Origin of the sequence: Marinobacter shunpengi (assembly GCF_045449715.1) — a bacterium.
Taxonomy (GTDB): domain Bacteria; phylum Pseudomonadota; class Gammaproteobacteria; order Pseudomonadales; family Oleiphilaceae; genus Marinobacter.
On record NZ_JBJJLA010000004.1, the window covers coordinates 52,726 to 96,793 of the forward strand.

A 44,068-nucleotide genomic window follows, 5' to 3' on the forward strand; every position below is an offset into this window, starting at 1 on the left:
AATTGTTGATTACCATTAGGAGGTAACTCATGCGCAACATTGAAGCTGTAACGCCAGGCGAGTTACTGAAGGAAGAGTTCCTTGAGCCGATGGGTATTTCTCAATACCGCTTGGCCAAAGAGATTGGGGTGCCTGCCCAGAGAATCGGCCAGATTATTGCTGGAAAGCGTTCGATAACCGCAGACACGGACCTGCGACTTTGCCGCTTCTTTGGTTTGTCCAATGGCTACTGGCTGCGTGCCCAGGCAGCCTACGACACTGAGATTGCGGAAGATGCCCTTCATGATCAGTTGAAGAATATTCGTCCGTGGAGTGCTGTACCCGAAATCGGGCACAGGGCATAACCAACGGCTGCACAGCGACCGATTTTCCGCCGCTTCGCGGCTCCAAACCGGCGCGTGAGCCGGGCGTTAAGCCGAGGGGGCATCATGAGTTTCGTCGAAATATTAGCTCTATTTTCAGCTATGGCAGCTTTAGCTCTAGTTCCCAGTACTAGCGTCGCTTTGGTCGTTGCTCGCTCAGCCTCTGCTGGGTTCTCGAATGGGAGCGCTGTGGCGGCGGGAATTGTAGTCGGTGATCTTGTCTTTGTTTTCCTAGCTGTTTTAGGAATGGCTGCACTGGCAGAAGTTGTCGGCAGCTTCTTCTTAATCCTGAGATATTTGGCAGGTGGGTATCTTATCTGGTTCGGTATAAGCCTCATGAGATCGAAAGCTTCATTGCAGTTGGATGATTCAGGTCGGTCCGCATCGAAATTATCAGCAAGCTTTTTCTCTGGCCTGCTCCTTACCCTGAGTGATGTAAAGGCTATATTTTTTTACGCGAGCTTATTTCCCGTTTTTGTTGATTTGGCCTCTATCGGGACATTGGATATAGCAATAATTGCGGTGATAACGGTAGTCGCGGTCGGAGGTGTCAAATTGGGCTATGCCTATTTCGCAGAGCGCGTTGCGTCATTCGCTACTAAGCACAGAGCAGAACGAGCAGTTAAAGTTACGACTGGTGGTTTAATGGTTGGAGCAGGATCGTATCTGTTAATAAAGGCTTAACAAGTGACTGTGGCGTCAAAATCATTAATCAGGCCCTTTTTTCACGCCATGGCTCACCGGTTTTTGTGTGACGAGGGCTGAGGCTAAACTCTGTCGGGAGCGAAGCCTCAGTCCGTGCCAGGTTAGTTTAAATAGTACTGCTGATGATCTGTGTCTTCCACCTGGCTTTGGTGGATACGAGACAACCATAACCCCGGAGTTCCGTGGCGGAAACCCTCTTTTTCGTCGCCTTGATCACCTTTTTAAGCCAACCTTGGGCCAAGCGGCCACCTGCTCCAATCAGATCTTTGGCAAGCTCTCGCATGTTTTCGTTACAAGTCGTGTTTGCCTCAATCATTTGCTCAACGACGTCGACCGTAGTGTCGTTAAAGCCGCTTTTGTAATTTCGAATGGCCTGATCTTCGCCAATCGTGGCAAAGATAATTTCCAGGAGATAGTCCTTCTCGTCAGCGGTCAGCATGTAATCCTCCTTTGATCAGTGATGTGAACTCTTCCTTTGAGATGCCGGTTCCGTGCACCGTAAGAATATGGTCTTCGAAGTCTGCTTTGGTGACGAAGGACAGACAGCCGACATCGCCACACACACCGTAAATAGTGAAGGCTCCCACCGTTTCCTGGAATACCCCGCCATCGCCGTAGGTGTGCTGAATTTCTTTCGTGGAGTTTTCGAACAGGCGGGCGATTTCCTCATCAAACGCCTGTGGTGAATCCAACCCCAGAATCAGCTTCGGATAGTCCCGGATAGTGAAATCATCGGGTAGCCCCTCCGATGCATTCGAGATGACCCTGCCGGAAAGTAACTGTCCTTCAGCCGTTTTCAGGGCAGGCCCATCCGCTGAGAAAACAGTTGCACCAGAGATCTGAGATACCGGCACGGTGAGGGCGAACTCGCTGCTGTAGGAGAACTTTACCGGTTCCGTAGAAGCGCAGCCCTGTAGGGCGAAGGCGAGTGCAATAGGGGCAATTGGTTTCAGAAGACCCAGTTGTTTCGACACGTCATGTTCCTTGTCATCAGTTCGTCAGCTAGCCATTCGAGGCTAAGCAGTCAGCCTACGTCCGGTAGGCGCTGGCCACGAAAGCGTGAGATCGGGCTCCGTGGCGCCAGGATTTTCTCAAGGGGAGGGCTGTCACTCGCAGGCGGCTCCTTGCCTGAGTTGCATCCGTGAGTCGTGAAAACTATCAGCTTCGAAGCAATGCTACAACGGGCGAGCATGCGCTGTGTGACCAAGTCGTTGCGCGAGTGGTTTCGGGAAACGGGGATAGATCTATTTTTCGGTTGAGCACTATGCGGTCAATGGGTTCAGAGACATTGATCCGCAGGGTTATCTTTTATTCAGGCGCTGGAGTCAATCCGACTCCAGCGCCCCAGGATGGCCTTGCGGCCAGACGCTAAACGTTAGCTCTGTGGTTTGATCAGGTACTTCTCTCCGGTCGCCATTTTGCCGTAGGCCGACATGGCATCCAGTTGTAACGCACCGGCCAGGGAAACTTCATGGGTGTAGTGACTGGCGAAGGTGGTTTTGATCTCGGCGGCTACGCGTTTGCGCATGGCGATGTTGGTTTCCGTGCCCAGTTTGCCTAACGCATTGAACAATAGAAAGCCGTTCACACCCCAGGCAAAACCAAAGTTGCGGTTCAGTGTGATGGGGCCGCGATCAAGGCCGCCATAGATATACACCTGTTTGTAGACGTCAGAGCCATACACGCTGTATTCCGTGATGTCGCGAGAGACGGCGGCTTCCATGCAGGTGAGAATATCACTGGCCAGGCGACCGCCACCGATAGGGTCGAAAGCGATGGTCGCGCCGGTGTCGATCAGTGCCTGGGTCAGGTCTGCCATGAAACTGTCTTTACTGGAGTTGACCACGTATTTGGCACCCTGGTCCCGCAGCAGGTCTTCCTGTTCCTGCTTGCGGACGATATTGACCAGGTCGATGCCGTCGGCGATGCAGATGCGGTTGAGCATTTGCCCGAGGTTAGAGGCGGCAGCAGCGTGAACGATCGCCTTGTGGCCCTCAGCGCGCATGGTTTCCACCATGGCCAATGACGTCAGCGGATTCACAAAGCTTGAAGCGGCTTCGTCTGCCGTCGTACCGGGTGCCATTTCCAGACAGCTTTGCACATTGGCACAGAGGTATTTGCGGTAGCTACCGCCGCCAATGAACGCCACGGTCTTGCCCATCAGGCTTTGCGCTGCGTCGGATGAGCCTGCTGCGACCACGGTACCCGCGCCTTCATTGCCCACGGGTATCGCCTTGCCAACACGCTTTTTAACGGCGCCCATGAACTTGGCCGGGACATCGGCGTTAATGATCGGGCGATCGGCACTGCCGGATTGGCTGGCCGTCGTCATATCAGCCGCGCTGAACATCACTCCCAGGTCAGACGGGTTGATAGGGGCGGCTTCGACGCGGATGACCACCTGGTTTTCGCCCGGCTGCGGGATCTCGATCTCCCGCAGGGCAATTTCCAGTTTGTTGTCGTCGCTAATGGTGGACGTCAGTTCGATGTTGTTATCTGACACTTTTTTCTCCTCAAAGGATAGGGGGTCTCGTACTTCGCCAACCGATGTTATCAGATAGAATGAGGGGCAGGGTCAGAATGTCCCGACGTCGCCCACCATCGGAGAAGCGCTCTATGACCACAGCCACCCCCTATCCCATCGGCACCCCCGGCGTTCCCTGGGGCGACGAAGAACGGGCCGAGTGGTTGTCCCAGCAAGTCCGTCAGCGCAGCTACCAGGATGATGTGTTGAGCGTGGTGGAGGGCCTGAGTTCACGATTTGATGTCGAGGTCTATGGCCATCTGGACTACGGCGCCGACCAGTACCCCCTGATGGCGATCCGCAGCCGCAACTGGCGCGACGAACTTCCGGTGGTGCTGATCACCGGCGGGGTGCACGGCTATGAAACCAGCGGTGTCCACGGCGCGCTGCGGTTTGTGGAGCAGCATGGGGTAGAGTACGCCGACCGGGTCAACTGGCTGGTCGCGCCCTGTGTCAGCCCCTGGGCCTACGAGCGTATCCATCGCTGGAACCCGGACGCGGTGGACCCGAATCGCTCGTTCCGGGCGGACAGTCCAGCCGGGGAGTCGGCGGCGCTCATGGCACTGGTGGCCCCCATCCGCGATCGGGTGCTGATGCACATTGACCTGCACGAGACCACCGACACCGACGAATCCGAATTCCAGCCTGCGCTGGCGGCCCGTGATGGCAAGCTGTACGAGCCGGGCAGCATTCCCGATGGTTTCTATCTGGTGGATGATACCGAGCACCCGAACCCGGACTTCCAGCAGACGGTGCTGGCGGCCGTGGAGCCGATCACCCATATCGCGCCGGCCGATGAGCGTGGTGAGATCCTCGGGTCACCCGCAGCCGCCCGGGGCGTTATCCGGTACCCGCTCGCGCAACTGGGCCTGTGCGCCGGTATGACCAGCGCTCCCTGCCGGACCACCACCGAGGTTTACCCCGACAGCCCCCGTGCAACCCCGGAACAATGCAATGCCGTGCAGGTTGCGGCGGTGTGTGCGGCGATCGACTACGCGTTGGGGCATCGGTAGAGTCTCTTTTTTGGGTAAGCGGGGGAAAGCCGACGCTTGCCCTGTAACCCGTTGATCGGGTCTATTCCGGCCCTCCTGGGCCTCAACTACAATAAAACAGAAGAAGTAGCGTCTTATGAAAAAATGGATTGTTTCCGTCATCGTTCTGATCGCGCTGGCGTGCGGTACGTTCTGGGCAATGGCGGACAAGGACATGCGCCGGCTGGTGCTGAATATGCCGACTGATACCAATGTGCTTTTCTGGGAAACCCCGCAACGGGATGCCGTGTTCCGCGCCATGGACCGGGTGCCCCTGTTGTCAAAATCCCGGGCTATTGAGGCGGGCGATAGTCCCTATCCGTTACCCGAAGGCAAGCCGATCGAACTGGATGCGGACGTTGATGCCTTTATGGCATCCCAACGCTCCGCCGCGCTGCTGATCGTGCAGGACGGTAAGGTACGGTTTGAGCGCTATGGCCTGGACTTCGGCCCGGAGGGGCGCTGGACCAGTTTCTCGGTGGCCAAGTCCTTTACCTCCACCCTGGTCGGTGCCGCCCTGAAGGACGGGTATATCGACAGTATCGAAGACAAGGTATCGGCGTATATTCCGGACCTCCAGGGCTCGGCCTATGACAATGTCACCATCCGGCAGTTGCTGACCATGACGTCGGGTGTGGAATGGAATGAAGACTACGCGGACCCGCAATCCGATGTGGCGCAGTTTAATACGCACGAAGCGGAGCCGGGCGTGGATGTCACCGTGAGTTATATGCGCCAGTTGGAAGCGGAAGCGCAGCCAGGCACGAAATGGGTCTACAAGACCGGCGAAACCAACCTGATTGGTGTGTTGGTCAGTTCAGCCACTGGCAAGACGCTGTCGGACTATCTGTCGGAGAAGGTCTGGAAGCCCTTTGGCATGGAACAGGATGCCAGCTGGCTGCTGGGATCCACGGGGCACGAGATCAGTGGTTGTTGCATACAGGCCTCCACCCGCGACTTCGCCCGTTTTGGCCTGTTCATCCTGGGCGGCGGCCTGGTTGATGGCGAGCCGGTATTGCCCGACGGCTGGCTGGCCCAGGCCACCAGCACGCAGGCGGAGACCGATCAGCCGGATTACGGTTACGGCTACCAGTGGTGGACGCTGGAGGACGGTGCGTTTATGGCGCGGGGCATCTTTGGCCAGAGCATTTTTATCGACCCGCAACGGCAGCTCGTCATTGCCTCCAATAGCAACTGGCCGCAGGCCTCCGATCGCCAGGGCGGCACCCACGGGCAAGAACGTCTGGCCTTTTTCCGGCAGGTTCAGCAGGCGATTGATCGGGAGTCTGCGGAGTAGATCGTGGTGCAGCCATTGGCGCGGGATTCGAATCATGAAACGTAGGGAAACCCTGGTCGGTCGTATACTGTTGCTCGTCATTTCGATGGCTTTCGTGTCAGCTTGTCAGGCGTCTGGTCCGAAGCAGGCAGGTTCCGGCGGCCAGTCTGATTTCATTAGTGAAGCCCTGGTTGATGCTGTGGAACAAACCCATTTTTCTGCAGTGGTTCGTCATGTGAGTGCCGAGCGCAGGGCCCCCGGGGCAAGCGACAGTGGACCGGTCTTTCTCCACCGTGTTGAAGTTCGTGAAGTTTTCCGGGGGCCGGAAGTCGAGAGCCTGACCTATGCGCTGTATGCGGAGCCAGGGGAGTCCAGTGCTTCGTCATCAGGGTGGGTGATTATTACCCTATGTCGGGGGAGCGATGAAGGGTACGAGTGGCCCGGGACGGGGGCCATTTTCCCTGCAACGGAAGAACTGGTGGAGATAGCCCGTAAAGCGGCGCGGAATGCCGGTCCGGATCAACAGGCGTTTAACCAGTGTGATTGGTGACGGGAGCCGGCAGGCCCCCGTCTTTCATCGTCATCAGGGAAGCAGCACCGTTGACCCGGTGGTCTGCCCACTCGCCAGGGCCTCATGGGCCTTGGCCGCTTCCGCCAGTGGGAAGCGCTGGTTGATGTCCGCCTTGATGGCGCCGCTGGCCAGCATCTCGAACAGTTCGCCGCACATGGCCTCGAAGCGGGGGCGGGTGTCGGCGTAGCCGGCGAGGCTGGGACGGGTGACGAACAGCGATCCCTTCTGGTTGAGGATGCCGATGTTGACGCCGCTCACCGGGCCGGTGGTGTTACCGAAGCTGACCATCAGGCCGCGCTTTTGCAGGCAGTCCAGGGAGGTTTCCCAGGTGTCCTTGCCCACGGAGTCATAGACCACTGGAACCATGTCACCGTCGGTGAGCTCACGGACCCGTTCGACGATGTTCTCTTCCTTGTAGTTGATGGTGGCCCAGGCGCCGTGGTCCATGGCCAGTTTTGCCTTCTCCGGTCCGCTCACGGTTCCGATCAGTTTTACCCCCAGGGCTTTCGCCCACTGGCAGGCAATCAGGCCGACTCCGCCTGCGGCGGCATGGAACAGGATGGTTTCGCCGGATTTCACCGGGTAGGTCTGGCGCAGCAGATACTGGACCGTCAGGCCCTTGAGCATGGTGGCCGCCGCGGTTTCGAAATCGACGTTGTCGGGAATCCGGATGGCCTTTCCCGCTGGCAGCACATGCTGCTCGCTGTAGGAGCCCAGTGGTGCCTGAGCGTAGGCCACCCGGTCGCCCACCTGGAAGTCCGCTACGTCCGCGCCGATGGCGTCCACCACGCCGGCGCCTTCCGTGCCCAGGCCGGAGGGTAGGGAGGGGACCGGGTAGACGCCGGAACGGAAGTAGATCTCGATGTAGTTGAGGCCAATGGCCCGGTTGCTCACGCGGATTTCACCGGGGCCCGGTTCCGGTTGCGGGGTGTCCTCCAGTGTCAGGACCTCCGGACCGCCGGTCTGGGAAAATCGGATAGCTTTGGTCATTGCCTGGTACCTTTTTTATTGAGGGGGTGAGTGGCGCCATGCCGTTGCGGCATCCGGCGTTCCATCATACTCACCCCGGTCCGTTTTTGCCCGTCGCCAAAGGTATCAGTGGGAATGCCCGTGGCTCAGGCGGGCATCGCTGATATCGCTACGGGCATGGCGCATCACGCTGATGCCCGAAGTGACCGCCAGGCTACCGATAACCGCCGCTACCGCCAGGTCGGGCCAGGCCGTACCGGTGCCGAAGACACCCAGGGCAGCCACCATGACGGCGACGTTGCCGATGGCGTCGTTGCGACTGCACAGCCAGACTGAGCGCATGTCGGAATCACCACTGCGGTAGCGGAACAGGATCCAGGCCACGGAAACGTTGGCGGCAAGGGCCAGGAACCCGACCGCGCCCATGGTGACGGCCTCCGGGGTAATGCCGCTCTGGGCCACCCAGATCGCCCGGGCCAGCACCGCGAGCCCGAACACGGTCATGGTGACGCCCTTGACCATGGCCGCCCGGCCACGCCAGAGCATACCCATGGACAGCACCGACAGTGACAGCAGGTAGTTGGCGCTGTCGCCGAAGAAGTCGATGGCATCCGCCATCAGGGAGACGGAGCCCGACTGGAAACTGGCGATGCCTTCCACCACGAACATGGTCAGGTTCACCCAAAGGGCAAACCACAGGGCGCGGCGGAATCCCGGCGAGGGTGTTTTCGGTTCCGGGGCGGAACAGCAACTGCTCATAATGACCTCCTATTCGTTGATTATGGTCATTACAAGGCCTGTAGTAGCTACAGGGTCAAGAAATCAAACCGGGTTTTTTAACGGGTGCCATGGCTGCCCGGAATATGGTTGTGGCTGTCCTGTGGAAGATCGGTGTCCAGGGCATCGGAAAGCCCGCCCAGGATGCCGCATTCGGCCACGGTGCGACCCTCGGAACAGGCCTGCTGGAGCTGCGCCAGGGTGTCCTCCAACTGGTGCAGTTCCGTCAGCCGCTGGCGTACGTGCTCCAGGTGGCGGGCCAGCAGGGCGTCCACCTGGCTGCAATCCGCGTCCGGCTGGTCCGCCAGGCGCACCAGCTCGCGGATTTCATCCTGGGCCATGTCCAGGTTGCGGCAGCGGCGGATAAACAGCAGCCGGTCCAGGTGGGCCTGTCGGTAGCGCCGGTAACCATTGGCTTGCCGTTCCGGTTGTGGGAGCAGGCCGATCTTTTCGTAGTAGCGTACGGTTTCCACCGGAATGCCGGCTTGCTCCGCGACTTCACCAATCCTCACGTCCTGTCCTCCCAGTGGATGTCCGGTCCGATCCTGGATACGTCCGCCAGCCCTGACGTGGCAGACAGGTATCCAGGATCATGGCGGTAGACTCTTAACCATTCACCAGGAAGTGTACCCAGATACTGGCGGCATAGCCCAGGGCAATGGCCGGTGTCCACTTCAGGTGGCTGAAGAAAGTGTACTGGCCCCGGGCCTGTCCCATCAGGGCGACACCCGCGGCTGAGCCGATGGACAGCAGGCTGCCGCCCACGCCGGCGGTCAGGGTGACCAGTAGCCACTGCAGGTCGGGCATGTCCGGGTTCATGGTGAGTACCGCGAACATCACCGGAATGTTGTCCACCAGCGCCGAGATCACGCCGATCATGACATTGGCCGCGGTCGGCCCCAGGTCGACATAGAGGGTGTTGGACATCAGCCCCAGGTAGCCAATAAAGCCCAGGCCACCCACGGCGAGGATTACGCCGTAGAAGAAGAACAGGGTATCCCACTCGGAACGGGCGATGTGGGCGAACACATCGAAACCGTGTTCGCCGGAGCTGTCGCCGGGTGGGGTTTCCGAGGATTCCTGCCACTGGTATTCCTCGTGGCGTTTGAGGAAGTAACCAAAGATCTTCAGATAGGCCAGGCCGGTCATCATGCCGAACACCGGGGGAATATGCAGGAACTGGTGAAAACTGATGGCGGTGGCGATAGTGGCCAGGAACAGGCCACAGATGATCAGACCCCCGGGGCGCATGACCCGGTCGTGGCTCTCTGGTGCCATGGGCTGTCCCTTGGGCAGGGCAAGGTGCATGAGGGCGGCGGGCACCAGGAAGTTCACGGCACTGGGCAGGAACAGCTGGAAGAAGTCCTGGAACGGCAGGATACCTTTCTGCCAGACCATCAGCGTGGTGATATCACCAAACGGGCTGAAGGCGCCCCCGGCGTTGGCCCCCACTACGATGTTGATGCAGGACAGGGAGACAAACGAGGGGCTGTCACGGCCCACCGCCATGACCACGGCGCACATGATCAGGGCGGTGGTGAGGTTATCCGCCACCGGTGAGATAAAGAACGCCAGGGTGCCGGTAATCCAGAACAGCTTGCGGTAACCATAGCCGCGGCCCAGCAGCCAGATCCGCAGCTGGTCGAACACGCCCCGCTCCAGCATGGCGTTGATGTAGGTCATTGCTACCAGCAGGAAGAAGAACAGCTCGGCGTATTCCAGGAAGTTGTGGCGGATAGCTTCCTCGACGTCGCTGTCCAGTCCGTTCATGCGGTAGACAATGGCCAGCAGCACCCAGATCAGGCCGGCGGCCAGCAGCATGGGTTTGGACTTGGCCAGGTGGATCTTCTCTTCCAGCATCACCAGCGCATAGGCCAGCAAGAAGATGGCAATGGCCAGGTAACCGACGGGATGGTGGATCAGGGACAGTGCCTCGGAGGCGGGAGCGGCCCATACCTGGCCGGATGCCGACAGCAGTCCGGCTGTCGGCAACAACAGGTGTTTCTTCATTCGGTTTCTCCGGAAAGAGCCCCGGCCGTAGCCGGGGCGGGAGGGGGTTATTCGATCTCGATCAGGGTTTCGCCGGGGGCCACCCGGTCGCCTTTCTTGATATGGACGGCCTGGACGGTACCGCCGACGGTGGCCTTGACTTCGGTTTCCATCTTCATGGCCTCGATCACCAGTACCGGATCGCCGGCGGATACGCTGTCGCCTTCCTTGACCAGAACATCCACGATATTGCCCGGCATGCTGGTGGTGACATGGCCCTGGCTGGTGGCCTTGCTGCGACCGCTGGCGGTGGAGCCGCCTTCCTGGCCGGTGGACTCCAGCTCGATCTCCTCCGGCACGCCGTCCACGGTCATGTAGAAGCGGCGGCGGGATTCTTCGACCGGATTGGCACCAGTGACGTGAATGTCATAGCTTTCGCCATGCACGGTGATCTGGAACTGGGTGGAGATGGGGCCTCCGCCGCCCTTGCCGGGGACCGGCTCCAGGGCTTCCGGCTGCAAGGTGCCGTCGCGGCGCTGCTCCAGGAAGCTGCGGGCCTGGTCCGGGAACATGGCGTAGGTAAGCACGTCTTCCTCGGTTTCTGCCAGGTCACCCACCTGCTTACCCAGGTCCTTGAATTCCTTCGGGATCAGGTTGGCGGGGCGTTCGGTAATCAGCTCCTCGGAGCCGACCGCGCGGCGTTGCAGTTCCTGGTCCACATCCGCCGGTGCCTTGCCGTACCAGCCCTGCAGGTACTTCTTCACCTCGTTGGTGATGGTGTCGTAGCGCTTACCGGAGAGCACGTTGATCACCGCCTGGGTGCCCACAATCTGTGAGGTGGGGGTCACCAGTGGCGGATAGCCAAGATCCTTGCGTACCCGGGGGATTTCCTCGAATACATCCTGGATGCGGTCCAGGGCGCCCTGCTCCTTGAGCTGGTTGGCCAGGTTGGACATCATGCCGCCGGGCACCTGGGACAGGAGCACCCCGGTATCCACACCGTTGTAGTCGCTCTCGAACTGGTGGTACTTCCTGCGCACCTCGCGGAAGTGGCGGGTGGCCTTGTCCAGCAGTTCCAGGTTGAGCCCGGTTTCGTAACCGGCATCGTGCAGGGCCGCCACCAGGGATTCCGTGGGCGGGTGGCTGGTGCCGCCGGCAAAGGCGGACAGGGCGGTATCGATATGATCCACGCCGGCTTCCATCGCGGCCCACTGGCACATGGGGGCCATGCCGGAGGTGGCGTGGGAGTGCAGGAACACCGGCAGGGTCAGTTCCTTCTTCAGGCGGCCCACCAGCTCGGCAGTGACCTCCGGCGCCAGCAGGCCGGCCATGTCCTTGATGGCAATGCTGTCGGCGCCCATGTCGGCCATGGCCCTGGCCTGTTCCAGGTAGGCGTCCACGGTATGCACCGGGCTGACCGTGTAGCACAGGGTGCCCTGGGCGTGCTTGCCGGCCTTCTTGACGGCGCGGATACTGGTTTCCAGGTTGCGCACGTCGTTGAGGGCATCAAAGATTCGGAATACGTCCATGCCATTCTCGGCGGCCTTGGCCACGAAGGCTTCCACCACGTCGTCGCCATAGTGGCGGTAGCCCAGCAGGTTCTGGCCCCGCAGCAGCATCTGCAGGCGGGTGTTGGGCAGGGCCTTGCGCAGGGTGCGCAGGCGTTCCCAGGGGTCTTCCTTGAGAAAGCGCACGCAGGCGTCAAAGGTGGCGCCGCCCCAGCATTCCAGTGACCAGTAACCGGCCTGGTCGAGCCATTCGCAGGCCGGCAGCATGTCTTCGGTACGCAGGCGGGTGGCGATCAGTGACTGGTGCGCGTCCCGCAGGATAACGTCGGTGATGTGGATCTTGCGTTTACTCATGATCTCTCTCCGGAATTCGGTTACAGGCCCGCCTGGGCGGCGATGGCGGCGGCAATGGCCGTGGCGATGGACTCAGGGCGGGCTTTGGTGCTGTATTCCAGCAGTTGCGGGTTGTTCTCCACGAAGCCGGTATTGAAGTTCGCTCCCTGGAAATCAGGGTGACCAAGGATCTGCTGGTAATAGGGGATGGTGGTCTGCACCCCATAGATGCCCATGTCGTTGAGGGCGCGACGGGAGCGATCGATCAGCTCCGGCCAGTCCATGGCCCAGACGATCAGCTTGGCGCACATGGAGTCGTAATAGGGCGGGATCTCATAGCCGGTGTACATGTTGGCATCGGTGCGCACCCCCGGGCCGCCGGCGGAGTAGTAGCGGCTGATACGGCCGAAGCTGGGCAGGAAGCCGTTCTTCGGGTCCTCGGCGTTGATCCGGAACTGGGCGGCAAAGCCACGGTAGGAAACATCCTCCTGCTTCATCCACAGCGGTTCGCCCTGGGCAATCCGGATCTGGGCCTTGATGATGTCGATGCCGGTGATTTCCTCGGAGATGGTGTGCTCCACCTGGACCCGGGTGTTCATCTCCATGAAGTAGAAACTGCCGTCGTGGTCCAGCAGGAACTCCACGGTACCGGCGTTGGTGTAGCCGCACTGGCTGGCCACTTTGCGGGCCAGCTCGCCGATGTATTCCCGCTGGCTGTCCTCCAGTTGCGGGGACGGTGCCAGTTCGATCAGCTTCTGGTTGCGGCGCTGGATGGAGCAGTCCCGCTCGTACAGGTGCACCACGTTGCCGTGGTGGTCCGCCAGGATCTGCACCTCGATATGGCGGGGTTCGATGATGCACTTTTCCAGGAACACCTCGGCACTACCGAAGGCTTTGGTCGCTTCCGAGATGACCCGCTCGTAGTTCTGCCGCAGTTCCTTCTCGTTGTCGCAGCGGCGGATGCCCCGACCGCCACCGCCGGAGGTGGCCTTGAGCATGACCGGGTAGCCAATATCCTCAGCCTGGCGGACGGCGTCCTCCACATCGGCCAGGTTGTCCTCCGAGCCGGGGGTAACCGGCACGCCGGCGGCAATGGCGGTCTGCCGGGCCCGGGTCTTGTCACCCATGGCTCCGATGGCGTCGGCAGAAGGCCCTACAAAGGTAATGCCCCGCTGTTCACAGATGGCCGCCAGTTCGGCGTTCTCGGAGAGAAAACCATAGCCGGGATGCAGGGCGTCACAGCCGGTTTCCACCGCCATATTCACGATATGGTGCGGGTTGAGGTAGCCGGACAGCGGGTCCTGGCTGATCCGGTAGGCCTCATCGGCCTTTTTCACGTGGAGCGAATACTTGTCCGCTTCCGAGTAGATGGCAACGGATCGCACGCCCAGCTCGTGGCAGGCACGGGCAATCCGCACCGCAATCTCGCCGCGGTTGGCGATCAGCAGTTTGCGAAAGGCCATGGTATGACCTCCTTCTATTAAGGCTTTTGGAGTCGCTTCTGAATCGGCCGGACAGCACGCGGGTGAGACCGGCCAATGGGCCGCTCCCCAACTATCAGCATAGTCCGGTGGTGGAATGGTGTCAGGCGGGTGGGGCCCGGGGTAATCCGGGACCGCTGAGGAGCCGCGCCCCGGGAATATTGCACTCGACGCAGGCGATATGCTGTCCGGTCGGTAATAGTGACCATGGCCACTTGGCGGGAGCAGCGTCCGGGGGCGGATCGGACGTGCTGTCATCGCCGTGGGCAACATAGGACAGGCTCTCTTCCATGCCCGCGGCCTGGAAGTGCTGATCACTGCCCTGGGACAGTCGATCCGCAGCTCCCCACACAATAAGCCCCGACAGCAACGCCAGCAGGGCGAGCAGTCGGCAGGGCGATTGGGAGAGGTGGCTGGAGGACACGGATCGATGACCTTGCGTCGTGATTAAAAGGGTTTGGAACCGAAACGGTTGGACGCTATATGTACCACACAGCCGTGGTCAGGCAAAGGACCGATTGTCGGAGTCGTGTTGTTTTTCAGGCACTATTCACAGTGGTCAGTGGTACAACCCTTTCGAACTGACGTGCCGGGGCAATGGCGCCCCGGGAATGGCTACGATGGCTTCCAGGCCGCCCAGGCGGCTACGGTCAAAGGCCAGGGAGCCGCCGTGTGCGTCCAGTGTCCGGCGCACGGTCACCAGACCATCGCCGGCGGATTGATCAGCGCTGCGCTGGAATTCTGCCTCGCCCAGATGAGGCATTAGCGTCGGGTCGACGCCGGGGCCGTCGTCCGCCACACCAAACACCAGCATGTTGCCCTTGATGGCCAGGAAGATATTGACCTGGGATTTTGCCCACTTGCCGGCGTTGTCCAGCAACTGGCCGAAGACTTCGGTGAGTTCCGCTTCCCGTATGGTCCAGGAATCGCTTTCCGCCACGTCGGTAATCAGCTCGAAATTCACGTCCGGGTAGCGATGTCCCAGCATGGCGATCAGCTTGCGGCATTTCCGGGTCGGGAAGGCCAGATTTTTCTTGCCGGCGGAGGGTGGGGCCCCGGTCTCTGTCGATGCCGGTGGCTTCGCCCGTTGTGGTTCGGGCTCCCGTTCCGGTTCCGGCCCGGGGGACTCATTCAGGGCTTTCTCGATATCGGCATCCAGCTCTTCCAGGGACACCTCCAGGTCCTCTGCATCCTTGGGGGCGGGGTGCGGGGGCGGCTCTGGCTGCTTCCGGGGTTGAGGCTTATCCTTCAGCGTATTCGACCCTCGCATGGGCCTGCCATCGTCCGTCTGATGGTCGGCGCCGGACTGCAGGATCCGGTCCAGCAACTGGATCAGCGAGGCCATTTCCCAGGGGGCATCGGACGAGAGCCCGCCACGATGGCCCTTCTGGAACTCCAGCACGTCCTGTTGCAGTTCCCGCAGGTGGGCCCGGAACAGTCCCAGGGAGAGGATGGCGGTAATGGACAGCAGGATCAGAATGCCGGCCCCTAGGAGCAGCCATGGCATCAGGCCGGCCTGCAGGCTGCAGACCCACTCGGCATAGCCCTTGTCGCCGCAATTGGCGATCAGTGGTTGCGCCAGCCATGGTCCGATCTTGCTGCTTACCACCCAGGCGACCAGGGTAAAGGTCAAGGCAAAGGGGGCAACCAGCAGGAACAGGCTGGAGCGGATGGAACGGCGCATAGCGGGCACATCTCCCTAACACTTCGGACTTCCCTGACCCTCAATGAAACAAGGGTAATCGAACGGGTTACCGTCGGTCAGTTCAGTTCGTGGGCCCGGTAACTCCGGTTGGATATTGTGAACCACCGGAGACCGATGTGACATTACGTGTGTGACAGGGTCATGTCGTAGCGGTTCACTATCCATGCCCGTATCTTCAGGAACGCTGGTCCCGGGCCAGTTGAGTCAGGTCCCGGGTGATCTGCTCGGCCGATAGGTCCGGGCGCAGCAACAGGCGGGCCTCGCCCTGGCCGTCGAATACATAGACCGCTGAACTGTGGGAGACATTATAGTTGCCCCGGTCGTCCGGTTTGTCATAACCGAAGGTGGTGCGGTAACGCTTGGCAAGGTCCCTGAGGGCGGCCTCGTCGCCGGTCATGCCCACGGCGCGGTCACTGAAGAAGCTGACATAGTTGCCCAGTTTCTCCGGCGTATCCCGCCGGGGGTCGACACTGACGAACAGTGGGGTGACCTGGTCCTGCAGCTCCTCGGGCATGGCCCTGATGGCCTGGCTCAGTCGGGCCATGGTGGTGGGGCAGACATCGGGGCAGTTGGTGAAACCAAAGAACAGCAGGCGCACCTGGCCCTGGTAGTCCTGCGCGGTCACTGTCTCGCCGTCGCTACGGGTCAGGGTAAAGGCCAACTCAGGCATCAGGCCGTCGATCTCCTTGGCGTTCCAGTCCTGTTCGGAGCCGAAACAACCTGCCAGCAGCAGGGCAAGGCAGGCGGTCAGTGTGATCTTGAAACCGTTCATTGGGTTGCTCCTTCCAGGGATTCAGGGCGTGGCCTCGGCCGGTCATCCTTCATCGCCCGGGACAGTATGATCAGGATGCCGATGATGCTCATCATCGCCGGTGGTATCCAGGTGAGGATGCCGCCGATGAGCTGGTCGTCTTCCGGCGACATGGGCCAGGCGCGACCACAGACCTCGTAGACGTCGTAGACCATGCCCCGGTTGAACACGATCCAGGCCCCCAGCACCATCTGTGGCACACCCACCAGCACCAGCAGCAGGATGCGCCTGCCGTAGCCCAGGGAGGGGGTGTCGTGGGGGGACCGGGGGTCGAAGATCAGCCACCAGAACAGCAGGCCGTCCAGCAGCATGCTCCAGTTCATCACCCAGTAGAGGTTGCGGCTGAGCATGGCGTCGAAATGGATGGCGGGCCAGAGCCAGAAATATACCAGCCCGGCGAACAGGAACGCGGCGATCAGGGGCTGCTGCAGCGTGTTGTAGGCCACGCGGACCGGCAGGGCCCAGGCGCCGAGGTAAGGTGCCAGCCGCTGGTGCCAGAAGCGCAGGATGGGCAGCGGGTTGGACAGGGCGATCAGCACCGGCCCCAGGTGATGGAGCACCAGATGCTGGCCCCGGTGGATAAAGAACATGTATTGGGCGTAGTAGTCGAACCGGGTCTGCATCACCGCGTAGCACAGCAACAGGCCGAGGAAGAACACAGCCACCCGGAACGGACCGGGGCGTTCACTCCCAGGCAGAGCCCGCCAGGCCCATAGGTAGCCGCCGGCAACCAGCAGGTAGGCCAGTATCGTCAGTGGTGAGACATCGTAGGGAAGCAGCATGGACCAGTTCATGGCATCACGCCCGGGGGCAAATCCTGTGTCGGTGTTGTTGTTGGAATCCGGTAATGGACGGCTCACCGTCCGGCGCACCCGCGAGAGTAGCAAGATCGTGGGGGAACCGGAAGTAGGCTTCAGCCGGCCATGCCGAAACCGGGCTGATACTGGCGGCCTGTTTTGTGCAACCGGTCGTATTGGGTTTTACTTAGGGACAACAGACCTTTACGTCCTTCAGCCCAGGAGGCTCACTGATGGCCCGATTCAGCGATTGCCTGCCACCCCCGTCGGTACTGATTTTCGACTGGCATGGCACCCTGGTGGACACCCACGACGCCATGTTCAGCGCCATGGAGGAGATGCTGCCCCAACTGGAAGACCTGGGGCTGGTGGAGCGGCTGTTGCCCGAGGACCGGTGTCGCACCCAGGATGATGCCCGCCTGGTGCGCTATATCCGCATCTTCCGGCGTCTGCACCCGCGCATCCTGGCGGAGCGTCGTGTCAGCCGCACCGATATCTTCAACGCCATCTTCGGCGATGATCGGGACGCCAAGCTCATCGCTCACAAGGCCTACAACGAGTGCTACCGGAAATACTTCGGCCAGGTCAAACCCTTCCAGCCGGGGGCCTATGAGTACCTCACTGCCATGAAGCGCATGGGTATCAAGCTGGCGGTGTCCACCAACCGCAACCGGGAGTTCCTCGACAAGGAACTGCTGACTGTGGACGAGGGTCGCTGGGCCAACCTGTTCGATGCCACCGTGTGCGCGGATGATGTCACCGAGTACAAACCGGACCCGCAGGTGATCCTCAAGACGGTGGAAAAGCTGGACCTGCCCCTGGACGACCGGGCCTGGTACGTGGGCGACAGTTACGTGGACATGCTCACCGCCAACAAGGCGGGGGTGTCCGGGGTGTTCTACAACGGCGCCTGCTGGGAGCCGGGGCGTATCGACAGCTGGTTCAGCCACCGGGATGCCCCGGCGGCCATCCTGGACAGCTTTGAGGACCTGATGGACCTGCTGGCGTTGCTTGAGCGAAGCCGACCGGAGTGTTTCGACATGACTCCGGCGGAAGCCCGGCCGCGCCCCTTCCCGCCGCCGGAGCGGCCGGAACCCCGCATCGAGGCGGACTGGCACCCCGCGGTGGTGAGGCTGATCCGACCGGCGGTGGTGCTGTTCGACTGGCACGCCACCCTGGTGGATACGCTGGATGCCATGTACCACGCCGTGGATGACATGCTGCCGGAATTCTCCGAGCTGGGGCTCACCGAGCGCATGCTGGCACCGGAGGACAGCAAGACCCCGGAGGATGCCCGCCTGGTGGCCTATGTCCGGGAATTTGCCCGCCTGCACCCGAAGGTCCGTGCTGACCGCAAGATTTCCCGCACCGATATCTTCGAGGTGCTGTTCGGGGACGATCAGGAGGCCAAGCAGGTTGCCCACAAGGTGTTCAACCGGCACTACCGGGAACATTACGGAACGGTAAAGGCCTTCGAGCCCCGGGTGAGAAATGTGCTGGAGGGGCTTCGCGGGCTGGATATCCAGGTGGGCGTAATCACCAACCGTGACCGGGAGTTTTTCGAGAACGAGCTGGCAGCAGTGGAGGATACCGGCTGGACGGAGCTGTTCGACGTGGATGTGTGTGGCGACGACACCCCCCTGCGCAAGCCCCACCCGGACCAGTTGCTGCTGGCGATCCAGAAGCTGGACTATCCGCCGGACCCGAGCGTGTGGTACGTGGGCGACAGCACCACCGACGTGATCTCCGCCAAGCGGGCGGGCCTGACCTCGGTGTTCTTCAACGGCGCCCAGTGGGATCTGCCCTGGCTGAACAAGATCTTTCCGGGGACCCACAAGCACCCCCATAAGCCGGATGTGGTGGTGAACGACTTCTCGGAGTTCTGGGCGCTGGTGCTGGCCTGTGAGGAGGGGCCGCCGTAAGGGCAGGTGGCTTTTACCTGACTTTCATATCCCGGAAACGATCAGGGCAGTTGCGTTATGGTTCCGGTGAGAACGGCCGGGTGGTGCGCCTGGAGGAGGCGGATAAGCCCCGGTAGTGGCTACTCCCCGGGAGAGCCGTTGGTGCTTCCCGGTCGCAGGTACGGACTCCGCAGGGCCTTCTCAATATTCAGGCCGATGGCCACGCCACCCACGAAGCGGTCGGTTGCCGGGTCCACCACGGGCATTGAAGCGAATACCTGGAACTCCTGGGCGGATGGATCAAAGCGAACCGGCCCCAGGTACAGGGTGTCACTGGTCTTGCCGGCAATAGTCTCGAACTTGCGCTCATCCCCCTGCCAGTAGTCGGATGTCAGGACACTGATGGCAGCCGCGGCGCCGATGGTGTCCATCACGATGGTTTCCGTCACCATACCGTCCTGCTCGTATTGCCACTGGGCCAGTTTGCCGGACAGTTTTAAAGAGAGTATCTCGGCGGCTTTGTCTGATGCCCGGGAAGGCGACAGTTCCCGCCATTGTTTGTCCAGTGCCAGTACCTCACCCAGTTCCGCCGGCGGTCCGAGACTGCCGAGCCAGTCCTCAAGATGATAGGTGTTGACCAACTCATCGATCAGGCTCCTTGCCCGGTTGCTTATCTGGCTCATTTCCTGCTGGCTGAGGTCGAATCCGCCGGTCATGCAACCTGCGATATGCCGGTTGAATTTGTTCAGGAACTCGGGGTGCTCCATGGCAAAGGGCACGGTGACGTAGAGGCTCAATGGTGCGAACCGCACGAACTGTTTATTCAGATCATCCGGGTCCTGTCCGCTCAGGCGCTGGAGTGCCATGACCCTTTCATCCATCAGCACCGCATCGACGCGATCCCGGTGTAGCAGGGCCAGCAACTGGTCCGGGTGGGATACGGTCATGGCGGTGGCGTAGCGGCTCTGCTCCAGCCAGATGGCTTCGTTACTGCCGGCAATGGCGGCGATCCGGCTGTCCCTGAAGTTGTCGATGGGCTCCAGGGAATAGAAGTACCATTTTTCCAGTGCTACCGGCGCTGTGGGCAGGGCAAAGCGGTTCAGCAGATCCGACTCGTCCACCGCGAAGTAGCCATCAATTACATGGTTCCGAAGCCCATGGATGGCACGGTTCTGGGGAACGGTACGGATCTGTGTCTCCCAGTCCATGCGTCCGGCCACGCAGCGGACGGTTTCCACGGTTGTGCCAAAGGGCCCTGTATGGTCCTGCACGGAGGCAGGATTTACCTGGTAGGGTGGCGAGTGAAAGGTATACAGGTTCAGGGTCCGGGCGTGGGTCATGGGGCTGGACAACAGCACGGAAAGGTACAGAACCAGAAAACACCAGAGCCTTTTTTCCATGTGGTGTGGCATCTCAGTCAGTCAATCGATTTCAGGCGGGCCTTTCCCGCTGGTTTCATAATCGTTATAGACCAGCCGGACCGTGGGGTTCATCATCCAGTCACGACTGAGTCAATGCTCCTGTAGCATAGTCCAAACTATGTCGGTTTGGTGTACGCTACAGTTTGTCCAGGTTCTCCAGGAGCCATTCCGCCCTTTCCAGGATCTCCTGTCGCCGCTGCCCGTCCTGTCGGTGCCAGTTCCTGAACATCATCTTCATTCGCGGATTCTGACGAAACTGCTCCTGGTGCCGGTCGATAAAGTGCCAGTACAGGGCATTGAAGGGGCATGCGTCGTCACCGGTAGCCAGGTCCACCCGGTAGTGGCACTGGCGGCAGTAGTCCGACATCCGGTGGATGTACTTGCCGCTGGCGGCATAGGGTTTCGAGCCCAGGTAACCGCCGTCCGCGTGCATCACCATGCCCAGGGTGTTGGGAAGTTCCACCCAGTCATAGGCGTCCACGTACACCGCCAGATACCAGTCGCAGATCTCCTCCGGACGTACACCGGCCAGCAGTGCGAAATTACCGGTGACCATCAGCCGCTGGATGTGGTGGGCGTAACCGTTGCGGAGGGTGCTGTCGATCGCCCGGTGCATACAGTGCATATGGGTCTCGCCGGTCCAGTAGAACCAGGGCAGGGGCCGGTTGTTGCCCAGCCGGTTTTCCCGGGCGTAGTCCGGCATGGTCAACCAATAGATGCCGCGCACGAATTCCCGCCAGCCAAGTATCTGCCGGATAAAACCCTCCACCGCGTTGATGGGGGCCTGGCCTGCGTACCAGGCCCGTTCGGCGGCTTCGCAGACTTCCATCGGGTTCAGCAGGCCACAATTGAGGTAGGGCGACAGGATGGCGTGGAACAGCCAGTCTTCGTGGTCCGACATGGCGTCCTGAAAGTCCCCGAAGCAGGGCAGGGCGAAATCGATGAAATGCGCCAGGGCGGCCCGGGCATCCCCGGCGGTCACGGCGAAGTGGAAATCGTCGGTGGTGCCGAAGTGATCCGCGAAGTGGGTTTCCACCAGGTCGATTACCTCCCGGGTGATGTCGTCGGGTTCAGCCCGGAAGGTCGCCGGGGCTGGGGGGGTGCCGGTCCACTTGCGGCGGTTGTCGGCGTCGTAGTTCCAGCGGCCGCCCTCCGGTTCACCTTCCGCCGTCATCAGCAGGCCGGTCTTGCGGCGCATCTCCCGGTAGAAGAATTCCATGCGTAGTTGTTTGCACCCTTCGGCCCAGCGGGCAAACTCGTCCTTGCTGGCCAGAAATCGGGAGTCCGGACGGATTTCCACCGGTAAGCCCAGCCGCTCACGCCATTGCCGGATCTGCTGATCCAGACGGTATTCGCCACACTCGGTGGTGATCAGCCGAGCCGGCCGATGGTGTTGGCACTGATCCCGGACGACATCTTCCAGATTATGGTGGGGGGTGTCGGGGGCATAGCGATGATAGTGAACATTGAATCCCCGTTGCTCCAGTTCCCCGGCGAAATGCCGCATGGCACTGAAGATCAGTACCAGTTTTTTCCTGTGATGGTTGGTGTAGCTTGCTTCCTCGTGAACTTCCGCCATCACGATCTGATCTGTGCCGGGGATGGCTCCTTCCAGCGCGCTGAGGTGATGGCTGAGCTGGTCGCCGAGGACCAGTATCAGGTTGGCCATGATCCGGTGTCGCCTATTACCAGGGAGGTAGTGGGTCATACGCCAGGGGCACAAGGGTGGTTCAGGGGCGCGGGCAATACAATGTAACTGACGTCGATCAAGAACCGGCGGAGGCAAACTGCCTAGAATGGCGATGCCATTCCTGCTTATCCCGACATTGAGTACCTGGTCATGCCTGCTTCCTTCACTACAGCACAGTCCACCTTGCCGTCGTTCATCTGGGACGAGGCGTTGATCCGTCGCTACGACCTGAGCGGCCCACGGTATACGTCTTACCCGACGGCGGTGGAGTTTACGCCGGACATCGGCCCGGCGGCGATGGCCAGGGCTGCGGAACACAGTCGTGCCAGTGGCGGTGCCATCTCCCTGTATACCCACCTGCCGTTCTGTGCGCACCTTTGCTACTACTGCGCCTGCAATAAGGTGATCACCAGGCAGCGTGACAGGGCCATGCCCTATGTGGAGCGTCTGTTTAAGGAGGCTGCCCTACAGTCAGGGCTGTTCGGAGCCGATCGACCGGTGCAGCAGTTGCACTGGGGTGGTGGCACGCCAACCTTCCTGCCAAAGGATGCGATGGAACACCTGATGGCGGGCTACGGCGAACTGTTCAACCTGCAGTCCGGCGAGCAGCGGGATTACAGCGTGGAGATTGATCCCCGGGAAGTGGACGAGGACACCCTGCCAACCCTGTGGAAGCTGGGCTTCAATCGCATCAGTCTGGGGGTGCAGGACGTGAACCCGCAGGTTCAGAAAGCGGTCAACCGCATCCAGCCCCGGGAGATGACCGAGGCGGTGCTGGATGAGGCCCGCCGCATAGGCTTCCGCTCCATCAACCTGGACCTGATCTACGGCCTGCCTTACCAGACCCCGGAGAGTTTTGCGGAGACCCTGGAAGCGGTCATCGACATGTCGCCGGATAGGCTGTCGGTGTTCAGCTATGCCCACCTGCCAGACCGGTTCTATCCGCAGACGCGTATCCAGGCGGAGACGCTGCCAACGCCCCAGCAGAAGCTGACCATCCTTCATAACACCATCAACCGTCTGCTGGAGGCCGGTTACGAGTACATCGGTATGGATCATTTCGCCAGGCCGGAGGATTCCCTGGCGGTGGCCCAGCGGGAAGGTCGGCTGCACCGGAACTTTCAGGGTTACACCACCCACGCGGACTGTGACCTGGTCTCCCTGGGGGTCTCCGCCATTGGCCAGACCCGGGATGCCTACTTCCAGAATAATCATGACCTGCCGGCCTGGGAGGCGGCGATCGATGCAGGCGAGCTGGCCACCGTCCGTGGTGTGGCGCTGACCCGGGATGACCAGATCCGACGCTGGGTGATCGGTCAGTTGATCTGCCAGTTCCGGCTGGAGCGGCAGCAGTTTGCCAGTGAATGGGGCGAGGCGTTTGACCGCTACTTTGCCGACGAACTCAAACGCCTGAGGCCGATGATTCAGGACGAACTGATCGCCGATGACGGGCGGGTGCTGCAGGTGCAGCCAGCGGGCAGGCTGCTGATCCGGGCGATCTGCCAGATTTTCGATCTGTATCGCAAGGACGGGGCTTCGCAGCGGTTTTCCCGGATTATCTGATGATTCCAGCCTGCTGACAACGATCAAGGCATCGGAAGCGTACAGCCGGTAGGGTATTCCCTGAATTGCTGGAGGACGGGAATGGAACTGGTATGCCCCGCCGGCAGCCTGCCGGCCCTTAGGAAAGCCGTGGACAACGGAGCGGATGCGGTTTATATCGGATTCCGCGACAGCACCAACGCCCGTCAGTTCGCGGGACTGAATTTCGATGACCGTAAGGCGGCGGACGGTATTGCCTACGCCCACGACCATGGTCGGCGCGTATTCTGCGCCATAAATACTTATCCCCAGCCCTCGGGTTGGAGGCAGTGGACGGCGGCGGTGGACCGGGCAGCGAGCCTGGGGGTGGATGCGGTCATTCTGGCGGACATGGGGTTGCTGGACTATGCCGCCAACCGGTACCCGGATCTGCCACGGCACCTGTCTGTGCAGGGCTCGGCCACCAGCTACGAGGCCTTGCGGTTCTACAGGGACAACTTCGGTATACGCCGTGCCGTGCTGCCGCGAGTCCTGTCCCTGGATCAGGTGAAGGGCGTGGCCAAACACAGCCCGGTGGAGCTGGAGGTCTTTGCCTTCGGCAGCCTGTGCATCATGGCGGAGGGGCGCTGCTACCTGTCGTCCTATCTCACCGATGAATCTCCCAACAGCAAGGGTGCCTGCTCCCCGGCGAAGGCCGTGCGTTGGGAGGAAACCGCCGATGGCGGGCTGGAATCCCGCCTGAACGACGTGCTGATTGACCGTTACGCCCGGGGCGAGCCCGCCGGTTATCCAACCCTGTGCAAGGGGCGGTTCGATGTGGGAGGTGATGTCTACCACGCCATCGAAGAACCCGTCAGCCTCAATACGCTTGACCTGTTGCCGGAACTGAAGGCCCTGGGCATCAGCGCTGTGAAGATTGAAGGCCGCCAGCGCAGCCCGGCCTATATAGCCGACGTGGCCCGCACCTGGCGCCAGGCGCTGGACCGGCTGGACAGTGGCACCGGGTTTGCCGTGGAGCCGGCCTGGCAGTCAACGCTGGCGGGGCTGTCCGAAGGAGGGCTGACCACCCTGGGCGCCTACCATCGCAAGTGGAAATAAAGGGTATGGCTGTATGATGAAACTGTCCCTGGGGCCCATCCTGTGGTTCTGGTCCAAACAGTCTGTGTTCGATTTTTACGCCAGGGCCGTCGAATGGCCGGTGGATACCATCTATCTGGGGGAAGTGGTCTGCTCCCGCCGTCGGGAAATGAAACCCGACGACTGGCTGGATCTGGCCCGGGATCTGAAAGCCTGTGGCAAGACCGTGGTGCTGTCTACTCTCACGCTGGTCGAGTCCGAGGCGGATCTGCGGCGTTTGCGCCGGTTTTGCGAACAGGACGACTTCCTGGTGGAAGCCAATGACCAGAGTGCACTGCAGGTGGCGATCCGGAACAACATTCCGTTCATCACCGGGCCGTCCATGAATATCTACAACACCGCCCCCCTCAGAATCCTGGCCAGGCAGGGGCTGAAGGGCTGGAATCTGCCGGTGGAGCTGGGCAAGGACACCCTGGAACAGCTCATCAGGGAATTAAAGGCCGAAGGGCTGGACCTGCCCGTCGAGGTTTTCTCCTGGGGCTTCCTGCCCCTGGCCTGGTCGTCCCGCTGCTTCACCGCCCGTCATTACAACCTGCCCAAGGACAACTGCGAGTTCCGTTGCCTGGAGCACCCGGATGGCATGGAGTTGCGCTCCCGGGAAAGCCAGGGGCTGTTCCGCATTAACGGCATTTCCACCCTGTCTGGTTCCCGCTATGACCTGATGCGGGAGTTGCCGGAAATGGAGCGGATGGGGGTGAATACGGTGCGCCTGAGTCCGGAGCATCAGGGCATGGAAGAGGTGGTTCACCGCTTCGATCAGGTGCGTCGGGGGGAAGTGCCGGATACCGACCCGTTGCAGCTGGTGGAGGCGCCTCCCTGCAATGGTTACTGGTACGGCAAACCCGGGATGGACAGGCTGATCTGATGGGGCAGGGCAGCCCGGTTTACCGGGGAGTGCGGCCTCTCCCGATACGGCCCGGCAGTAGCGTCCACTCCAGACTGTCTAGCAGATTCTTGATGCCAAGGCCCAGCTCGGTATCTCCCTCAATCACAAGTTTCCGCTGGAAGAAAAGCTGATCCGGGTCCTGCCTGCGGTTGGCCAATTGGTAGAACGCGGAACAGCTACCACGGATGGTGGCTTCCCCTGGCCCCTCCACCACTCTCAGCCGGCCCTGCCAGAACCCCAGGGTGATGCCGGGTTGTCCGCCCTCGATTTCCAGCCGCAAGGTGCGGCCTTCAAAGTCATCGAAGTTGCCATCGGCGATGGCGCTGGCGAACATCCGGTTCAGTGCCGTTTCGGTGGTCAGCTGTTTGAGCACCAGGGGAACGCGTTGGTCGATGGCTGCAAGGAGTGGCGCCGGGGACGGCGTGAACCCGGCGATGACCTGGCGGCACTGGCTTAGCAGGGGCGGGGTGGTTGTCATGGTGGTCTCCGTGGGTTTTATGGTTACCACGGTACTGTATCGGAGAGGGTTTTTGATTGATTTAAGCCAATCGGAACCAAACCCTCAGGCTTTATGCAAACCTTCCTCAACGGCCCAAACTGCCACCTCAACCCGGGACCTCAGGTTCAGTTTCTTGAGCAGATGCTTCACATGAACCTTCACGGTGCCATCGCTGATATCCAGCTTGCGGCCAATCATCTTGTTGGACAGGCCCTCGGCGATCAGGCGCAGGATGTCTTTCTCGCGGGGGGTCAGACTGTCGAAGTTGGGGCCTTCCGACGGCTGGGGTTTCTGGGATCGCAACGCCTGGGCCAGCAGGGTGGTCAGGCGGTCGCTGATCACCATCCTGCCCACCGCCGCCTGCTTGAGCTCGCCGATCATGTCCTCCGGCTCCATGTCCTTGAGCAGGTAGCCATCGGCACCAGCGCGTAGTGCGGCCACCACATCGTCCTCATGGTCCGAGACGGTGAAAATCACGATGCGGGACGCCACGCCCTGGTCCCGCAGTGTCCGCAGCACCTCGATACCGTTCATCTCCGGCATGTTCAGGTCCAGCAGGATCAGGTCCGGCTCCAGTTCCGTGGCTTTTTTGATCCCGTCGGTCCCGTTGGAGGCTTCTCCCGTCACCTGCACGTCACTTTCCATTTCGATCAGCTGCTTGATGCCCTGGCGGAGCAGCGGGTGGTCGTCGATCAGCAGAATACTCGCCGGTGTATCAGACATGTTCCCTCTCAGAAATCGCTTGTTGGTTCGCTTGTGTGCAGCGCTATTGTTCAGCCGGCATTGGTTTCCTGTGTCAGGATCATATGACGGCTCTTGGGAATGAAGCCCATGGAAACTTCAACACCGCCATCGTCGCGGTTGGCCACCGAGACTTTACCGCCCAGAGTGCGGGCGCGGTCCTGGATAATGATCAGCCCGTAGTGCTGCAGGGGTTGTTCGTCCCCCGGCAGGCCCTTGCCGTTGTCGAGTATTCTGACCTCAACACCGGGGGATTCAAAGAGCACCTCGACCTTCACTTCGGTGGCATCGGCGTGCTTGACGGCATTGGCCAGGGCCTCCCGGACAATCTGCAGTATATGGATCTCCTCATTGGGAGAGAGTGTGTTCTCTGGCAGGTTGTATTCCAGGCCCACCTGCTGTCCCAGGCGACCACTGAACTCGTCGACGGTCTGGCGCAGCGCCGTGTACAGGTCCGGCGTATCCAGTTTGAGGCGGAAGGTGGTCAGCAGTTCCCGCAGTTGCCGGTAGGCGCTGTTCAGGCCGGTGCTCAGTTCCTCCAGGATCGCATCGTGGGTCTGCTGATGTTCACCGGTAATGTTGAGTCGTCGCAGCCGTGCCACCTGCATCTTCAGGTAGGACAGTGACTGGGCGAGGGAGTCGTGCAGCTCCCGGGCGATCACGGCCCGTTCCTCCGCCAGGGTCAGTTGCTGCTCCTCGGTGATCTGTTTCTCCAGGAAAATGGCGGTGGCGAGCTGATCGCTCAGGGTTCCCAGCAGGTGGCGGGCGGTTTCCGACAGGCCCTTCTCCACCGGGTACCAGACTTCCAGAGTCCCCAGCAGCAGTCCGGGGGTGCGTATCGGCAGCAGCAGGCGGCGGCCGTCGTTGTCGTCGTTGGGCAGTTCGTCATAGACCTCCGGCGTCACCAGGCAGGCGTTGCAATGGTGGTCGCGGCAGTAGAACGGGCGTTCCGGGGTGGAGGTGGTGATGGCCTCCACCGGTTCACTGGCCTGTTTGTCATGGAGGTACAGGCGGATGGGGCCGATGCCCAGCAGCTCTTCCAGTTCCTGCAGCATGGGGACGGCGCCGGCACACAGGTCATGGTTGGAAAACAGGGTGCGGCTGGCGCTATGGATAATCTGCAGGGCCTGGTGGCTCCTCTCCAGCTCGGCAGTCTTGGCACGGGCTTCACTTTCCAGTTCGTGGTAACTCAGAGCCAGTTCACTGGTCATCTGGTCGAAGGCCAGTCCGAGCCGGGACAGCTCGTCGGTACCCCCGAGATTGGCTTTCAGGGAAAAGTCTTTTTCCCCCACCGCAGTGGCGATTCGCACCAACTTGCGAAGGGGGCGTAAAACCCTGCTTCTGAGATCAAGGAACAGGGCCAGGGCAATCAGTATGGAAAACACCAGGCTGATGATCTGGATCACGTGCAGCAGGTCAATACGGGCCTCGGTGCGTTGCTCCAGCATCGATACCAGGGCGTCCACTTTGCCCACATGCTGTTCCGTGGCTATCTCCAGAGCCGGTGTGACCCCGACCGGGTGATTCTCCAGTTCCGGGCGCAGGGTATCCTGCCAGTGAGCCTGCACACGCTGGTATTGCTGGCGCAGAGGATGGTCGCCATCGGTGGGAATGGAGCGTGTCAGGGTGGTTTGTTCCAGTTTCCGCTCATGGCTTTCCAGCAATGACGTGGTCAACTCTTGACTGCTTGCGGCCGTCAGTAGCTGAAAGGCACCCATGCGGAGGGCTCCGGCCTGGTTGATGGCAGTGGCATTGCCCTCAATGCTGCTTGAGACTGCAAGGGTCGTGGTCATACTGACCACGGCGGTCAGCACGATGGCGGCCACCACCAGGGCAACGCGATTGACCAGCGGATTTCTGGATTTCATCAGACCCCTTCTCGGGCGCTCGAATTGCGATTTGCACCGGAATCAGACGTCCGACTACCTCCTTGCGGATAGTCACTTACCCCGATGGGCAGTATCCCATCATAGTCTTTGACCCGATTCAGGGCAAAGGAGGAGACTGAAGTATACTTTACGGAAAACCTGCCTATGCATGCTCCAATGCCACCCGACGACGAGGACCGGATCAATTCGCTGGCGGTAGTGCTGCCGCTGGCAGTGGTTGGTTTCGTCCTGGCGGCGGCTTGCTGGTCACTATTTTCCGTGGCGGGCGTGTACCTTCGCCAGGCCCTGGCTCTGGGTGACGTTGCCTTTGGTCTGCTGCTGTCTGTGCCCATGGCTTCGGGCGCCCTGCTGGCGATTCCGGCAGGGCTGGCCGCCCGCAGGTATGGCGCGCGGCGTGTGATGATGGCCTGCCTGGCCGGACTGTTCCTTTGTATGCTGTCGCTGATGCTGGTGGATTCGTTGCCCGGTTACCTGGTGGCCGGCGCCGGCCTCGGACTGGCTGGTGGCTATTACAGTGCCGGTCTCCAGTTTGTGATGAGCCATGCTCCGGACCGGCATGCGGGCCTGGTGCTGGGGCTGTTCGGCGCGGGCATCACCGGAGTCGGACTGAGTTACTACCTGGTTCCGCTTGTGCTGGATGCTTTCCAGTGGGCGGTTTTGCCTCTGGCCTATCTGATTTTACTGGCCCTGTTGCTGGCACTGGTAGTGATGCTGACGGCAGAGGAAGATGTCGGTGATGGGGAGGCCGCCGGGGTTACCTCCGGGCCGTTGCTGGCTGGCCCACCGGGGCAATGGCACGATGTGGTCTGGTTCGGGATAGTGGCCGGCAGCCTCCTGGCCCTGGCGCTATGGCTTCCGGATTACCTGTCATCCCTCTATCAACTGCCGGTGCAGGCTGGGGCCGGAGTGGCCCTGTGGTTCGTTGTACCGGGGGCGCTGGCCCAGATTCCGGGTGGCTGGCTGGCAGACCGACTGGGCTCTTACCCGGTTGTCAGTCAGGCACTGGTTGCAGCTTTGATCGCCCTGTTCCTGTTGTCCTATCCGCCCATGACCCTGGTGATCCAGGCGGCAGAGAGCCCTATCCATATCGATTTCACCCTCCCGCTGGCTCTGGAGACGGGGCTTGTCGTGTTGCTCGGTGTGACTCTCGGCTGCGCCATGATTGGTCTGCAGCGCAAGATTATCCTCGCGTACCCGGCACCTCCTGCTCTGGTGGCTGGAGTGCTGCTGGTCAGCGCGTGTTCCGTTGCTTTCCTGCTACCACTGATGTTTAGCGTTGCGAATCATTGGCTGGGGATTCGCAGTACCACCTTCATGATTCTGTTCGTGGTACTGACCGGCAGCCTCCTGATGTTCCTCCGGGACCATCGCCGGCGGGAACGGGAAAAGCTTCTCCATCAGGGGATATAAGCCTCCTACCACCAGGGAGGTAGGGGCGGGTTATGTAGTAGTAACCATGCAGCTTTCAGGATTTCTCTCCCACACAATGGTCTCAAATCGGAACAACGATCCGGCCAACGGGTTGATGGAGAGAGACCATGAGTCATTTGATCGACAAGCTTAACTACTTCAGGAAAAAGCGAGAGCCGTTTGCCAACGGCTACGGTGAAACCCATGAAGTCAGTCGCGACTGGGAAAACAGCTACCGCCAGCGCTGGCAGCACGACAAGATCGTGCGTTCCACCCACGGCGTGAACTGCACCGGCTCCTGCAGCTGGAAGATCTACGTCAAGAATGGCCTGGTCACCTGGGAAACCCAGCAGACCGACTACCCCCGTACCCGTCCGGATCTGCCCAACCACGAGCCCCGCGGCTGCCCCCGTGGCGCCAGCTACTCCTGGTACATGTACAGCGCCAACCGCCTGAAATATCCGCTGATGCGCAAGCACCTGATGAAGCTCTGGCTTGCGGCAAAGGCCCAGCATGGCGATCCGGTAGAAGCCTGGGCATCCATTGTGGAAGACCCGAAGAAAACCGCCGAGTACAAGCCTCGTCGCGGCATGGGCGGCTTCGTGCGTTCCAGCTGGGATGAGGTGAACGAGCTGATTGGCGCCTCCAATGTTTATACCGCGAAGAAGTACGGCCCGGACCGTATTTTCGGTTTCTCCCCGATTCCCGCCATGTCCATGGTGTCCTACGCCGCCGGTAGCCGCTACCTGTCCATGATTGGCGGCGTCTGCATGAGCTTCTACGACTGGTACTGCGACCTGCCGCCGGCCTCGCCGCAGACCTGGGGCGAGCAGACCGACGTGCCGGAATCCGCCGATTGGTACAACTCCGGCTATATCATCGCCTGGGGTTCCAACGTACCCCAGACCCGGACCCCGGATGCCCACTTCTTCACCGAAGTACGTTACAAGGGCACCAAGACCGTCGCTATTACGCCGGACTATGCTGAAGTCTCCAAGCTGTCTGATGAATGGCTGAACCCCAAGCAGGGCACCGACGCGGCTCTCGGCATGGCCATGGGCCACGTCATCCTGAAGGAATTCCATGTCGACAAGCCCAGCGAGTACTTCACGGATTACGTTCGTCGCTACACCGACATGCCCTACCTGGTCATGCTGGAGCAGCGTGACGACGGAAGCTATGCGCCGGGCCGTTTCCTGCGTGCCAGCGACCTGGTGGACGGCCTGGGTGAGGAGAACAACCCTGAGTGGAAAACCATCGCCATTGACGAGGCCAGCGGCGAGCTGACCGCTCCCAACGGCTCCATCGGCTACCGCTGGGGCGAAAAGGGCAAATGGAACCTGAAGCAGACCGCGAAGGACGCTGACGTCAACCTGCAGCTGTCCATGGTCGAAAAGCATGACGACGTCGTTGACGTGGCCTTCCCGTACTTCGGTGGCATTGAGCACGACCATTTCCAGCATGTTGAAGTCAAGGATGTGCTCAAGCACAAACTGGGCGCCCGCAAGGTTCAGCTGGCGGATGGCACCGAAGGCCGTGTAGTCACAGTTTACGACCTGATGGTGGCCAACTACGGCATCAGCCGAGGCCTGGGCGATGACGATGGCGCTACGTCCTACGACGAAGTGAAGCCCTATACACCGGCCTGGCAGGAAAAAATCACCGGCGTACCCGCCGAGAAAGTGATCCGCATTGCCCGTGAATTCGCCGACAACGCCGACAAGACCAGGGGGCGTTCCATGGTCATCGTCGGTGCTGGTATGAACCACTGGTACCACATGGACATGAATTACCGTGGTCTGATCAACATGCTGATCATGTGTGGCTGTATCGGCCAGAGCGGTGGTGGCTGGGCCCACTACGTCGGCCAGGAAAAGCTGCGCCCGCAGACCGGCTGGCAGCCCCTGGCCTTCGGCCTGGACTGGCAGCGCCCGCCGCGCCACATGAACTCCACCTCTTTCTTCTATGCCCACTCCGGCCAGTGGCGCTACGAGAAGCTGGGTGTGGACGAGATCCTGTCGCCACTGGCGGACAAGGACAAATTCGGTGGCAGCCTGATCGACTACAACGTTCGTGCCGAGCGTATGGGCTGGTTGCCTTCCGCACCGCAACTGAACCGCAACCCCCTGGGTATTGCCGCTGAAGCTGAAAAAGCCGGTATGGATGTCTCGGATTACGTGGCCAAATCCATGAAAGACGGTTCCCTGGCTTTCGCCAACGAGGATCCGGAAGCACCCGAGAACCATCCGCGCAACCTGTTCATCTGGCGCTCCAACCTGCTGGGTTCCTCCGGCAAGGGGCACGAGTACATGCTCAAGTACCTGCTTGGTACCACCAGCGGCCTGCAGGGCAAGGATCTCGGTCACGAGGGGGGCGCCAAGCCGAAAGAAGTGAAGTGGCACGACGAGGCGCCGGAAGGCAAGCTCGACCTGCTGGTGACCCTGGACTTCCGCATGTCTACCACCTGCCTGTACTCGGACATCGTTCTGCCGACCGCCACCTGGTACGAGAAGAACGACCTGAACACGTCCGACATGCACCCGTTCATCCACCCGCTTACCGCGGCGACTGACCCGGCCTGGGAAGCCCGTAGCGACTGGGAGATCTACAAGGGTATTGCCAGGGCCTTCTCCAAAGCATCGGAGGGCCATCTGGGTGTCGAGAAAGACGTGGTCACCCTGCCGCTGCTGCATGACGCACCGGCCGAACTGGGCCAGCCGTTCGATGTGAAGGATTGGAAGCGCGGAGAGTGCGAGCTGATTCCGGGCAAGACTGCCCCCAACTTCATCACTGTTGAGCGCGACTACCCGAACACCTACGCCCGCTTTACCTCGCTTGGTCCGCTGATGGACAAGCTGGGTAACGGCGGCAAGGGCATCAACTGGAATACCGAGAAGGAAGTGACGTTCCTTGGTGACCTGAACGAAAAGCACCTTGACGGTGCCAACGCCGGTCGTCCGAAGATCGAGAGCGCCATTGATGCGGCAGAGGTAATCCTCACCCTGGCACCGGAAACCAATGGCCAGGTAGCCGTGAAGGCATGGGCGGCCCTGTCCGAGTTCACCGGCCTGGACCACACCCACCTGGCTACCAACAAGGAAGAGGAAAAGATCCGCTTCCGGGACATCGTGGCACAGCCGCGCAAGATTATCTCCAGCCCGACCTGGTCTGGTCTGGAAGACGAGCATGTGTCCTACAACGCCGGCTACACCAACGTGCATGAACTGATTCCCTGGCGGACCCTGACCGGTCGTCAGCAGTTCTACCAGGACCACGAGTGGATGCGAGCCTTCGGTGAGAGCCTGCTGGTGTACCGCCCGCCGATCAACACCAAGACCGTCAGCAGCATGCTGAACCAGCGCAGCAACGGTAACCCGGAGAAAGCGCTGAACTGGATCACCCCGCACCAGAAGTGGGGTATCCACAGCACCTACAGCGACAACCTGCTGATGCTGACCCTGTCCCGGGGCGGCCCCATCGTCTGGCTGAGCGAAGACGACGCCAGGGAGATGCAAATCGAGGACAACGACTGGATTGAACTGTTCAACGCCAACGGTGCCATCGCGGCCCGGGCGGTGGTCAGCCAGCGGGTCATGCCGGGCATGGTGATGATGTACCACGCCCAGGAGCGGATCGTGAATATTCCGGGCTCCGAGATCACCGGCACCCGTGGCGGTATCCACAACTCGGTCACCCGGGTGTGCCCGAAGCCGACCCATATGATTGGCGGTTATGCCCAGTATTCCTACGGGTTTAACTACTACGGCACCGTAGGTTCCAACCGTGACGAATTCGTGGTGGTGCGCAAGATGCACAACATCGACTGGCTCGACGGCGAAGGCAATGACACTGTTCAGGAGGCTGTAAAATGAAAATCCGTTCCCAAGTCGGCATGGTACTGAACCTGGACAAGTGCATTGGCTGCCATACCTGTTCAGTGACCTGCAAGAACGTCTGGACCAGTCGCGAAGGCATGGAATACGCCTGGTTCAACAACGTCGAGACCAAGCCCGGCATCGGCTACCCCAAGGAGTGGGAGAACCAGGACAAGTGGAAGGGCGGCTGGATGCGGGACAGCGCCGGCAAGATCCGTCCGAAAATCGGTGGCAGGTTCCGGATTCTGGCGAACATCTTCGCAAACCCGGACCTGCCCCAGATCGATGACTACTACGAGCCGTTCGATTTCGACTACCAGCATCTGCACACCGCCGGCGACAGCAAGCACCAGCCAGTGGCCCGGCCCCGCTCGTTGATCTCCGGCCAGCGCATGCAGAAGATCGAATGGGGCCCGAACTGGGAGGAAATCCTGGGCACCGAGTTCGCCAAGCGCCGCAAGGACAAGAACTTTGACCAGGTACAGGCGGACGTCTACGGCCAGTTCGAAAACACCTTCATGATGTATCTGCCGCGGCTGTGCGAGCATTGCCTGAACCCCACCTGTGTGGCCAGCTGCCCCAGCGGCGCCATTTACAAGCGGGAAGAAGACGGCATTGTCCTGATCGACCAGGACAAGTGCCGTGGCTGGCGGATGTGTGTCTCCGGCTGCCCCTACAAGAAAATCTACTTCAACTGGAAAACCGGCAAGTCCGAGAAGTGCATCTTCTGCTACCCGCGGATTGAAGCCGGTATGCCGACTGTCTGCTCCGAGACCTGTGTTGGCCGCATCCGCTACCTGGGCGTGCTGCTGTACGACGCCGACCGCATCGAGGAAGTGGCCAGCACCCCGGGCGAGCACGAGCTTTACGAGAAGCAGTTGGAAATCTTCCTGGACCCGAACGATCCGGCGGTAATCGAGCAGGCCAGGAAAGATGGAGTGCCCATGAACGTGATCGAGGCCGCCCAGCGTAGCCCGGTGTACAAGATGGCGGTGGACTGGAAACTGGCCCTGCCGCTGCATCCGGAATATCGCACCCTGCCGATGGTCTGGTACGTGCCACCCCTGAGCCCGATCCAGTCTGCTGCTGAAGCCGGCAAGGTGGAGTTCGACGGCATACTGCCGAAGATCGAAAGCCTGCGGATTCCGGTCAAGTACCTGGCCAACCTGCTCACCGCCGGTGACGAGAAACCCATCGTGCGGGCGCTGAAGCGGATCATGGCCATGCGCCTGTACAAGCGTGCCGAAACCGTGGAAGGCAGGGAAGACCTGCGGGCCCTGGAGGAGTGCGGCCTGACCAAGGCCCAGGCGGACGAGATGTACCGCTACCTGGCTATTGCCGATTACGAGGATCGCTTCGTGATCCCGACCAGCCACCGCGAACTGGCGAAGGAAGCCTTCCCGGATGCGACGGCTCACGGCGAGCGCAATGGCTGCGGCTTCAGCTTCGGCGACGGCTGCAACGGCGACAGCAAGTTCAACATGTTCGGTGGCCGTAAGCAGACCACCAGCATGGTGCAGAAACTCTCCACCGTGAAGCAGGTGGACCCGAAGCAGCTGCAGGAATAAGGAGGCCGACATGCAACTTCTGAAAGTAATGGCACGACTTCTTGAGTACCCCACGGAAGAACTCCAGGCCTCCAAGGATGCCCTGGTTGCCGCTGTTCTTGAGGACAGCTGGCTACCCGGTCAGAACAAGGCCCAACTGCTTCGCTGTGTGGATATGCTCTGTGACGGTGACCTGCTCGACCGGCAGGAAGACTACGTGGGCATCTTCGACAAAGGCCGGGCCACGTCCCTGTTGCTGTTCGAACACGTACATGGTGAATCCCGTGATCGTGGCCAGGCCATGGTGGACCTGATGGAGCAGTATCGCGCCAATGGTCTGGAAATTGATGCAAGGGAGCTGCCCGACTACCTGCCGCTGTTCCTGGAATACCTCTCCACCCGCCCGGGGGACGAGATCCGGAACTGGCTGGAGGACATCCATCACATCCTTGGGCTGTTGGGCGAGCGCCTGTACCAGCGTGAAAGTCTCTATCATGTGGTGATGGATTCCCTGCTGGTGCTGTCCGGTCGCGAGGTTAACCGGCAGGAACTGGCGGGGATTGTGGCCACTGAAGAGCGGGACGACACCCCGGAAGCCCTGGACAAGGTCTGGGAAGAGGAAATGGTGAAATTCGTGGATGACCAGGGCAGCTCCTGCAGCACCGGTGGCGTGGTTGGGAAGCGCCGCCGCGAGCTGGAACAGACCCAGACCATCCACCTGAGTGATCAATTGATGACGGATGTGACTCCCCGTCCGGCAGGGCGCGCCTGAGGGCGCCGGAGGAAATGACGATGTCCTATCTCAATACATTGCTATTCGGAATCTATCCCTACGTCGCCCTCATTGTGTTGTTCGTTGGCACCTGGGCACGTTACGACCACGGTCAGTTCACCTGGAAGGCCCATTCCAGCCAGATTCTGCGCAAGAAAAACATGGTTTGGGCGTCCGTGATGTTCCATGTGGGCGTGCTGGTGATCTTCTTCGGCCACCTGGTGGGCCTGCTGACTCCCCACGCGCTCTATGAGCCTTTCATGACGCCAGGCGCCAAGCAGGTTATGGCAATCGTGGTGGGTGGCATCGCCGGAGTGTTCGCCATCATCGGCGGAGGCATGCTGGCCTGGCGCCGCCTGACGGATCCGCGGGTCAAGGCCAGCAGCACCTTCGCCGACAACATGATCATCATTATCCTGGTGGTCCAACTGGCTCTTGGCCTGCTCACCATCCTGCCCACTCTCGGGCACCTGGACGGCGGCACCATGCTCAAGTTCTCCGCCTGGGCCCAGGGGATCTTCACCCTGCAGGGCTCTGAGGTCGCGAACTACATCGCTGACGTGCACTGGATCTACAAGACCCATATCTTCCTGGGCCTGACCCTGTTCGTCCTGTTCCCCTTCACCCGCCTGGTGCACATGCTCAGCGTGCCGGTGGAGTATTTCGGGCGGAAGTACCAGGTGGTGCGTAAGCGGGCATAAGAGTAACCGGATATGAGCGGCCAGCCCGCAAAAATCTATGTCCATTCATAGCTGGAGCACGATTATGCAACTGATCCCGACCGGCGAAGCCGACAAGCCCAGAAACCAGTTCCCGCCGGTGTACGTGGGTGACACCCTGATCCCGGAAGACGACATCGCCCGGGAGATGCAGCACCATCCGGCGGAAGACGTCGCGGAAGCCTGGCACGAAGCTGCCCGCAGCCTGGCTATCCGCCAGTTGCTGCTGCAGCAGGCCGATATCCTGCAGCTCCCCGAGTCCATGGATGAGGAAGAACGCTTGGCACGGGTGCTGGAGCTGGAACTGAACGTACCGGACCCGTCCGAGGAAGACTGCGAACGTTTCTACGCCGCCAACCCGGCACGATTCCGCAGCCCGACCCTGATGGCTGTCAGTCACATCCTGCTGGCCGCCGCACCGGACGACGTGGAAGAACGTATCCGCCAGGAAGAGGCGGGCCATCAGTTGCTGTCTTCTCTGCTCGATGGTCGTTCCCGGTTTGTCGATCTGGCCAGGCAGTATTCGGCCTGCGAATCCCGCCACCAGGGCGGCAGCCTGGGGCAGATCAGCAAGGGCCAGACGGTGGAAGAATTCGAGCGCCCGGTGCTGAACCTGCAGGAAGGCCTCAGCCCAGGGTTGATCGAAAGCCGCTACGGCTGGCATATCGTACGGGTCGACCAGCGCATCGACGGTGAATCGCTTCCCTACGAGCACGTCAAACCCCAGATTCGTCAGTACCTCAGCGAAAGCGTCACCCGTCGGGCGTTCCGGCAGTACCTGCAGGTGCTCGCTGCGGAAACCGGAGTGGAGGGCGTCGACCTGGAACTGCCGGATTCGCCGTTGATGCAGTGAGCGGATGATATGTGTTGCGGGGGAGCATGGCTCCCCCTTTTTGATTCACATCAACTATCCACCAATAACCGTCAATCTACCCCCTTCGGGGGACAGCATTCCGGCCACTGTCCCTCTACCATCTAAAGCATTCTATGGGATACATGAAAAGGGGAAACCACTCATGGCTGTCGCTCAATCCGTTGAAAAACGTTATGAAAAACCGGTTCTCCTGGCGACCAACCGATTCCTCGAGAAGGAAGACGGTCTGGCCGCCATCCAGGGGCATCCACTGTTCACTTCCCTGGAACCCTGGGATCTGCAATACGTGCTGCAACACTCCCGTCGGGTCCGCCTGGGGCACCACCAGTTGCTGTACCGCCAGGATATGCCGGCTCATCATTTCTTCTTCGTGATTTCCGGTCGGTTGAGGCTTTATCGCCTGGATGCCTCCGGGGTGGACCGCACCCTGGACAGCCTGTTGCCGGGTAACTGCTTTGCCGAGGTGATGATCTACGCTGATCCGCCCCGGTATGCCTGTTACGCCGAGGCCCTGAAGAACAGCGAGGTATTGATGATTCCGGTGAAGGTGTACCAGGAACTGCTGGAAGGCAACCACCGGTATGCCCGGGCAGCCCTCCAGCACTACGCCATGCGGGCGGTGAGCCGGTTCCATGACCTGGAGATCATGACCGTGCAGAGTGCCCGGGACCGGCTGATCCGCTACCTGATCGACCTGCTACCCGACAATGCCCGTCAACAGGGCGGGGAAGTGGAACTGCCGTTGCCCAAGTGCCTGGTGGCGTCCCGACTGGCCATGCAGCCGGAAACCTTCTCCCGCATCCTGGCGGACCTGAAGGGCAACGGCCTGGTGAGGGTGAACCGCAGCAAGCTGTTTATTACTGATCCCGCGCGGCTGATTCAGCTCAGCCAGTGATCCTCCCTGTTGTTGAAGGAATACCCATGATTACCCGTTACACAGACCTGATGCAGGCCGTACACCAACAGGACGAGCCCCAGCGTTTGCTGTTCGTATTCTGCCGGGCCGAGTTGCCCGATGATGCCAGCGAGGCCGAGAAGGCCGGCTTCGAGCGGGGTGAGGGCGGCGCGCTGACGCCAGTGGTGTGCGTCGACAAGGCTCCGGACGAAGTCACCCGGTTCGATGACCTGGTGGAGGAATCCAACCGCACCGGTCAGCCGTGGGATGTGGTGTTCGTCGCTGCCATGTCTGGCCGGGGTGGCGTTGCGCCGTCTTCCGACGATGCCCGGCAACCCCTGACCATGATGGTGGAGTCGATCCGTTTGGGGCATATCGGTGGCTACCTGCCGCTGGACCCGCATGGACAGGCGGTTGACCTTCACTGATGGACGCTAATGTGTGAACGAAGCGTCCCGGACGGGGGCCGTTGGAGGAAAGATATCAGCCCCCGGTCATATTCATGAACCGGAGAATCTGCACATCCCCCCCAACCTCGAAGTGGTGCTTCTCCGGTTTCAGGTCCATGGCATCAATAATAGTCTGTTTCAGTTTATCGTCTGTCACCGGGTTGCCCCGCAGCACGCGACGCAGGTCCACCGAATGCTCATTGCCCAGGCACAGCAGCAGCCGGCCTTCCACGGTCACGCGTACCCGGTTGCAGGTGGAGCAGAAATTATGGGAATGAGGTGAAATGAACCCGACCCGGGTTTCGCTGCCGGGCATCCGGTAGTATCGGGCCGGGCCGCCTGAATCCTCGGTGGCGGGCACGAGATCGTGATGCTGGCGGATGATATCCCGCACCTCGTCGCTGCTGCAGAAGGCCAGGCCCCGATCATGCTCGTTGATCTCGCCGAGGGGCATTTCCTCAATGAAAGTGATGTCGATGCCCTTGCGACGAGCGAAATCCACCAGCTCAGGCACCTCGTCGTCATTGCGGCCTTTAAGGACAACGGTATTGAGTTTGATGCCCCGGAAACCGGCTTCCCGTGCGGCATCAATGCCGTCCAGAACCTTTGACAGGCTGCCAGTGCGGGTGATCTGACGGAACTTGTCCTTATCCAGGGAATCCAGGCTGATATTGACCCGGTGCAGGCCGGCCCGTCGGAGGTCGTCGGCCATGGTGGGCAGTTGGCTGGCGTTGGTGGTCATGGCGAAGTCGCGCAGTCCATAGCTGCCGATTTCCTTTACCAGTTCCAGGATGTCCCGCCGCACCAGGGGTTCACCACCGGTGAGGCGGATTTTCTCGGTGCCCAGTTCCGTAAACGTACGGGCCACACGGGCAATTTCTTCCAGGGTGAGAACCTGTTGGCGGGGCAGGAAGGTCATATCCTCCGCCATACAGTACACACAGCGGAAGTCGCAACGGTCAGTGACAGACAGGCGCACGTAGTTGACGGTGCGGCCAAAACGGTCTGTCAGCTTGGATTGGGTCATGTCGGTATCCTGTTGCGATAAGGCATGCTGGATGCGCGATTATGTAATCAGTATGGCAAATCCCGCCGGTAAATCCGATACCCCGGCGGGAGTATCTCCATGTGGCCGTCCATGGCCCGATGGATCAGGCGCTGAGTTGGTCGGCCGCGCTGTGCGGTTCAGCTACCGACGGTGCCAGGGTGGGGAAGAAGATACCTTTCACCACCTGCCAGGCAATGGCCAGGGCGCCGACAATGAACACCACATCGCCCACGGTACGGAACCAGCGCAGGAACTGCAGGATATTGCTCTGCATGAAGGCTTCGCTGCGGGCGTACCACAGGCCCTCGCTGGCGCTGGCGACAAACTGGATCAGGCCCACTGGCAGCAGGCTGGTGAACAGCATCAGCGCCAGGCCGATGTTCAGCCACCAGAAACCGATCTTCATCAGCCGTTCGTCAAACACGATCCGGGGGCGGATATAGCGCAGGATCAGCAGGCTGAAGCCAAGGGCCAGGAAGCCGTATACCCCGAACAGCGCCGCATGGGCATGGGTGGGCGTGGTGTTCAGACCCTGAATATAATAAAGCGCCACCGGCGGGTTGATCATGAAGCCCAGTACCCCTGCACCCAGCATGTTCCAGAAGGCCACTGCCACAAAGAAGGTCAGTGGCCAGCGCACATTCTCCATCCACGGCGCGCGGTGTTTCAGGCGCCAGTTCTCCCAGGCCTCATAGCCAAGTACCACCAGCGGCACCACTTCCAGGGCGCTGAAGGTGGCGCCGACAGCCATCACCGGGGTGGTGGTGCCGGAGAAGTACAGGTGGTGGAAGGTACCGGGTACGCCGCCGAGCATGAACAGACTGGCGGATGCCAGGCTCGCGGAGGTGGCCACGGTGCGGGACACCAGACCCATGCTGCAGAAGATGAAGGCCAGGGCTGCGGTGGCGAACACCTCGAAGAAGCCCTCCACCCACAGGTGGACAATCCACCAGCGCCAGTACTCCATGATGGAAATGTGGGTGCGTTCGCCGTAGAAGAAGCCGGCACCATAGAACAGCCCGATGGCGACCACGGAGGCGGTCAGCAGGGCAAGCAGATGCTTGTCGCCGGGCTGGCGCAGGGCCGGGACAATGCCGCGCAGCATCAGCACCAGCCAGAACACGATGCCCAGGAACTTGCCGATCTGCCAGATCCTGCCCAGGTCGACGTACTCATAGCCCTGGTGACCAAGCCAGAAGCTCAGGTGCTCCGGCATGATCTGGGCAATGGCCAGGTAGTTGCCGATAAAGGAACCGGCCACCACGACTACCAGGGCCCAGAACAGCACATCCACCCCCAGTTTCTGGAACTTCGGGTCCTTGCCGCCGTTGATGATGGGCGCGAGGAACAGACCCGCGGCCAGGAAACCGGTGGCGATCCAGAACAGGGCGGATTGTATGTGCCAGGTACGTACCAGGGAGTAGGGGAACCACTCGGACACGTTGATGCCGTAGAAACTCTGGCCTTCCACGGTGTAGTGGGCGGTAAAGCCTCCCAGCATAACCTGGAACACGAACAGGCCTACAACCAGCAGCAGGTACTTGCCCAGGGCTTTCTGGGAAGGTGTCAGCGCAAAGCTGGTGAGCGGGTCCTTGACCGGGGCGACGGGCTCGTCCTCATCATGTTTACGCAGGAAGGCCCAGGCCCAGATCAGGCCGCCAACACCAGCAATCAGCAGTATCACGCTGACAACGGACCACACGATGTTCTCGGCGGTGGGCTTGTTGTCGATCAGTGGTTCATGGGGCCAGTTGTTGGTATAGGTGGCGTCACTGCCAGGGCGTTCGGTGGAGGCGGCCCAGGCGGTCCAGAAGAAGAACTCCGCCATACGTGCCCGGCGGTCCGGGCTGGGCAGGGTGTCCTCCTTCATGGCGTAATTTTTCCGGGTGGACTGAAGGCCCGGCGCGTCGCTGAACAGCTCGTCATAATAGGCAGCGGTTTGTGCGATGGCCTGTACCCGCCGGTCATCCAGCGTCAGTTCCCCGGTATCGGGATTGTAGCCGTTGGTCCGGTATGCCTCTTTAAGCTGGTACGCCAGGGCGTTCTGCTGTTGCCCGGTAAGGTTGTGCCAGTCCTGGCCATACTCCTCCCCGGCGGCAATATGCAGCCAGGCAGTCAGTTCACGGTGCAGCCAGTCTGCTGTCCAGTCCGGGGCCTGGTAGGCGCCATGGCCCCAGATGGAGCCCAGTTGCATCCCGCCGACCGACTGCCAGGCGGTCTGGCCGTCGAGGATGCTGTCTTCCGTCATCAGGGTGTCGCCGTCGACGGTGACAACGCGGTCGGGGATGGGTGGGGCAGCGCGGTAAACTTCCGCACCGAAGTAGCCCAGCAGGGCAAAGGTGATCGCCAGGATGGCAATCAGGATGTACCAGAGTCGGCGGTAGTGTGCCATGGACTGTCTCCGAGGTGGTTTTCCTTTACAGGTGGTCTCTCTTCGTTGTCAGGGAAGTCGTTCTATCTCAATAAGTATCATATTGAATACATGTTTATTTGATCCTTGAGATGCGTCAAATAATGGTGGGGTAGTCGGCAGGGAGGAAGTTTCTTTTCAGAATTGGTTTGAGTTGGCACCCTTAAACATTCTTTTTTCTTGAATGTTTTGGCTTGTTGTTTTCTAATACATTCATGTGGGATGAATGTATGGGGCGAGATATGGCAGCCGATGAAAGAGCCATGGAGCAGATGCTGAAATTGTCTAACCTGGCGCTGCTGGTCAGCGTAGTGGGCGTGGTCGCAACCGTGGTGTGTGCCTACCCACTTGCCGGCAGCCTTTCACTGCCGGCACAGGTGGCGGCTCACATCTTCACGCTGCTTTTTGCCACGACGCTGAAGCTGTCCTACATCACCCGGCTGATATCGCTGCGGCGTCTGGATCGCCCCGTCCACTGACAGAGGCTCGTTGAAATAAGGTAGAATTGTCATGTATCCGGAGCTTCGGGGGCATGACCTGATACTGGCACCGGAAATCAATCATGACTGAACCGATGGGTGACGGACCTGTCCCAGGAGGTTGCACGGTCCCAGGCAGGGGGCACTGGCCGGCTTTCTGCCCGGGATGCAGGCCGGTGGAGAGAAGTGGCATGAGGAAAACCGGTTATCGGATCCTGGCGTATATCAGTCTGGCGTTGGGGCTTGCGGGAGTGGTGTTACCACTCTTGCCAACAACACCGTTCGTGCTGCTTGCAGCATGGTGTGCGAGTCGAAGTTCGCCGGCGTTTGAAGCCTGGTTACATGGTCATCCGACCTTCGGTCCGATGATCCACAACTGGCGGGAGAGCCGGGCAGTGCCAGTACGCGCCAAGTGGACGGCGGCCCTGTTGCTGGCGTCCAGTTGGACCATGCTGTTCCTGATGGGGATGCCCCTGGCAGTGCTGGTCATGACTGGGCTTTTTTTCTCGGGTCTTGTGACGTTTCTGGTCACACGGCCATCGGTTTGATGATGTAGCCGGAAGGTTTTCCGGTCCAGGAGTTCCAGATGCACATAACCCGATACACCGATTACTCCCTGAGAGTGCTCATCTACCTGTCCATGCGGCGGGACCGGCTGTCCACCATCCAGGAAATTGCCGACAGCTACCAGATTTCCAGGAATCACCTGATGAAGGTGGTACACCAGCTAAACCGCAAGGGCTATATCGAGACGGTCCGTGGCAAGAGTGGTGGTATGCGGCTACACCGGGAACCCAGCACCATCAACATCGGCGTACTGGTTCGTGAGACCGAGCAGGACCTGAACGTGGTGGAGTGCTTCTCGTCGGACAACCAGTGCGCCATTTCGCCGGTCTGCGGGCTCAAGGGGGCCTTTGCTCACGCCCTGAATGCCTTCCTGGAAGCCCTGGATCAGTACACCCTGGAAGATGTACTGCCGGACCGACACCGGCCCCAGCTACTGCGTCTGCTGCAGATCGCCTAGTGTGCCGTTTGGTCAGCGAAC

41 protein-coding genes (1 of these 41 cut by a window edge) are annotated in these 44,068 nt (G+C 60.7%); 21 read left to right on the forward strand and 20 right to left on the reverse strand.

The window, feature by feature from the left end; genetic code table 11:
* The 3 genes from ACJO3T_RS01710 to ACJO3T_RS01720 form a co-directional block, all read left to right on the forward strand.
* Nucleotides 1-19: the 3' portion of a type II toxin-antitoxin system RelE/ParE family toxin gene (locus ACJO3T_RS01710; protein ID WP_406960890.1), read on the forward strand. 260 nt of this gene lie to the left of the window's left edge; 19 of the gene's 279 nt are visible here — the last part of the coding sequence; its start codon lies beyond the left edge, outside the window; its stop codon occupies nt 17-19.
* Nucleotides 20-29: 10 nt separating this feature from the next.
* Nucleotides 30-344, forward strand: a complete 315-nt coding sequence (locus ACJO3T_RS01715; RefSeq protein ID WP_406960892.1) for a HigA family addiction module antitoxin — start codon at nt 30-32, stop codon at nt 342-344.
* An 84-nt stretch (nt 345-428) separates the two neighbouring features.
* Nucleotides 429-1,046, forward strand: a complete 618-nt coding sequence (locus tag ACJO3T_RS01720) for a LysE family translocator (RefSeq protein ID WP_406960894.1) — start codon at nt 429-431, stop codon at nt 1,044-1,046.
* A 127-nt stretch (nt 1,047-1,173) separates the two neighbouring features.
* Here the strand turns inward: ACJO3T_RS01720 and ACJO3T_RS01725 are convergent, their stop codons facing one another.
* From ACJO3T_RS01725 to ACJO3T_RS01735, 3 genes are all read right to left on the reverse strand, one after another.
* Nucleotides 1,174-1,506 carry a hypothetical protein gene (locus tag ACJO3T_RS01725; RefSeq protein WP_406960896.1) on the reverse strand — a complete coding sequence of 111 codons (333 nt, stop codon included), beginning with the start codon at nt 1,504-1,506 and terminating at the stop codon, nt 1,174-1,176.
* On the reverse strand, nt 1,493-2,041 hold the full coding sequence (locus tag ACJO3T_RS01730) for a hypothetical protein (protein ID WP_406977622.1): 549 nt from the start codon (nt 2,039-2,041) through the stop codon (nt 1,493-1,495). Before ACJO3T_RS01730 ends, ACJO3T_RS01725 begins: the two co-directional genes overlap by 14 nt.
* Nucleotides 2,042-2,442: 401 nt before the next feature.
* Nucleotides 2,443-3,570 carry a zinc-binding dehydrogenase gene (locus ACJO3T_RS01735; protein ID WP_406960900.1) on the reverse strand — a complete coding sequence of 376 codons (1,128 nt, stop codon included), beginning with the start codon at nt 3,568-3,570 and terminating at the stop codon, nt 2,443-2,445.
* A gap of 113 nt (nt 3,571-3,683) precedes the next feature.
* Between ACJO3T_RS01735 and ACJO3T_RS01740 the strand changes: the two genes are divergently transcribed.
* The 3 genes from ACJO3T_RS01740 to ACJO3T_RS01750 all read left to right on the forward strand — a co-directional run bounded on the left by ACJO3T_RS01740 (nt 3,684) and on the right by ACJO3T_RS01750 (nt 6,448).
* Entirely contained in the window at nt 3,684-4,604 is a 921-nt protein-coding gene (locus tag ACJO3T_RS01740; RefSeq protein WP_406977623.1) for a M14 family metallopeptidase, read from the forward strand.
* A gap of 115 nt (nt 4,605-4,719) precedes the next feature.
* On the forward strand, nt 4,720-5,919 hold the full coding sequence (locus tag ACJO3T_RS01745; RefSeq protein WP_406960902.1) for a serine hydrolase domain-containing protein: 1,200 nt from the start codon (nt 4,720-4,722) through the stop codon (nt 5,917-5,919).
* A 34-nt stretch (nt 5,920-5,953) separates the two neighbouring features.
* Nucleotides 5,954-6,448 carry a hypothetical protein gene (locus ACJO3T_RS01750; RefSeq protein WP_406960904.1) on the forward strand — a complete coding sequence of 165 codons (495 nt, stop codon included), beginning with the start codon at nt 5,954-5,956 and terminating at the stop codon, nt 6,446-6,448.
* Nucleotides 6,449-6,481: 33 nt separating this feature from the next.
* Here the strand turns inward: ACJO3T_RS01750 and ACJO3T_RS01755 are convergent, their stop codons facing one another.
* From ACJO3T_RS01755 to ACJO3T_RS01800, 10 genes are all read right to left on the reverse strand, one after another.
* Nucleotides 6,482-7,459 carry an NADPH:quinone reductase gene (locus ACJO3T_RS01755; RefSeq protein ID WP_406977624.1) on the reverse strand — a complete coding sequence of 326 codons (978 nt, stop codon included), beginning with the start codon at nt 7,457-7,459 and terminating at the stop codon, nt 6,482-6,484.
* A 105-nt stretch (nt 7,460-7,564) separates the two neighbouring features.
* The gene (locus ACJO3T_RS01760) at nt 7,565-8,197 is read right to left on the reverse strand and encodes a cation efflux transmembrane domain-containing protein (protein ID WP_406977625.1); all 633 of its coding nucleotides are present in this window, start codon (nt 8,195-8,197) and stop codon (nt 7,565-7,567) included.
* Between the two features lie 77 nt (nt 8,198-8,274).
* Nucleotides 8,275-8,727 carry a Cd(II)/Pb(II)-responsive transcriptional regulator gene (gene cadR / locus ACJO3T_RS01765; protein ID WP_406960910.1) on the reverse strand — a complete coding sequence of 151 codons (453 nt, stop codon included), beginning with the start codon at nt 8,725-8,727 and terminating at the stop codon, nt 8,275-8,277.
* Between the two features lie 94 nt (nt 8,728-8,821).
* Complete coding sequence (gene nhaD / locus ACJO3T_RS01770) at nt 8,822-10,225, reverse strand: sodium:proton antiporter NhaD (RefSeq protein ID WP_406960912.1); 1,404 nt, start codon at nt 10,223-10,225, stop codon at nt 8,822-8,824.
* Between the two features lie 47 nt (nt 10,226-10,272).
* Nucleotides 10,273-12,066 carry a sodium-extruding oxaloacetate decarboxylase subunit alpha gene (oadA, locus tag ACJO3T_RS01775; RefSeq protein WP_406977626.1) on the reverse strand — a complete coding sequence of 598 codons (1,794 nt, stop codon included), beginning with the start codon at nt 12,064-12,066 and terminating at the stop codon, nt 10,273-10,275.
* 20 nt (nt 12,067-12,086) lie between these two features.
* Entirely contained in the window at nt 12,087-13,508 is a 1,422-nt protein-coding gene (locus ACJO3T_RS01780; protein WP_406977627.1) for an acetyl-CoA carboxylase biotin carboxylase subunit, read from the reverse strand.
* A gap of 121 nt (nt 13,509-13,629) precedes the next feature.
* On the reverse strand, nt 13,630-13,950 hold the full coding sequence (locus tag ACJO3T_RS01785) for a hypothetical protein (RefSeq protein WP_406960918.1): 321 nt from the start codon (nt 13,948-13,950) through the stop codon (nt 13,630-13,632).
* Nucleotides 13,951-14,085: 135 nt separating this feature from the next.
* Nucleotides 14,086-15,210 carry an ATP-binding protein gene (locus ACJO3T_RS01790; RefSeq protein ID WP_406977629.1) on the reverse strand — a complete coding sequence of 375 codons (1,125 nt, stop codon included), beginning with the start codon at nt 15,208-15,210 and terminating at the stop codon, nt 14,086-14,088.
* Nucleotides 15,211-15,406: 196 nt separating this feature from the next.
* On the reverse strand, nt 15,407-16,003 hold the full coding sequence (locus ACJO3T_RS01795; protein WP_406977631.1) for an SCO family protein: 597 nt from the start codon (nt 16,001-16,003) through the stop codon (nt 15,407-15,409).
* Nucleotides 16,000-16,836: a cytochrome c oxidase assembly protein gene (locus ACJO3T_RS01800; protein WP_406977645.1), complete on the reverse strand. Its 837-nt coding sequence runs from the start codon at nt 16,834-16,836 to the stop codon at nt 16,000-16,002. The genes ACJO3T_RS01795 and ACJO3T_RS01800 overlap by 4 nt, the downstream gene beginning before the upstream one ends.
* 236 nt (nt 16,837-17,072) lie before the next feature.
* Here ACJO3T_RS01800 and ACJO3T_RS01805 point away from each other — a divergent pair, with 236 nt between their 5' ends.
* Nucleotides 17,073-18,761 carry an HAD family hydrolase gene (locus ACJO3T_RS01805; RefSeq protein ID WP_406960924.1) on the forward strand — a complete coding sequence of 563 codons (1,689 nt, stop codon included), beginning with the start codon at nt 17,073-17,075 and terminating at the stop codon, nt 18,759-18,761.
* Between the two features lie 119 nt (nt 18,762-18,880).
* On the opposite strand, the gene ACJO3T_RS01810 is transcribed toward ACJO3T_RS01805, so the two are convergent.
* Together ACJO3T_RS01810 and ACJO3T_RS01815 are read right to left on the reverse strand one after the other, a co-directional pair.
* The gene (locus ACJO3T_RS01810; RefSeq protein WP_406977633.1) at nt 18,881-20,140 is read right to left on the reverse strand and encodes a substrate-binding periplasmic protein; all 1,260 of its coding nucleotides are present in this window, start codon (nt 20,138-20,140) and stop codon (nt 18,881-18,883) included.
* A 157-nt stretch (nt 20,141-20,297) separates the two neighbouring features.
* Nucleotides 20,298-21,830, reverse strand: coding sequence for a cryptochrome/photolyase family protein (locus ACJO3T_RS01815; RefSeq protein ID WP_406977635.1), 1,533 nt, complete (start codon nt 21,828-21,830; stop codon nt 20,298-20,300).
* Between the two features lie 171 nt (nt 21,831-22,001).
* On the opposite strand from ACJO3T_RS01815, the gene hemN reads away from it, so the two are divergent.
* The 3 genes from hemN (at nt 22,002) to ACJO3T_RS01830 (ending at nt 25,395) form a co-directional block, all read left to right on the forward strand.
* Nucleotides 22,002-23,414, forward strand: a complete 1,413-nt coding sequence (hemN, locus tag ACJO3T_RS01820; RefSeq protein WP_406977637.1) for an oxygen-independent coproporphyrinogen III oxidase — start codon at nt 22,002-22,004, stop codon at nt 23,412-23,414.
* 81 nt (nt 23,415-23,495) lie between these two features.
* Nucleotides 23,496-24,491 (forward strand): ubiquinone anaerobic biosynthesis protein UbiU, encoded by a 996-nt coding sequence (ubiU, locus tag ACJO3T_RS01825; protein ID WP_406960932.1) that lies wholly within the window; start codon nt 23,496-23,498, stop codon nt 24,489-24,491.
* Nucleotides 24,492-24,504: 13 nt separating this feature from the next.
* A complete protein-coding gene (locus tag ACJO3T_RS01830; protein ID WP_406977638.1) occupies nt 24,505-25,395 on the forward strand; it encodes a U32 family peptidase in 891 nt (296 codons plus the stop codon).
* Between the two features lie 19 nt (nt 25,396-25,414).
* Here the strand turns inward: ACJO3T_RS01830 and ubiT are convergent, their stop codons facing one another.
* The 3 genes from ubiT to ACJO3T_RS01845 form a co-directional block, all read right to left on the reverse strand.
* A complete protein-coding gene (ubiT, locus tag ACJO3T_RS01835; protein WP_406960936.1) occupies nt 25,415-25,894 on the reverse strand; it encodes a ubiquinone anaerobic biosynthesis accessory factor UbiT in 480 nt (159 codons plus the stop codon).
* A gap of 84 nt (nt 25,895-25,978) precedes the next feature.
* On the reverse strand, nt 25,979-26,638 hold the full coding sequence (gene narL, locus ACJO3T_RS01840; RefSeq protein WP_406960938.1) for a two-component system response regulator NarL: 660 nt from the start codon (nt 26,636-26,638) through the stop codon (nt 25,979-25,981).
* Between the two features lie 50 nt (nt 26,639-26,688).
* Nucleotides 26,689-28,524, reverse strand: coding sequence for a histidine kinase (locus ACJO3T_RS01845; protein WP_406977639.1), 1,836 nt, complete (start codon nt 28,522-28,524; stop codon nt 26,689-26,691).
* A 165-nt stretch (nt 28,525-28,689) separates the two neighbouring features.
* Between ACJO3T_RS01845 and ACJO3T_RS01850 the strand changes: the two genes are divergently transcribed.
* The 8 genes from ACJO3T_RS01850 (at nt 28,690) to ACJO3T_RS01885 (ending at nt 39,065) form a co-directional block, all read left to right on the forward strand.
* Nucleotides 28,690-29,955, forward strand: a complete 1,266-nt coding sequence (locus tag ACJO3T_RS01850) for an MFS transporter (RefSeq protein WP_406960942.1) — start codon at nt 28,690-28,692, stop codon at nt 29,953-29,955.
* 128 nt (nt 29,956-30,083) lie between these two features.
* A complete protein-coding gene (locus tag ACJO3T_RS01855; protein ID WP_406977640.1) occupies nt 30,084-33,827 on the forward strand; it encodes a nitrate reductase subunit alpha in 3,744 nt (1,247 codons plus the stop codon).
* Nucleotides 33,824-35,398, forward strand: a complete 1,575-nt coding sequence (narH, locus tag ACJO3T_RS01860) for a nitrate reductase subunit beta (RefSeq protein ID WP_406977641.1) — start codon at nt 33,824-33,826, stop codon at nt 35,396-35,398. The genes ACJO3T_RS01855 and narH overlap by 4 nt, the downstream gene beginning before the upstream one ends.
* Nucleotides 35,399-35,408: 10 nt before the next feature.
* Nucleotides 35,409-36,149 (forward strand): nitrate reductase molybdenum cofactor assembly chaperone, encoded by a 741-nt coding sequence (narJ, locus tag ACJO3T_RS01865; protein WP_406960947.1) that lies wholly within the window; start codon nt 35,409-35,411, stop codon nt 36,147-36,149.
* A gap of 20 nt (nt 36,150-36,169) precedes the next feature.
* Nucleotides 36,170-36,850 carry a respiratory nitrate reductase subunit gamma gene (gene narI / locus ACJO3T_RS01870; protein WP_406960949.1) on the forward strand — a complete coding sequence of 227 codons (681 nt, stop codon included), beginning with the start codon at nt 36,170-36,172 and terminating at the stop codon, nt 36,848-36,850.
* A 64-nt stretch (nt 36,851-36,914) separates the two neighbouring features.
* A complete protein-coding gene (locus ACJO3T_RS01875; RefSeq protein WP_406977642.1) occupies nt 36,915-37,721 on the forward strand; it encodes a peptidylprolyl isomerase in 807 nt (268 codons plus the stop codon).
* Between the two features lie 163 nt (nt 37,722-37,884).
* The gene (locus ACJO3T_RS01880) at nt 37,885-38,637 is read left to right on the forward strand and encodes a Crp/Fnr family transcriptional regulator (protein WP_406960953.1); all 753 of its coding nucleotides are present in this window, start codon (nt 37,885-37,887) and stop codon (nt 38,635-38,637) included.
* 26 nt (nt 38,638-38,663) lie between these two features.
* Entirely contained in the window at nt 38,664-39,065 is a 402-nt protein-coding gene (locus tag ACJO3T_RS01885) for a ribonucleotide reductase subunit alpha (RefSeq protein WP_406960955.1), read from the forward strand.
* A 55-nt stretch (nt 39,066-39,120) separates the two neighbouring features.
* Here the strand turns inward: ACJO3T_RS01885 and moaA are convergent, their stop codons facing one another.
* Nucleotides 39,121-40,113, reverse strand: coding sequence for a GTP 3',8-cyclase MoaA (gene moaA / locus ACJO3T_RS01890; RefSeq protein WP_406960957.1), 993 nt, complete (start codon nt 40,111-40,113; stop codon nt 39,121-39,123).
* A gap of 124 nt (nt 40,114-40,237) precedes the next feature.
* Complete coding sequence (locus tag ACJO3T_RS01895) at nt 40,238-42,526, reverse strand: nitric-oxide reductase large subunit (RefSeq protein WP_406977643.1); 2,289 nt, start codon at nt 42,524-42,526, stop codon at nt 40,238-40,240.
* Nucleotides 42,527-42,786: 260 nt separating this feature from the next.
* Here ACJO3T_RS01895 and ACJO3T_RS01900 point away from each other — a divergent pair, with 260 nt between their 5' ends.
* From ACJO3T_RS01900 to ACJO3T_RS01910, 3 genes are all read left to right on the forward strand, one after another.
* On the forward strand, nt 42,787-43,023 hold the full coding sequence (locus ACJO3T_RS01900; RefSeq protein WP_406960961.1) for a hypothetical protein: 237 nt from the start codon (nt 42,787-42,789) through the stop codon (nt 43,021-43,023).
* Nucleotides 43,024-43,214: 191 nt separating this feature from the next.
* Nucleotides 43,215-43,571, forward strand: a complete 357-nt coding sequence (locus ACJO3T_RS01905; RefSeq protein WP_406960963.1) for a YbaN family protein — start codon at nt 43,215-43,217, stop codon at nt 43,569-43,571.
* Nucleotides 43,572-43,609: 38 nt separating this feature from the next.
* Entirely contained in the window at nt 43,610-44,047 is a 438-nt protein-coding gene (locus tag ACJO3T_RS01910) for an Rrf2 family transcriptional regulator (protein ID WP_406960965.1), read from the forward strand.
* Nucleotides 44,048-44,068: the final 21 nt, after the last annotated feature.

What these genes read in the sequence shown, in the direction of transcription:
- ACJO3T_RS01895 (WP_406977643.1), bottom strand. Translation starts at nt 42,526, where the DNA reads ATGGCACACTACCGCCGACTCTGGTACATCCTGATTGCCATCCTGGCG.
- ACJO3T_RS01880 (WP_406960953.1), top strand. Translation starts at nt 37,885, where the DNA reads ATGGCTGTCGCTCAATCCGTTGAAAAACGTTATGAAAAACCGGTTCTC.
- ACJO3T_RS01755 (WP_406977624.1), bottom strand. Translation starts at nt 7,459, where the DNA reads ATGACCAAAGCTATCCGATTTTCCCAGACCGGCGGTCCGGAGGTCCTG.
- ACJO3T_RS01720 (WP_406960894.1), top strand. Translation starts at nt 429, where the DNA reads ATGAGTTTCGTCGAAATATTAGCTCTATTTTCAGCTATGGCAGCTTTA.
- ACJO3T_RS01740 (WP_406977623.1), top strand. Translation starts at nt 3,684, where the DNA reads ATGACCACAGCCACCCCCTATCCCATCGGCACCCCCGGCGTTCCCTGG.
- ACJO3T_RS01830 (WP_406977638.1), top strand. Translation starts at nt 24,505, where the DNA reads ATGATGAAACTGTCCCTGGGGCCCATCCTGTGGTTCTGGTCCAAACAG.
- ACJO3T_RS01815 (WP_406977635.1), bottom strand. Translation starts at nt 21,830, where the DNA reads ATGGCCAACCTGATACTGGTCCTCGGCGACCAGCTCAGCCATCACCTC.
- ACJO3T_RS01885 (WP_406960955.1), top strand. Translation starts at nt 38,664, where the DNA reads ATGATTACCCGTTACACAGACCTGATGCAGGCCGTACACCAACAGGAC.
- ACJO3T_RS01800 (WP_406977645.1), bottom strand. Translation starts at nt 16,836, where the DNA reads ATGAACTGGTCCATGCTGCTTCCCTACGATGTCTCACCACTGACGATA.
- ACJO3T_RS01790 (WP_406977629.1), bottom strand. Translation starts at nt 15,210, where the DNA reads ATGCGCCGTTCCATCCGCTCCAGCCTGTTCCTGCTGGTTGCCCCCTTT.
- narJ (WP_406960947.1), top strand. Translation starts at nt 35,409, where the DNA reads ATGCAACTTCTGAAAGTAATGGCACGACTTCTTGAGTACCCCACGGAA.
- ACJO3T_RS01900 (WP_406960961.1), top strand. Translation starts at nt 42,787, where the DNA reads ATGGCAGCCGATGAAAGAGCCATGGAGCAGATGCTGAAATTGTCTAAC.
- hemN (WP_406977637.1), top strand. Translation starts at nt 22,002, where the DNA reads ATGCCTGCTTCCTTCACTACAGCACAGTCCACCTTGCCGTCGTTCATC.
- narL (WP_406960938.1), bottom strand. Translation starts at nt 26,638, where the DNA reads ATGTCTGATACACCGGCGAGTATTCTGCTGATCGACGACCACCCGCTG.
- narH (WP_406977641.1), top strand. Translation starts at nt 33,824, where the DNA reads ATGAAAATCCGTTCCCAAGTCGGCATGGTACTGAACCTGGACAAGTGC.
- oadA (WP_406977626.1), bottom strand. Translation starts at nt 12,066, where the DNA reads ATGAGTAAACGCAAGATCCACATCACCGACGTTATCCTGCGGGACGCG.
- ubiU (WP_406960932.1), top strand. Translation starts at nt 23,496, where the DNA reads ATGGAACTGGTATGCCCCGCCGGCAGCCTGCCGGCCCTTAGGAAAGCC.
- ubiT (WP_406960936.1), bottom strand. Translation starts at nt 25,894, where the DNA reads ATGACAACCACCCCGCCCCTGCTAAGCCAGTGCCGCCAGGTCATCGCC.
- ACJO3T_RS01850 (WP_406960942.1), top strand. Translation starts at nt 28,690, where the DNA reads ATGCATGCTCCAATGCCACCCGACGACGAGGACCGGATCAATTCGCTG.
- ACJO3T_RS01750 (WP_406960904.1), top strand. Translation starts at nt 5,954, where the DNA reads ATGAAACGTAGGGAAACCCTGGTCGGTCGTATACTGTTGCTCGTCATT.
- ACJO3T_RS01725 (WP_406960896.1), bottom strand. Translation starts at nt 1,506, where the DNA reads ATGCTGACCGCTGACGAGAAGGACTATCTCCTGGAAATTATCTTTGCC.
- ACJO3T_RS01780 (WP_406977627.1), bottom strand. Translation starts at nt 13,508, where the DNA reads ATGGCCTTTCGCAAACTGCTGATCGCCAACCGCGGCGAGATTGCGGTG.
- moaA (WP_406960957.1), bottom strand. Translation starts at nt 40,113, where the DNA reads ATGACCCAATCCAAGCTGACAGACCGTTTTGGCCGCACCGTCAACTAC.
- narI (WP_406960949.1), top strand. Translation starts at nt 36,170, where the DNA reads ATGTCCTATCTCAATACATTGCTATTCGGAATCTATCCCTACGTCGCC.
- ACJO3T_RS01855 (WP_406977640.1), top strand. Translation starts at nt 30,084, where the DNA reads ATGAGTCATTTGATCGACAAGCTTAACTACTTCAGGAAAAAGCGAGAG.
- ACJO3T_RS01845 (WP_406977639.1), bottom strand. Translation starts at nt 28,524, where the DNA reads ATGAAATCCAGAAATCCGCTGGTCAATCGCGTTGCCCTGGTGGTGGCC.
- ACJO3T_RS01905 (WP_406960963.1), top strand. Translation starts at nt 43,215, where the DNA reads ATGAGGAAAACCGGTTATCGGATCCTGGCGTATATCAGTCTGGCGTTG.
- ACJO3T_RS01745 (WP_406960902.1), top strand. Translation starts at nt 4,720, where the DNA reads ATGAAAAAATGGATTGTTTCCGTCATCGTTCTGATCGCGCTGGCGTGC.
- ACJO3T_RS01805 (WP_406960924.1), top strand. Translation starts at nt 17,073, where the DNA reads ATGGCCCGATTCAGCGATTGCCTGCCACCCCCGTCGGTACTGATTTTC.
- ACJO3T_RS01910 (WP_406960965.1), top strand. Translation starts at nt 43,610, where the DNA reads ATGCACATAACCCGATACACCGATTACTCCCTGAGAGTGCTCATCTAC.
- nhaD (WP_406960912.1), bottom strand. Translation starts at nt 10,225, where the DNA reads ATGAAGAAACACCTGTTGTTGCCGACAGCCGGACTGCTGTCGGCATCC.
- ACJO3T_RS01760 (WP_406977625.1), bottom strand. Translation starts at nt 8,197, where the DNA reads ATGAGCAGTTGCTGTTCCGCCCCGGAACCGAAAACACCCTCGCCGGGA.
- ACJO3T_RS01810 (WP_406977633.1), bottom strand. Translation starts at nt 20,140, where the DNA reads ATGGAAAAAAGGCTCTGGTGTTTTCTGGTTCTGTACCTTTCCGTGCTG.
- ACJO3T_RS01795 (WP_406977631.1), bottom strand. Translation starts at nt 16,003, where the DNA reads ATGAACGGTTTCAAGATCACACTGACCGCCTGCCTTGCCCTGCTGCTG.
- ACJO3T_RS01715 (WP_406960892.1), top strand. Translation starts at nt 30, where the DNA reads ATGCGCAACATTGAAGCTGTAACGCCAGGCGAGTTACTGAAGGAAGAG.
- ACJO3T_RS01875 (WP_406977642.1), top strand. Translation starts at nt 36,915, where the DNA reads ATGCAACTGATCCCGACCGGCGAAGCCGACAAGCCCAGAAACCAGTTC.